This is a genomic window from Mycobacterium nebraskense (assembly GCF_002102255.1).
GTDB classification, from domain to species: domain Bacteria; phylum Actinomycetota; class Actinomycetes; order Mycobacteriales; family Mycobacteriaceae; genus Mycobacterium; species Mycobacterium nebraskense.
This window is the reverse complement of sequence record NZ_LQPH01000125.1, coordinates 1-57,671: the sequence shown is the minus strand read 5'-3', so window position 1 is coordinate 57,671 and position 57,671 is coordinate 1. Positions and strand designations below refer to the sequence as shown.

At 65.6% G+C, this 57,671-nt stretch carries 58 protein-coding genes and 1 pseudogene (1 of these 59 running past the window's edge); 22 read left to right on the top strand and 37 right to left on the bottom strand.

Features of this window, described 5'->3' with window-relative positions:
- The 6 genes from AWC17_RS15510 to AWC17_RS15490 form a co-directional block, all read left to right on the top strand.
- Positions 1–29 carry the 3' portion of a conjugal transfer protein gene (locus AWC17_RS15510; protein ID WP_007172326.1) on the top strand. The gene continues 898 nt to the left of window position 1, outside the view, so only the last 29 of its 927 coding nucleotides appear in the window; the start codon falls outside the window, past its left edge; the stop codon is at positions 27–29.
- Positions 30–42: 13 nt separating this feature from the next.
- On the top strand, positions 43–270 hold the full coding sequence (locus AWC17_RS15505; protein ID WP_007172327.1) for a hypothetical protein: 228 nt from the start codon (positions 43–45) through the stop codon (positions 268–270).
- Positions 271–295: 25 nt separating this feature from the next.
- Positions 296–544, top strand: a complete 249-nt coding sequence (locus tag AWC17_RS32085) for a hypothetical protein (protein ID WP_007172328.1) — start codon at positions 296–298, stop codon at positions 542–544.
- Positions 545–564: 20 nt separating this feature from the next.
- Positions 565–849 carry a hypothetical protein gene (locus AWC17_RS15500; protein WP_007172329.1) on the top strand — a complete coding sequence of 95 codons (285 nt, stop codon included), beginning with the start codon at positions 565–567 and terminating at the stop codon, positions 847–849.
- A 73-nt stretch (positions 850–922) separates the two neighbouring features.
- Positions 923–3,904 (top strand): ATP-binding protein, encoded by a 2,982-nt coding sequence (locus AWC17_RS15495; protein ID WP_007172330.1) that lies wholly within the window; start codon positions 923–925, stop codon positions 3,902–3,904.
- Entirely contained in the window at positions 3,901–5,970 is a 2,070-nt protein-coding gene (locus tag AWC17_RS15490) for a hypothetical protein (RefSeq protein ID WP_007172331.1), read from the top strand. The genes AWC17_RS15495 and AWC17_RS15490 overlap by 4 nt, the downstream gene beginning before the upstream one ends.
- A gap of 33 nt (positions 5,971–6,003) precedes the next feature.
- Here AWC17_RS15490 and AWC17_RS32735 read toward each other — a convergent pair whose 3' ends face one another.
- From AWC17_RS32735 to AWC17_RS15405, 17 genes are all read right to left on the bottom strand, one after another.
- Complete coding sequence (locus AWC17_RS32735; RefSeq protein WP_154074434.1) at positions 6,004–6,147, bottom strand: hypothetical protein; 144 nt, start codon at positions 6,145–6,147, stop codon at positions 6,004–6,006.
- Between the two features lie 151 nt (positions 6,148–6,298).
- Positions 6,299–6,625 carry a hypothetical protein gene (locus AWC17_RS15480; protein ID WP_007172333.1) on the bottom strand — a complete coding sequence of 109 codons (327 nt, stop codon included), beginning with the start codon at positions 6,623–6,625 and terminating at the stop codon, positions 6,299–6,301.
- A gap of 7 nt (positions 6,626–6,632) precedes the next feature.
- Positions 6,633–8,465, bottom strand: a complete 1,833-nt coding sequence (eccA, locus tag AWC17_RS15475) for a type VII secretion AAA-ATPase EccA (RefSeq protein WP_007172334.1) — start codon at positions 8,463–8,465, stop codon at positions 6,633–6,635.
- 22 nt (positions 8,466–8,487) lie between these two features.
- Positions 8,488–10,080, bottom strand: a complete 1,593-nt coding sequence (gene eccE, locus AWC17_RS15470) for a type VII secretion protein EccE (RefSeq protein WP_007172335.1) — start codon at positions 10,078–10,080, stop codon at positions 8,488–8,490.
- Positions 10,080–11,780, bottom strand: a complete 1,701-nt coding sequence (gene mycP, locus AWC17_RS15465) for a type VII secretion-associated serine protease mycosin (protein WP_040624331.1) — start codon at positions 11,778–11,780, stop codon at positions 10,080–10,082. The genes eccE and mycP overlap by 1 nt, the downstream gene beginning before the upstream one ends.
- 16 nt (positions 11,781–11,796) lie before the next feature.
- Entirely contained in the window at positions 11,797–13,311 is a 1,515-nt protein-coding gene (gene eccD / locus AWC17_RS15460; RefSeq protein WP_007172337.1) for a type VII secretion integral membrane protein EccD, read from the bottom strand.
- Positions 13,308–14,780, bottom strand: coding sequence for a MinD/ParA family ATP-binding protein (locus AWC17_RS33550; protein WP_023363500.1), 1,473 nt, complete (start codon positions 14,778–14,780; stop codon positions 13,308–13,310). Before AWC17_RS33550 ends, eccD begins: the two co-directional genes overlap by 4 nt.
- Positions 14,781–14,900: 120 nt before the next feature.
- Positions 14,901–15,821 (bottom strand): ESX secretion-associated protein EspG, encoded by a 921-nt coding sequence (locus AWC17_RS15450; protein ID WP_007172339.1) that lies wholly within the window; start codon positions 15,819–15,821, stop codon positions 14,901–14,903.
- A gap of 78 nt (positions 15,822–15,899) precedes the next feature.
- Positions 15,900–16,184 carry a WXG100 family type VII secretion target gene (locus AWC17_RS15445; protein ID WP_007172340.1) on the bottom strand — a complete coding sequence of 95 codons (285 nt, stop codon included), beginning with the start codon at positions 16,182–16,184 and terminating at the stop codon, positions 15,900–15,902.
- A 44-nt stretch (positions 16,185–16,228) separates the two neighbouring features.
- Positions 16,229–16,525, bottom strand: a complete 297-nt coding sequence (locus AWC17_RS15440; RefSeq protein ID WP_007172341.1) for a WXG100 family type VII secretion target — start codon at positions 16,523–16,525, stop codon at positions 16,229–16,231.
- 143 nt (positions 16,526–16,668) lie between these two features.
- Positions 16,669–17,823, bottom strand: a complete 1,155-nt coding sequence (locus AWC17_RS15435) for a PPE family protein (protein ID WP_007172342.1) — start codon at positions 17,821–17,823, stop codon at positions 16,669–16,671.
- Between the two features lie 29 nt (positions 17,824–17,852).
- The gene (locus AWC17_RS15430; protein WP_007172343.1) at positions 17,853–18,149 is read right to left on the bottom strand and encodes a PE family protein; all 297 of its coding nucleotides are present in this window, start codon (positions 18,147–18,149) and stop codon (positions 17,853–17,855) included.
- A gap of 93 nt (positions 18,150–18,242) precedes the next feature.
- Entirely contained in the window at positions 18,243–22,469 is a 4,227-nt protein-coding gene (locus AWC17_RS15425) for a type VII secretion protein EccC (protein WP_007172344.1), read from the bottom strand.
- The gene (eccB, locus tag AWC17_RS15420; RefSeq protein WP_007172345.1) at positions 22,466–24,007 is read right to left on the bottom strand and encodes a type VII secretion protein EccB; all 1,542 of its coding nucleotides are present in this window, start codon (positions 24,005–24,007) and stop codon (positions 22,466–22,468) included. The genes AWC17_RS15425 and eccB overlap by 4 nt, the downstream gene beginning before the upstream one ends.
- A 17-nt stretch (positions 24,008–24,024) precedes the next feature.
- Entirely contained in the window at positions 24,025–25,065 is a 1,041-nt protein-coding gene (locus tag AWC17_RS15415) for a C40 family peptidase (protein WP_023363502.1), read from the bottom strand.
- Positions 25,066–25,150: 85 nt separating this feature from the next.
- Positions 25,151–26,254 carry a hypothetical protein gene (locus tag AWC17_RS15410; protein ID WP_051404593.1) on the bottom strand — a complete coding sequence of 368 codons (1,104 nt, stop codon included), beginning with the start codon at positions 26,252–26,254 and terminating at the stop codon, positions 25,151–25,153.
- 63 nt (positions 26,255–26,317) lie between these two features.
- Entirely contained in the window at positions 26,318–27,292 is a 975-nt protein-coding gene (locus tag AWC17_RS15405) for a hypothetical protein (RefSeq protein WP_023363505.1), read from the bottom strand.
- A gap of 101 nt (positions 27,293–27,393) precedes the next feature.
- Here AWC17_RS15405 and AWC17_RS15400 point away from each other — a divergent pair, with 101 nt between their 5' ends.
- The gene (locus tag AWC17_RS15400) at positions 27,394–27,657 is read left to right on the top strand and encodes a type II toxin-antitoxin system VapB family antitoxin (protein ID WP_007172349.1); all 264 of its coding nucleotides are present in this window, start codon (positions 27,394–27,396) and stop codon (positions 27,655–27,657) included.
- 2 nt (positions 27,658–27,659) lie between these two features.
- A complete protein-coding gene (locus tag AWC17_RS15395; RefSeq protein WP_040624374.1) occupies positions 27,660–28,076 on the top strand; it encodes a type II toxin-antitoxin system VapC family toxin in 417 nt (138 codons plus the stop codon).
- A 281-nt stretch (positions 28,077–28,357) separates the two neighbouring features.
- Here the strand turns inward: AWC17_RS15395 and AWC17_RS15390 are convergent.
- Positions 28,358–29,685, bottom strand: a pseudogene (locus AWC17_RS15390) (IS256 family transposase).
- 142 nt (positions 29,686–29,827) lie between these two features.
- Between AWC17_RS15390 and AWC17_RS15385 the strand changes: the two are divergent.
- From AWC17_RS15385 to AWC17_RS34190, 3 genes are read left to right on the top strand one after another with little or no spacing between them, the layout of a single operon-like run.
- A complete protein-coding gene (locus AWC17_RS15385; protein WP_007172352.1) occupies positions 29,828–30,409 on the top strand; it encodes an IS607 family transposase in 582 nt (193 codons plus the stop codon).
- Entirely contained in the window at positions 30,409–32,061 is a 1,653-nt protein-coding gene (gene tnpB, locus AWC17_RS15380) for an IS607 family element RNA-guided endonuclease TnpB (RefSeq protein ID WP_040624340.1), read from the top strand. Before AWC17_RS15385 ends, tnpB begins: the two co-directional genes overlap by 1 nt.
- Positions 32,062–32,262: a type II toxin-antitoxin system VapC family toxin gene (locus tag AWC17_RS34190; protein ID WP_023363509.1), complete on the top strand. Its 201-nt coding sequence runs from the start codon at positions 32,062–32,064 to the stop codon at positions 32,260–32,262.
- Between the two features lie 119 nt (positions 32,263–32,381).
- On the opposite strand, the gene AWC17_RS15370 is transcribed toward AWC17_RS34190, so the two are convergent.
- Positions 32,382–33,104: a hypothetical protein gene (locus tag AWC17_RS15370; protein ID WP_023363510.1), complete on the bottom strand. Its 723-nt coding sequence runs from the start codon at positions 33,102–33,104 to the stop codon at positions 32,382–32,384.
- Positions 33,101–33,979 (bottom strand): hypothetical protein, encoded by an 879-nt coding sequence (locus tag AWC17_RS15365; RefSeq protein ID WP_040624341.1) that lies wholly within the window; start codon positions 33,977–33,979, stop codon positions 33,101–33,103. The genes AWC17_RS15370 and AWC17_RS15365 overlap by 4 nt, the downstream gene beginning before the upstream one ends.
- Positions 33,980–34,136: 157 nt before the next feature.
- Here AWC17_RS15365 and AWC17_RS32080 point away from each other — a divergent pair, with 157 nt between their 5' ends.
- Positions 34,137–34,544: a hypothetical protein gene (locus tag AWC17_RS32080; RefSeq protein ID WP_141224646.1), complete on the top strand. Its 408-nt coding sequence runs from the start codon at positions 34,137–34,139 to the stop codon at positions 34,542–34,544.
- Between the two features lie 890 nt (positions 34,545–35,434).
- Here AWC17_RS32080 and AWC17_RS32075 read toward each other — a convergent pair.
- From AWC17_RS32075 to AWC17_RS15325, 9 genes are all read right to left on the bottom strand, one after another.
- The gene (locus tag AWC17_RS32075; RefSeq protein WP_139315439.1) at positions 35,435–35,866 is read right to left on the bottom strand and encodes a hypothetical protein; all 432 of its coding nucleotides are present in this window, start codon (positions 35,864–35,866) and stop codon (positions 35,435–35,437) included.
- Positions 35,867–36,096: 230 nt separating this feature from the next.
- Complete coding sequence (locus AWC17_RS15360; RefSeq protein ID WP_139315440.1) at positions 36,097–36,369, bottom strand: hypothetical protein; 273 nt, start codon at positions 36,367–36,369, stop codon at positions 36,097–36,099.
- Positions 36,370–36,492: 123 nt separating this feature from the next.
- Positions 36,493–37,164, bottom strand: coding sequence for a hypothetical protein (locus AWC17_RS15355; protein ID WP_139315441.1), 672 nt, complete (start codon positions 37,162–37,164; stop codon positions 36,493–36,495).
- Positions 37,165–37,273: 109 nt separating this feature from the next.
- Complete coding sequence (locus AWC17_RS15350) at positions 37,274–38,353, bottom strand: DUF6036 family nucleotidyltransferase (protein WP_007172361.1); 1,080 nt, start codon at positions 38,351–38,353, stop codon at positions 37,274–37,276.
- Between the two features lie 114 nt (positions 38,354–38,467).
- Entirely contained in the window at positions 38,468–39,166 is a 699-nt protein-coding gene (locus AWC17_RS15345; protein ID WP_139315442.1) for a hypothetical protein, read from the bottom strand.
- Between the two features lie 13 nt (positions 39,167–39,179).
- Positions 39,180–39,887 (bottom strand): hypothetical protein, encoded by a 708-nt coding sequence (locus AWC17_RS15340; RefSeq protein WP_139315443.1) that lies wholly within the window; start codon positions 39,885–39,887, stop codon positions 39,180–39,182.
- Between the two features lie 217 nt (positions 39,888–40,104).
- Positions 40,105–40,398: a type II toxin-antitoxin system RelE/ParE family toxin gene (locus tag AWC17_RS15335; protein ID WP_007172365.1), complete on the bottom strand. Its 294-nt coding sequence runs from the start codon at positions 40,396–40,398 to the stop codon at positions 40,105–40,107.
- Positions 40,395–40,646: a type II toxin-antitoxin system ParD family antitoxin gene (locus tag AWC17_RS15330; protein WP_040624378.1), complete on the bottom strand. Its 252-nt coding sequence runs from the start codon at positions 40,644–40,646 to the stop codon at positions 40,395–40,397. Before AWC17_RS15330 ends, AWC17_RS15335 begins: the two co-directional genes overlap by 4 nt.
- Before the next feature lie 105 nt (positions 40,647–40,751).
- Complete coding sequence (locus tag AWC17_RS15325) at positions 40,752–41,258, bottom strand: helix-turn-helix domain-containing protein (RefSeq protein WP_007172367.1); 507 nt, start codon at positions 41,256–41,258, stop codon at positions 40,752–40,754.
- Positions 41,259–41,564: 306 nt separating this feature from the next.
- Here AWC17_RS15325 and AWC17_RS15320 point away from each other — a divergent pair, with 306 nt between their 5' ends.
- The 6 genes from AWC17_RS15320 (at position 41,565) to AWC17_RS15295 (ending at position 47,284) form a co-directional block, all read left to right on the top strand.
- The gene (locus AWC17_RS15320; protein WP_007172368.1) at positions 41,565–42,002 is read left to right on the top strand and encodes a WhiB family transcriptional regulator; all 438 of its coding nucleotides are present in this window, start codon (positions 41,565–41,567) and stop codon (positions 42,000–42,002) included.
- Positions 42,003–42,057: 55 nt separating this feature from the next.
- A complete protein-coding gene (locus AWC17_RS15315) occupies positions 42,058–42,648 on the top strand; it encodes a hypothetical protein (protein ID WP_023363514.1) in 591 nt (196 codons plus the stop codon).
- A complete protein-coding gene (locus AWC17_RS15310; RefSeq protein ID WP_007172369.1) occupies positions 42,611–42,895 on the top strand; it encodes a hypothetical protein in 285 nt (94 codons plus the stop codon). Before AWC17_RS15315 ends, AWC17_RS15310 begins: the two co-directional genes overlap by 38 nt.
- A gap of 376 nt (positions 42,896–43,271) precedes the next feature.
- Positions 43,272–45,134 carry a helicase associated domain-containing protein gene (locus AWC17_RS15305; RefSeq protein WP_023363516.1) on the top strand — a complete coding sequence of 621 codons (1,863 nt, stop codon included), beginning with the start codon at positions 43,272–43,274 and terminating at the stop codon, positions 45,132–45,134.
- 160 nt (positions 45,135–45,294) lie between these two features.
- Complete coding sequence (locus tag AWC17_RS15300; protein ID WP_007172373.1) at positions 45,295–45,711, top strand: hypothetical protein; 417 nt, start codon at positions 45,295–45,297, stop codon at positions 45,709–45,711.
- Positions 45,712–46,096: 385 nt separating this feature from the next.
- Complete coding sequence (locus AWC17_RS15295; protein WP_007172374.1) at positions 46,097–47,284, top strand: hypothetical protein; 1,188 nt, start codon at positions 46,097–46,099, stop codon at positions 47,282–47,284.
- A gap of 112 nt (positions 47,285–47,396) precedes the next feature.
- On the opposite strand, the gene AWC17_RS15290 is transcribed toward AWC17_RS15295, so the two are convergent.
- The 6 genes from AWC17_RS15290 to AWC17_RS15265 all read right to left on the bottom strand — a co-directional run bounded on the left by AWC17_RS15290 (position 47,397) and on the right by AWC17_RS15265 (position 52,678).
- Positions 47,397–47,738, bottom strand: a complete 342-nt coding sequence (locus tag AWC17_RS15290) for a hypothetical protein (protein ID WP_007172375.1) — start codon at positions 47,736–47,738, stop codon at positions 47,397–47,399.
- Complete coding sequence (locus AWC17_RS33865; RefSeq protein ID WP_023363520.1) at positions 47,735–49,441, bottom strand: PPE domain-containing protein; 1,707 nt, start codon at positions 49,439–49,441, stop codon at positions 47,735–47,737. The genes AWC17_RS15290 and AWC17_RS33865 overlap by 4 nt, the downstream gene beginning before the upstream one ends.
- Before the next feature lie 16 nt (positions 49,442–49,457).
- Positions 49,458–49,763 (bottom strand): type VII secretion target, encoded by a 306-nt coding sequence (locus tag AWC17_RS15280; protein WP_007172377.1) that lies wholly within the window; start codon positions 49,761–49,763, stop codon positions 49,458–49,460.
- 75 nt (positions 49,764–49,838) lie between these two features.
- Positions 49,839–50,153 (bottom strand): hypothetical protein, encoded by a 315-nt coding sequence (locus AWC17_RS15275; protein ID WP_041321561.1) that lies wholly within the window; start codon positions 50,151–50,153, stop codon positions 49,839–49,841.
- A gap of 27 nt (positions 50,154–50,180) precedes the next feature.
- Complete coding sequence (locus tag AWC17_RS33860; protein ID WP_007172379.1) at positions 50,181–51,701, bottom strand: DUF4226 domain-containing protein; 1,521 nt, start codon at positions 51,699–51,701, stop codon at positions 50,181–50,183.
- Between the two features lie 221 nt (positions 51,702–51,922).
- Positions 51,923–52,678, bottom strand: a complete 756-nt coding sequence (locus AWC17_RS15265; RefSeq protein WP_074021258.1) for a DUF2637 domain-containing protein — start codon at positions 52,676–52,678, stop codon at positions 51,923–51,925.
- Between the two features lie 828 nt (positions 52,679–53,506).
- Between AWC17_RS15265 and AWC17_RS15260 the strand changes: the two genes are divergently transcribed.
- The 4 genes from AWC17_RS15260 to AWC17_RS15245 all read left to right on the top strand — a co-directional run bounded on the left by AWC17_RS15260 (position 53,507) and on the right by AWC17_RS15245 (position 55,586).
- Positions 53,507–54,202 (top strand): ParA family protein, encoded by a 696-nt coding sequence (locus tag AWC17_RS15260; RefSeq protein ID WP_007172400.1) that lies wholly within the window; start codon positions 53,507–53,509, stop codon positions 54,200–54,202.
- 2 nt (positions 54,203–54,204) lie between these two features.
- The gene (locus AWC17_RS15255) at positions 54,205–54,966 is read left to right on the top strand and encodes a hypothetical protein (protein WP_023363524.1); all 762 of its coding nucleotides are present in this window, start codon (positions 54,205–54,207) and stop codon (positions 54,964–54,966) included.
- A gap of 81 nt (positions 54,967–55,047) precedes the next feature.
- Positions 55,048–55,332, top strand: a complete 285-nt coding sequence (locus AWC17_RS15250) for a type II toxin-antitoxin system Phd/YefM family antitoxin (protein WP_007172404.1) — start codon at positions 55,048–55,050, stop codon at positions 55,330–55,332.
- Positions 55,329–55,586 carry a Txe/YoeB family addiction module toxin gene (locus tag AWC17_RS15245; RefSeq protein ID WP_007172405.1) on the top strand — a complete coding sequence of 86 codons (258 nt, stop codon included), beginning with the start codon at positions 55,329–55,331 and terminating at the stop codon, positions 55,584–55,586. The genes AWC17_RS15250 and AWC17_RS15245 overlap by 4 nt, the downstream gene beginning before the upstream one ends.
- A gap of 214 nt (positions 55,587–55,800) precedes the next feature.
- On the opposite strand, the gene AWC17_RS15240 is transcribed toward AWC17_RS15245, so the two are convergent.
- Positions 55,801–56,094, bottom strand: a complete 294-nt coding sequence (locus tag AWC17_RS15240; RefSeq protein ID WP_007172406.1) for a hypothetical protein — start codon at positions 56,092–56,094, stop codon at positions 55,801–55,803.
- 16 nt (positions 56,095–56,110) lie between these two features.
- The gene (locus AWC17_RS15235; protein WP_023363525.1) at positions 56,111–57,343 is read right to left on the bottom strand and encodes a coiled-coil domain-containing protein; all 1,233 of its coding nucleotides are present in this window, start codon (positions 57,341–57,343) and stop codon (positions 56,111–56,113) included.
- Positions 57,344–57,671: the final 328 nt, after the last annotated feature.

Here is a 57,671-nt window from a genome sequence, read left to right as displayed (position 1 = left end):
TCCCCACCGCGGCCGCCGCGCCCCGCTAAAGGAACACCCACCATGAGCCTTCTGCATTTTCTCGACCGCCATCACCTTCTCGTACCGATCCTGATCGCCCCCTCGGTGCTGCTGTGCGCCGTGTACGTGTACCGCCGCGTCTGGGCGTCCCTCATCTGGACCACAGTGCTCACCGCGGCGCTCGTGTTCGCAGCGCCGCCTCTCGCCCACGGGCACGACCGCGAATTCGGCCCCGTTGTGCCAAATTCACAATTCGGCCCGGACCGCTGAAGTAAATCGTGAAAGGAACCCTGACGTGCATACCGCATCAGCCCCAACGCTTTTCGACGCCGCCAACCAGGTTGCGGGACCTCCCCTCCTCGGCGCCATCGGCTTGGGTGGGGGCGTTGTGTGCGTTGTGCTCGCCAGCTTGGCACTCGCTGTCGAGTCCGCCCGTCAGGGGCGCACCATGGTCGCGCTGGGATGGGGAGTTCTCACCCCCAGCACCGCCGTCGTCATCGCCTTCGGCCCCATCCTTGGACCTCTCTCGCTGTCATTGCACTAACCATGAAAGGGAATACTGATATGAACACCGCTTCGCACACAACGGTTTTGGCCGTCGCCGACCTCGTTTCGGGCAGCCATGCCCTCTACACCATCGGGGTAGGTGTGATGGTCGTGCTTATCCTGCTCGGCGGCGGTGCACGCGCGGTCGGCTCCTTCTTCGGCGGCCGCATCGGCGCGACCGTGGGCTGGGCCCTAACCGGCGTCGTCGTCGCCGTGATCGTCGGCTCGGGTTATGCGATCTACGTCTCGACCAAACACACCGTCGATCGCACCGGCATCACCACCGGCCAATTCGGCCAATAACCCTGCGACAGCATCCCTTCCACCGCAACCGGCGACCCGGTTCCGCGGTCACAACGCGCGAGGAAAATAACCCGTGACCGAATCAGCGCAACTATTCAAAGGCGTCCACGACACCCCGGTCTACACCGACATCCTGTTCAAAAAGCCGCTGCGGCTCTGGGTGGCGGTCAGCCTCTACGGCGGCACCGCCCTCACTGTCGCCCTCACCATCCTCGCTCTGGATTCCGGGCACGCCCGCGCCATCTTGATCTACGGCCTGCTGCTCACCGCCGCCACCGCCGGGGCCGCGGCACTGATCCCCCGTCAGCGGCCCAACCTGCGCTTCCGCATTGTCAGCGCCTGGCGCGCCCTGCGCCCCACCCTGGCCAGCACCGCCAGCGACCCGCTGCTGACACCGCCGCGCACCGTCATCGGCAACCTGAGCTTCACCGCCCACGGTATCTACGCCCACTACCTGATCAGCGGATTGCCCTACTACCTGCAATCCACCAAACGCCGCACCGGCGTGGCCGACAGTCACCAAGCCCTGGCCCGCGAAGTCCCCGCCGGCACCTGGGTATTCGGGCTCTCCGTACCCCAAAACCAGCGCCAGCTGCTCCGCGCCATGGTTGATGGTCACCGCGACAAGCCCGCTTGGGTCAACTCCTGCCAGCGGATGAAGCCCGTCCTCAAGAACCACCACCCCCGCACCCGCATCTACTGGCTGGCCATGCCCGTCGACGCCGGCCGCGCCGGGCACAGCCCTGCAGGTCAAGCCGCCAAACTGCGCGACTGGGTAATCGGGCGCGACAAAGACTCCGACGACTCGGTGGCCGCCTACCAGCGCCTGGCCCACGACATCATCACCGCCATTCCCGAGCAGTTCGCGCCCCAACCGGTCAGTGCGGACATGATCGACTGGTTCTGGCGGCACAACGCTTGGCGCGGAGTGTTCAACAACCCCCTACCCCGCCGGGCTACCACAGACCAGCTCGACACCGCCGCGCTGCCCGCCGCGGTTTTCGACGACGGCGACCAACACCATCGCGGCGGCCGCCTCCTGCCGCTGCATCTCATCGCAGCCGGACTCGCCGCCGCTGCCATCGCGGCCGGCCTCCTGGTCGGACTCCCGCTAGCAGCCCCCCTCGCCGTCTTGTCCGCCGCGGCGCTGCTCGCGTGGACCGCCGGCCTGCGGCGCATCCCCTCGTGGAGCAAAACCCTGCGAGTCTCCAGTCCCGAAGGCGCGTATCCCGACAGCTACCAAGCGATCCTGCCAGTCGTCGACATGCCCAAGGCCGGCATCGTGTTCCCCGGATCAGAATTTCTGCAAGCCCTCGACGACCTCGACACCGGCGCCACCTTCGACTTCGCCGTCAACCTCGTAACCGTAAGCCGCGAAATGGAATTCGTGCGCAACGACCGCGCCAAAGGCAACATCGACGACCAATTCACCCAGCGCCGCGACGTCCGCAACGGCGACGCCGAACTCATCGCCACCTGGCGCCAACTCGCCGAATACAACCGCCAGCTCGAAGCCAACATCGACGAACGGCCCCTACATGCCGCGTTCGTCATCGCAGTCGGCGCCCCCGATCAACACACCCTGGACTACAGCGTCAAACGCCTCCGCGAAGAACTCACCCAATCTGGCCAAATCGCCATCCGCCACTACCGCGGCGCCCAAACCAAACTCTGGGCAGCCTTCAACCCCGCCGCCCCCGCCCACAAAACCACCATCGACCAATTCACCCAACCCACCACCACCAAAAAGTGGTCACGCTTCGTGCCGTTCACCTCATCCATGGTCGGCAACAGCACCGGAATCCTACTGGGATTCAACAGAAACAACGCCCTCAACAGCGCCGTGCTGCTCGACCTGCCCGCCGCCGCGCGTCGCAACCGCAACCCCTGCCTGGTGTGCAGCGGCGCGCTGGGCTACGGCAAATCCTATGCCGCCAAACGCATCACCCGCGGCGAAATCCAACGCGGCGCACAAGCATTCATCGTCGACCCCGGCACCGAGTGGGAAAAAGCCCTCGCCGATGTCGACAACAAAGCCGTCATCGACATGGCCGGCAACCAGTTCAGCTGCGACCCGCTGCGTGTCTTCCCCGCCGACGTCGCCGGCGGCTACTGGCTGGACTACATGGTTCCCATGATGAGCCTGGATGCGCGCAGCGTTGGAGTGCGCCGCCTACGCGCCATCCTGCAGGCCGACGTCGCTGCCGCGCTCGACATCACCAGCACCGCAGCGCTCATGAAATACATCAGCCACATCCAGGCCCCCTCGACTGGGCCCGACAATCGCGCCCCGCAAGTCGTCAGACTCGCCGACGACCTCGCCCCCATCCTTGCCGCCCTGCAATCGTGGGCCAGCCACGCCTTCACCCGAGCCATCTTCGACGACACGCTGCCCGTGCCCGACCTGGCCAGACTCGACGTCACGATCTGGCTCACCGGCAGCCTCGACCTGCCCACCGCCAAAGAGATGAACACCCCGCACCTCTACGAACAGCTCTCCGACCGCAAACGTGCCTCCGTGGCCATCTACGGCATGCTCGTGAGACTAGCCAGAGTGACATTTTTCGCCGATCCCACCCGGTTTGGGCTCATCGTCCTCGAAGAAGCCTCCGCCCTGCTCAACTCCCGCGCCGGCGCCGACGACGCACACCTGATCAGCCGCCAAGCTCGCAAGCACTACACAGGGTTGTTGATCATCACCCAAAATCCCATCAAAGACCTCGCGCTCATGGGTGATGAGTTCATCACCCAGCAACTGATCATGCCGTTTGAAAACGAAGACCTGGCACGCCAAGTCGCCGCCAAAGTCGGCATCCGCCTCGACGACTACCCCGACATCGAAGAATTCTTCCTCGCTCAGCCCTCCCCGGATGAGATGCGCGACCCCACCGCCTTCGACGAGGTTGACTCCGCCGCCGGCCCCAACCGCGGCGCGCGGCAAGGCTACGGATTCTTCGTCGACGAGTTCCGCCGCAAATCGCCCATCTGGGTAGCCACCGAACCCGACGCCGCCGTGCACGACGCCTACGACACCACCCCCGGGCGCGCGGCATGACCACCCCGCCAACAACATTCGGCCAGCGCGCCGCCGAATACCTCGGCTACCAGATGGCCACCCGCCCACGCCTGCGGCGCGTCACCACCTTCTGGTTCATCACCCACACCCTGGCCGCCGCCGCGATCGGAGCCGCCCCGCCCGCGGCCGCCTCCACCCTGGCCGGTGCACTGAACTGGACCGGGGTCACCGACAGCCACGGCGTCCCCGTGGGCAACTACTACCTGTCCGTGGTCAGCACCACCGAAGCCATCACCAAAGCAGGACCTGGCCTCAGCTGGGACCCGTCGAGCTGGGCCCGCTGGCTGGCCAACGCCGTCACCACCGGCATGACCCATGAAGGCGTGATCGAACTGCTGCAAGCCCAAGCCGGCATCTACATCTTCATGATCGCCATGTCGCTGTGGCTGCTGCGGTTCGCCATGTCCAACACGTGGCTGGTGTGGCTGGCCACCTGGTTTCGGCCGGTCTTCGAGACAATCCGGGTGATCCTTGCCGACCTGTGGGTCTTCCCCATCTGCCTACTGCTCGGTGTCTCAGTCGGCGCCTTCCACATCCTGTGGCATGGTCGCAAAGGCTTCGGCGCCGGAATCATGGTGTCCACCATCGCCGTTGGCATCCTGGGCATCGTGCTCACCCGCGACCCGCTGTCCGACCTCTACAGCGAAAACGGGCTACTGACCCAAGGACGCAACCTCGGCTTCAGCATCTCCCAAGCAGCCTTCGCCAACGGCACCATCACTAGCGGCGGCGGCCAGGCCCAGCTCCAACACCTCACCGGCCTCATCGCCGACACCACCTTGCGAATGCCGTTACAGCTGATGAACTTCGGCACCACCGTCGATAACATCGGCACCTGCGGTGGCGCCTACACCGCCGCCATGCTCACCCCACCCAACGCCGGCGACCTCGCAGCACCCGCCCACGCCATGGCCTCCTGCGGCGCACCCCAAGCCCTGTCCTTCGCCCAACACCTCAGCGGCGCCAACCTCGCCCTGGGCGCCTGCTACGGCCTCCTGGGCGCAGTCTTCGCGTTCTTCGTCTGCTACGTCACCTACAGCTACGTCATGGTATGCTGCGCGGCCTTCGTCAACGCCCTGATGTCCATCGTGGCCGCCGCACCCGCCATGATCCACGGCCACCCGCGCCGGCGCGCCGCGCGGCGCATCACCATGTTCTTCAAACACGCCGCCCTGGTATTCGCCTACACCACCTACATCTCCATCGCGGCCATGATCGTGCTCAAAATGGGCGCCCGCGGCGGCTACGCCGACCAGGTCGGCATGACCCACCCACTCGCGCGGCTATTCATGATCGCCATCATCTCCGCCGTCGCCATCGGCGTGTTCTGGTGGCTCAAACGCGAACTCGGCGATCACACCCGCCAAGATTTCACCCACACCATCAGTGAACTCGTCCACCGCGGCCGCGAAGGATACCAACGCGGACAAGACGCCTACGACCGAGCCAAAGACCTCAACTCGCGCGCACCATGGGCCAAAAAACCCGACGACGACTCCTCCGATACCCCCGACGAGCCCGACCAGCCCCTCACCGGCCCCCCAGTCAACGGCCGCCCCCCCGGCGGACGCCCACCCTCACCCGGGCGCGCCTCTCAACAAACCCCAGCACCACAGGCCCCCGCCGCTGACGTGGCGGCCTCCTCCACCGCCGGCGGGACTGCGGCCGCCGCCGATGGTGCCATGATGGCCGGTGAGGCCGCCACCGCCGTCGTGGCACCCGAAGCCGTCGCTGCGGCCGCCGTCGCCGGTCACGTCGCTCAGCGCCGCCACCGCGACCACAGCTCTACTGGCGCACAGCAACCCAACCCCCCGGCCGGCGCCCCCAACTCTTCGCCCCAAGGTGGTCCCGCCGCGCCTGCCGGCGCCCAACCAGCGCCAACCCCAGCCCCCGGCCGGGGCGGCAGCCCCGAGCGCCCCACGCACCAGCGCGCCAACCCAGCCTCTCCGCCACACCAGCCGCAGCGCCCCAGTACGCGCCCACAGCCCGACAGAGTCGACGTCGACGAGGACAGCACCCCTGTCAAGGGCCGTCCCACACATTGACGAGAGACCGAAAGCGCTTGTGGCGCAGCCGATCTAGTATGAGGCGGTGAGCGCGTGCTCGAGCGTGGCTTGCCACTCGCCCATACCCGCCGACGACCACGGCTCGTCGACCTTGAATCCGGTGGCCGCGATCGCCCCGTTGATCGCCCGCCACTCATCCTCGGTCGGGGAGCTCACACCCCGTAGTTTTTGGCGCTCCTGGAGAATCTTCTTAAGCGCATACAGAATCATTCCAGCTTGCTCCACATAGTCCATATCGGTGGAGTGTAAAGCCGTTTCACCGTAGCGCAACGAGCAGACGAGCACTGCTGCCCTGGGTTGATGTGGATCAACTGGCCGCAGCGACCCTGCCCGCCCGCCCGAGTCCTTCGGCGGCTTGGCGGTGCAGCCCGGCGGCGTAGGTGACCCTGGCAGCGATCTCTTCGTGAGGCAGATCAAGGTCTTCTTCGCTCAGGCCGAATTCGCGCAGCTCGGCCAGCAGGTCGCTGCGCTGTTGAGCTGAGCGGATTTCTTGTACGCGCTGTTGCTCGCGTGCATTCTTGGCTACCCATGCCTCGTCGACGATGACATAGATAAGGCGGCAAAGCAGGTAAAGCAGCCCGATCATCACGAGGATCGCCACGAACAGCGCCATCATCTGGTCTGAATCGTTCATAACTTGCCTATTCTGAACGCTTTTCGGAGACCGCCGCCCGCAGTCCTTCGGCCAAGTCTTCGCGGGTGAGCTCCCGCAGGCGCTGCAGCTGCGCGTCGGTGACTTCGACGTCGTCGCTGGCCAGCAGCTCATCAAGCTCGGTGGTATCCAGGCGGTCGTTGCGGTGATCGCGGGCCTTTTCCACCACGTTGCGCACAAACCCGGCGTTGCCCAATACGTCTATGCCGCGGATCAAATCGCCTTCAGCGGTGAGACTTTCATCGGCATAGAACTTCTCGAAGTCTGGGCGCAGGACTTCAACGGCCTCATCGGTGGTCACGTCCTCATCTTCAGCCGCCATCAGCTTGGTCAGTTCGATCAACTCTGGCGGGGTGTAGCTGTGGAACTCGATCACGGTCGAAAACCGTCGTCGCAGACCTTGATTCACCTCTAGCATTCGCTCGGTGGCTTTGGCGTAGCCTGCCCCGAACACCACCAGTTCGTCGCGGTGATTCTCCATATACAGCAGCAGTGTGTTGATGATCGCGTTGCCGTAGGGGTCGCCGGTGGAGTAGCCGCGTTCATGCAGGGTGTGCATCTCGTCGAAGAACACCGCCCCACCGAGGGCTTCTTCGAGCATCTCTTCGGTGTTCTTTTCCGCATCAGCCATGTAGCGGCCCAGCAGTTTGGCGCGGCTGGTCTCCACCACCAGCGGTTTGCGCAGCACCTTCAGCCCGCACAGCTGCTTGGTGAAAGCCCGTGCCACAGAGGTCTTTCCGGTTCCGGGCGGGCCCAGCAGCAGGGTGTGTCGAGAGGTGACCGGCACCCGCAACCCGACCTTGGTGCGGGCCAGGTTGACCTTCGTGGTCGAGCGGATGCGTTTGATTTCTCGTTTGGCCGTCTCCATGCCCAGCATGGCGTCCAGCTCGGCTTGCCCCTCGGCCAGATACTGCGAGGCCTTTTCGGCGTCGCGGGCCGTTTCGGCCTCTAGTCGGCTCGGGGCGCTCGCGGGGTCCCACGGGTCGGTGCGGGCCTCGATGGTTTCTGGGTCGGTGAGCACCAGGCGCCGGCTCGGGTCGTCCATCGCTTCACGGGCGGGGGCGAATTTCGGGTCGCGGGAATAGACGCGGCGCAGCAGTTGGGCGGCCTCGTCCTCGCGGCCCAAGTGACGAAGACACATCGCTTGGGTGTAGAGGATCACCGTGGCCGCCGGTGGTACGCGGTCATCGCGGGCAGCTTTGTCGCCGCGGCGAAACGCATCCTCGAATACCCCCAGCGACGCTAGCGCTGTGGTGGCCATCGCGGTGGCCGCGCATTCGTATTCGGGCCGATACCAACGTTTGTCGATCGGGAACAGGCCCAACACATCGCTCCAGCGTTGGGTGCGGAAATGCAACAGCCCGCAGGCGTAGGTGTGCATGTCGGCGTCAAACGGATCGGTCGGCTTGGTCGCCGAGCTCAGCAGCTCGTGGGCTTGGCTGTAGTTGGCTTCCCGGATCAACACGGTCGCGTATGCGCAACGCAGGGCATCCACTGAGCCGATCGGCAACTGCAAAAACAGGCCGTCGAACACCAGCGGGCGAAAGTCTGCGCCCAGCACCCCTAGCCGGCGGATCTCCCGGCCGAAGGTTTCTGCGGCTGCCCAGCCTCCGGCCAGTACTTCCACGCTGTCTTCACCGGCGAGCACCCGGCCCATCCAGCCGTCACATACGCCCGGGTCGGCCTGGGTGACCGTGCGGAACATGTCGGCGGCCACCTGCCGGTTATGGCTGGGCACCAGACCGTCCACGCCGATGCCCGATGCCAACAGGCCGCGGCGAAAGGCGCTGCGAGCCGGGGATTCTGCCTCAATACCTGTCATGATCAGCTACGAATCTAACCGGTTAGGCGGCCCGCCGGGGGCCGCCCTCGAGCAAGCGGCGCTCATAATCGAGGTTGATCCGGAGCCGATGCTGAAACGCCCACGTGCGGATCACCGCCGCACCCGGGCCTTCCTGTTCGATATGGATGTCAGCGCCGCTGGCCGACCGTTTGTCCACGGTGCGCACCGTGACGGCCGCCCCCGCGGGCACCGAGCCCGCCACCTCGTCGTAGACGATCACATACGGGTACTGCGAGGCCGGCAACTGCTCGACCAGCCCGGCGGTGTCGATCACCTGCAACCCGGCCGCAATGACCTGGCGCCACCGCCCGGGCCGCTGCGTGCAGACCAGCACCTGGTACCCGGTTGCGGCCGCACGCAACGACACCTGCACCAGCAAGGCGAACTCGCCGCAGATTGTCACGGTGGCCAGCTCGGTCGGATCACTGAGGTCGACCAGCAGCGGGTGACCGCTGGGAAGCGTGCCAACGATGATGCCCGTCGCGCCGATCGGTACCGCCACCTTTTCGTTGGCCGCCAGTTCGCGCGCCGGCACCGCCAGCCCGCCATTGCCCGCGCTCAACAGCCCGGCCCGCAGCCCGGCGTCATGACGACCCACAAACGGGTTCAGCCCGGTCAGCGGCGGCTCAGCCAGCGGCCCGCCGCTGTGATAGCGCACCATCACCCCCACGGCCGTAGCGCCGGTATCGGCGCGGCGCACCTGGATCGACACCACCGTGGCAGCGGTCTCCGGCGCCCACAGCCGGTCAATCGTGGTGCTCGAAATGTCGCGTGGCGACATCCAATAGGTCTGCACGTAACCACCGGCGTGACGCAGCCGGCTCCACCCTGGCGTCAATCCGTTCGGGTCGATCCCGGCCAGCAGCGCCTCATCGGCCGAGCGGATCTGGGCCGCGGTCAACACCCGCGCCGGGATACGCAGGCTGGTCAGTTCTGCGGCCAGCCATTCGGCGGCCGCGCTCATCGTGGCCGCCACCGACTCGCGCCACACGATCGCCCGCGCACTGGCCAGCGCGTCCAGGCGCACGACCAGCCAGGTGCGGCGCTGCCCGACCGCGGGATGATCACCCACCGCCCCTGAATACACCGGGGCATACGGGTGGTGGCTTTTGGATGCCCGGCGCACCCCCGCGCTGACGATGTCGATGCCTTCTAAGGTGACATCGAACTGCTCCAGCCCGGCGGCCACCGCCTCAAGCGGCAGCTTCGTCATCGACTCGACCCGGGAATAATCGAGCGCCGAGGGACTGTGTGGTGGCCCATCGACGGCCACCACCGCTACCAAATGTGGCCCCACAGCACGGATTCCGACCCGCCCTGAGCCGAAGTGGCGCTCGTAGTCGGCCAGCTCACCGCCCGGCAGATCAGCTACGTGCCGTTTGCTCACCGATCGCCACGCCAGCGTCAACAGTGCTGCACCGCGCCAACGCAGCAACGCCAGCAGCGACACCACAAGGGCGAGCGCGGCGCCGGCCCACCAGCCCGGGCGGCCCGCCACGGCCGCCCCGGTGGCCACTAATGCGACGTCGACGACGAACAGCGCCACCAGGCGCGGCCAGCCGGCCGCCACGCTTAACGGAAAGGTCGTCCTCATCACCGCGCTCCTCGTCGCCGCATCAGCGCTGCTGAGCCCAGCACCAGCGAACACACCAGCGCCAGTCCGCCCACACCAGCGGCGGCTACCCACACGGGGGTCATGTCGCGGCCCACCTTGGGCGGGGCCAGCACAAGGGGTGCCGCCAGGTGTTGCGGCCCAACAGGTTCACCGGGGGGCAGGTCATAGGTCAGGGCGGCTACCGGGTCGACGATGCCGTGCCCGACCTGGTTATCCACCCCGCGCGCCGGTGCCCGGGCGGTTGAGAGCAGCCGGTTGATCACCTGATGGGCGGTCAGCTGCGGATACTTCGCGCGCACCAGGGCGGCCACGCCGGATACGATCGCCGCCGAAAACGAGGTGCCCGACTGCGGCACCAGCGTGTTCTTGCTGCCCTCGACCGCGTTCATCAGCCCGTCATCGCGCGGTGAGAGGCTTTCGATGTCAGTGCCTGGCGCCGCGATCGACACCCAGGGTCCGGCCACGCTGCCGTCCAGCGGAGCGCCGGTGGCATCCACCTCGCCGACGGTGAGCACATAGTCGGAAAACCACGCCGGAGTAACGACCGTGGTCACTCCCGCCCAATCGCGAGGATCGTTGGGATTCAACGGGTTATAGATCGGATTCTGTTTACAGTCGTTGCCCATGGCAGCGCTTTCGTTGCCGACATTGCCGGCCGCGGCCACGATCACCGCGTTGCGGTCCACGGCCGCGTAGTGAATCGCCGCGCCCAAGTCGCGCTGATCAATCATGTCGGTCGCGCTCATACACGACACCTCCGAAATGTTGATCACCGTGGCACCCATGTTGGCCGCATGCACGATCGCACGAGCCATCGTGCGGATATCGCCCGCCTTGCGCCGGGTCGCCGGGTCTTGGTTGCCTGCGAAAGCGTCCTTGGGAGAGAACGCTTTTGAGCTTTGCCGGATGGAGATGACCTGCACATCAGGGGCCACACCAGAAAACCCGTCCGCAGCCGGCGCCGGCGGCGGCGGGGGCTCCGGCGGGCCAGGCGGCGCGGGTGGCACCGGATCATCAGGACCAGGCGCGGGACTCTGCGGGGATAGTTTCGGGTGACCGGCGGGCACCACCACCGTGGGAGTCGCGCGAGGATGCCAGCTCGCCCCGTCTGGGGGTGGAGGCGGAGGCGGGGGCGGCAGCTGCACCGTCACGGTCTGCGGTGGCGGCGGGGGCGGCGGCGCCTCGGTGGTGGGCACTGTCTCAGGACGGCGGGCCTGGCGCGGCGGGGGCAGCGGCGTCTTGCCATCGGCGGGCTGGGCCGCGATCAGTGAGGCCACGATCATCCCGTGAGCATCACAGTCGGACAAGCCATCGCCGGGCATCACATAGTCGCCGCCACCGACAAGGTCGGTCAGCCGCGGATGCGGGGTGACGCCGGTGTCGATCACAGCCACCTTCTGCCCCGCCCCGCGCCCAAACCGCCACGCCTCAGCCAAATCCAGCATGTCCATGTAATGCGGCTGCACCCGATAGTCCGTACCCGGCAGCGTGCCCACCTTCGGGCAAAACGCGCCCTGGCGCATCGGTTGATCCGGACCCGGCGGCCCATCGGGCGGAGTTGCGCCCACATCAATCTGCGGGGGCTCCACCGCCCCCGCAGCCGGGGCGCCCCACAACCCGGTCAACCCCACCACGGCGACAGCCGATACCGCCGCACAGGCCTTTTGTGCACGACTCACCGAACAACCACCCCCGCTATCGGTACCGGATCGCGGCCAGCACACCCATCAGCCAAAACGCCAACGGGAAAATGCCTGTCAGGCAGACATATTCGACCCACTCGACGATCTTGCGGAACGTCGGAGTGTAGAAGCGGTTGGGCACCACCACACCGGCCACCAAGCCAGCCACCGGGACGGCCACCATCGCCGATACCCCCGCCAGCAATGCCGGCATCGTCCACAACCCCAACACATAGCGCCCGGCCACCCCGATCACCAATGCCACGGCGGCCAGCGCGAAGATCGTCGCCTGCCAGCGATCGGTGAACGAACGGCCGCGCAGCAGCACCGCGACCGCCACCAGCCCCGCCAACACCAGCGGCAGCCAGCGTCGCGGCGCATGCGGATCGCACAACCCGACGCTGCACACCACCACCAAACCTGTTGTCGCAACCAGCAACCCGGTCAGATAGGAGTGGGCCCGGTCGGTGGCCACCGTCACCTCACGCACCGACTCAGGCCCGGCGAACGTGGCCACCTGACCGCTGGCCACCGCATGATCAGCCGGCAAATCCGGACGCGCCTCAAAAATCCACTGGCCCGACGCTGAAGGGAAGACCGGCAGCCGAATCCCGGCCACCCAGCGCGCCACGGTGGGCGACACATGCATCCCGATCAGCGACACCAGCAGCACGACCGCCAACAGGATCGGCGCCGAGGTCACCAGCACCATACGCACCGAACCCACCACAACACCGACTGCCGCAGTGACGATCACCGTCGTGCCCAACGCGATATGGCGGCCGGTGAACCGCACTACCAGCACCGCGGCGACCAACGCGCTCGCCAATCCCAACGCGGCGTGCGGGGCACCCATCGGCCCCGGTACCGCAGCAGCAGCCCCCACCGCCAACGGGAGGCATCCGGTCAACAACAGCGTGTCACCGACGCCGCGCGCCAGCCGACTGGCTTGGCGCGCCAAGATGATCGCCGCCGCCGCCAGCAGCAGCGCCGCCAGCCCGCCACAATAGATGGCCGGCGCCCAGCCCAGATGCCCGTAACGCCAACGCCCCAGCAGGGCCGTGGCGGCCAGCACGCCGGCCACCACCATGCCCGCGCCGACGCGCGCCGCCCACACCGGCGTGACAGCAGGCCAGCGTCTGCTCAGCTCAGCGGCCACCGCCGAGGTGACGTGTTCGACGACGTTGATCCGGGCCTCGGTGTCGGCGGCGAACCGCAGCCACAACCGGGTGCCGTCGCTGACCCCTTGGGCGGCCAAAGACAGGCCTGGCTTCAGGGGGCTGCCATCGACCCAGCACAGTGTCCAGCGGCCCCGCGGGCCTGCCGTCAACGCCGGCTCCCCCAGTTCACCGAGTCGAGTGTTGACCAGATCCACCAGCGCCGCCAACTGCACTGACACTGAGGCGGTGGCATCCAACACCACCCCGATCTTGGTGGCCCCCGCGATGACCGCCACCAACACCCGATCAGGCAGGGCCGGCGCAGCCGCCGCCGTGACAGGGTTGTCGTGCTGCCGCTCGAGGGTCACGCGCTCAGCGCCCCCGCGGTCGGGAACCCTTCGGCCAGCTCGGCCGCCAGCTCCAAAAACGCCAACCGAGTGCGCTTGTGCAAGGCCGGAAAATCGAGCGTATCCGCGTCGCGCAAATGCGCATCCCATGGGATCGTCTTCACCGAACGCACCCGCGGCCCCAGCGTCTCGGTGATATGGGAGATAAACGCCTTGGACGCGCAGTCATGGATGTCGTTGAGCACAATCACCGAGCGCTTGAGCAGTTCGTGACCGTTGCGTGCGGCCAGCCACTCCACCGTGGTCTCGATCGCCAGTCCGCCCTCGGCGTTGCAGCTGCCGATGATCATCAACGCGTCGGTGTTCGACAACACTGTTTTGAAAAATTCGGTCTCGACTTCGGCGCCGCAATCCACCAGTGTCAGTTGGTAAAAGCGCCGCGTCAGCTCAGCGGTGTCGTAGAACACGTCCTTGTCCAGGTCCATCGGGTTGGCCACATTCTGGTTGCCCGGCAACACTTCTAGGCCCTGGGGGTTCTTCCCGGTGTAGTGACGAGCCTTGGGATAGTCGACAACCACCTCCTTGGCCGCAAGCAGATCGCCAATCGAGTTCAGCGCCTCGCGATCAACGAAGCGACCCAGGCCCCCGTAGGTGGTGTCGGCGTCGATCGCCAAGACCGGCTGCCCACGCTCAAAGGCGAACACGGTGCCCACACCGGCAGTCACCCGCGTCTTGCCGACGCCGCCTTTGATCGAAATCGCCGCGATCTGATACGTGCCGGGAATGTTGGAAGCCACACGAGACTTCCAGTCGATCAGTTGACGCTCATGAGCACCCGCACCCAGATTGACCAGCCCACCTGTGCAGGCGTGAACCGCCTTGCGCCACCCCATTTTCGCCGGTTCGCGGCGCCGTTTCACGACCTCCTCGACCTGGACATGCCGGGTCGGTGCCGAGCTGGGAGTGCGAAGGTCTGGCCGCGGCGCCCACCGTTGCTTAGGGTCCACACGCGGGGGTGACCACCGCGGCGGCGGCGGCGGGTTGCGCTGATCGAACTGCGGGCGCGGCGGGATCGGGTCGGGCGCCTGCCCTCCCGGGCCGCGCCCAACTGACGGCTCCGCGTCCGGTGCCCGAGGCGCCGGGGGCCGCGGCACAGCATGGGGATGCCCGCCCGGCGGCGGCGGCCCGAACGAGGGCCCCGCACCCGGCGGCGGCGGTGGTGCCGGTTCGGCCTGAGCATGAGCACCTTCAGTGCCCCCCGGCGCCGCGGGCCACGCCTCGTGGCGGTTCCCCTCGGCTGGCGGTGGCCCGAACTCGTAGCCACCCACCGGCGGCATGTGAGGTGGCGGCGGCGCACCCGGCTCGGGCACCCGCACATCAGCCAACGACACCTCCTCGGTGGCATCCTCGGCAGGCGCCGGATGCTCGCGCTGTTGCTCGCTGTTTTCCGGCGGCAGATAACGCGACATGAAGTCCGAATTGTCAGTCATTCCTAGTCCCCATATGGCTGGCGGTTACTATGTCCGATCCTAAAGGCAGAATTCTCGCTATACCACGCCCGCTCGGTATTCATCGAGAACACTTTGCTGGCACGGCGGTACCGCTTTTTGTCAGGCCATTCGTTCATGACTGTCCCAGGCGCGCACACCGACACTGTCGAAGACCGTCGTCAGCGCGTGATGCAGCTGGGCAGGACCCGCCGGGGCGATGGCCAGCCACTCCTGCTGGCTGCCCGCGGGCGGGTTCAGTCGGTACAGCGCCACCCGCCCCGAGGCAGTGTCGCGCAGGTTGAGCACCGTTTCGCTCCACACCGTGTCGGCATCCACATGGGCGCGCGCATAAACCAACGCCTCAGCTTGGGGATCTTCTAACGCCGCGCCCAGCTCAGCCAGCGCACCCCCGCGCAGCCCCAGTGCGCGCAGCGCAGCCATTTTCGCTGCTGCCGAGCCCGCCTTGGCGTGCAACGTGATCGCGGTACGCATGTCATCCAGCGGCACGTTGACCGCGCTGATCCGCGCCGGCTCCACCCAGTGCACCGAGTCCAGAGCTTCAAAGACTAGGCGTTGCACCCATTCCTGGTCGGTGCCCGGACAGTCGTCAATGGTGACGTAGGACCCGGCGCGCACCGCAGAGGCCCACCGGCCGTCGCGGCGGGCCAGCACAACGCGCAGCTGCTCATCGGGGATCGCGCGCCAGGTAGTGGGATCATCCATCACCACCGGTGTCACCACGTTCATCGCCCCGCGGCAGACCAGCAAGATGACTTCAACGTCGGGCGCGGCCAGCACCTTCATGCGCGCGGCGATATCAGCACGCACCATCGCATCCTCATCGGCGATGCCTTGGTCGACCAGCACCGCCAAACCCGGGTGCGCGGTGAGCCAGTCGGTGTTTCGTGGTTGTCCGTAGGGGCGTCCGCGCAGTTCGGGGGCGAGCTGGGGAATGCCCAGCATGGCTTGCAGCAGCCACAGTCCCTCGAGGTTGACGGTGATGTCAGAAGTCGGGGTGGCCGGAATTTCGGCGCTCGTCATAGCAGGTTTCCTTGCTCAAACGCTGACGTGGCGGCACCGAATCCGGTGCCGCCACGTCGTTGGCTGGAACAGTGCGGGCTAGGCCCACGAAGATCCGACGGCGCTGTCGGTGCTGTTCATGTTGCTTCCGGCGGTCTGCACCTTCTGTCCGTGAGCGTTGGCCTGCTCGTAGATCACCTGGAAGTTGCGGCCCAACTGGGTGATGAACTCCTGGCAGGCGACCGACCCGGCGCCACCCCAAAAATCCCCGGCCGCGAGCACATCGCGCACGATCGCTTGGTGCTCGGCTTCCAGGGAAGCGGCCTGGGCGCGGATCAGGGCGCCGTGGGCGTCGACGTCGCCGAACTGATAGTTGATCGACATGGTTGTACGTCTCCTTGGCGTAAAAGTGGGTAGGGACCTGGCGGTTAGCTGCTCAGGATCTGCTGAGAAGCCTGCTCTTGCTGCTCGTAGTTGTTGGCGTCACGGATCAGGCCGTCGCGCACCCCGTGCAGCATGTTCACGATGTTGCGGAACGCCTGATTCATCTGGCCCATAGTGTCGTAGGAGGTGGCCTGGGCTTGCCCACTCCAGCCGCCGCCGGCGATGTTCTGCGAAGACGCCCACATCTTGCGGGCCTCATCCTCAACGGTCTGGGCGTGCACCTCGAAACGCCCGGCCATGTCCCGCATCGCGTGCGGGTCGGTCATAAAGCGGGTGGCCATAATAACGTTCTCCTTAAAGCGCGAGTGATTTTATTTCAGCGTTGCTGTGTTGCCAGTCTATTGGCCCGATCTAACGCCGGGCAACGGCCGGCGCAAGCTATTTGAACGAATTTTTCCGTGCACATGATGTCACCAATTCGGCGCTAACGTCGGCGTAGCACTTTGACGGGTTTTCCATAGCGAGGTGAGCCGTCGCTGTCCGTGCCGCGCCCGTGCATACCCGCGGCCATCGGCGTGCCCCCATACATGCCGGAGCCCCCGGTGGTGGCCGGTGCAGCCCCCATCGACGTGCCCCCGCCCGAGGCGGCCACCGGTGCGACCGCCCGCGCCGTACTAGCCGACTCCCCGCTGGCGCCGGCCGTCCAGGTTGCCGGCACCGACAACCCGCCCAGCGATCCCGCGCGGCCCGCCACGGCCTCCACCTCCGAGGCTGCCCCGCCCATCCCCGCAAGTCCGGGCCCGGTCGCACTGGTCAAGGTCGACGCAGTGCCCCCACCGAACATGCCCGGATTCATAAAACTCATAAACGGGCTCAGCAGCGAATTGAATTGGCCCAGACCGCTGCCCCCCAACCCCTGGCTCAGCGGTGACGAGAGCCCTTGCAGCGCTTGGGGAATCGTGCTCACCAGCTGCGGGCCCATCGACAACATGGATTCGCCGTCCAAACCCGCCGGCATGCTTCCCGCGCTGCTGGCGAAATTGAACGGCTGCTGCCCGGCGGCGGTGCCGCCCGACTGGCCCAACGCGGCCGCTTGCGCGGCCAACCCGATCGGGTCCGAGTTGGGCGCTGGCGGCACGAACGGGACCAGCGCGCCGGTGATCCCCGAGGCATTCCCGGCGAAGTCGTACATCGTCGCGGTGTCTTGGGACCACATCTGACCGTAGTGAGCCTCGTTGGCCATGATCGCCGGAGTGTTGAACCCCATGAAGTTCGTCGACACCAGGGCCGCCAGCTGCGCCCGGTTCTCGGCGATCACCGGTGGGGGCACCACCCCGGCCCGGGCAGCCTCGAACGCCGCCGCGGCCGCCGCCGCGGCCGCGGCGGCTTCCTGGCATTGCGCGGCCGTCTCGATCATCCACACCACGTACGGGGCTGCCGACAGCGCCATCGACATCGACGAGGGCCCCGCCCACGCCGTGCTGGTCAGCGCTTCGATCACCGCCCCAAACGCCGCTCCTGCGGACCCGAGCTGCGCGGCCAGTGCCTGCCATGCGGCGGCTGATTCCATCAGAGACGCTGAACCCAGGCCGGCATACATGCGGCCCGAGTTGATCTCAGGTGGCAGCTCGTAATCCATGGCTGTGGGCGCTAACCCGCGGGCTAGACCTAGACCATCGCAGCGGTGTTGAGGACCTCGGTGGCGGCGTAGTCGGCCGAGCTGATGCCCATGGTCGAGACGAACATCTGGTGGACGACCTCCCCGATGGCTTGGGTGGCCTGATACACGCCGGCATGGGTGCCGAACGCCGCGGCCAACAGAACCGACGCCGGCTCTGGCGCCGGCGGCACCACGCCCAGTGTGGGTGCGGCTCCTGCGGCGTTGCCCGCCGCTACCGCCGCCCCGATCCCGGCCAACCCGGACGCGGATGCATCAATGCCCGCAGGTAATGCCTCGACAAACATGGAACCCTCCCGTAAAGAGCCGACCGGACATTGACCGGTCTGATGACAAAAGTGTATCGACGCCCGCGGGCTTACGCGCGGCCCATCGCAGATCTATCCGAGGCCGGCGTCAGCGACTTGGACATAAATTCCCGATTCGCCCGATTCGGCGGTATTCAGCAAGAATCCGCGGCCCTTGGGCATCCAATGGCCTTTCCATTTGCCCTTCACGAATCCTTGATCGGGGTCGGAATCCATGATCAGCTCCGGCTCCCTGGCCTGCTTGAGCATCCTGAACACGGGGTCGGCCCCCAGGCCCGCCATGAACGCCGCGAACTGGCGGGTGTAGATGATGTGCAACCCGACGTCGTCGCCGGCCTGCACGAACCGTTCGATCACCCCCAGAGGTGAGTCGAAGCCGACCGGCAACCGCTCAGAATCGTCGATGATCAAAAAGATTTCCGGACCCTGCCAGTGGCGCCGGCCGATGTCATCGACCGATAAATCGTCGCTGGGCAGCCGCGGCGCAAGGACCGCGGCCAGCTCGCCCATGCGCGCTTTGACCGAGTCCGGCGTCGAGGCGAAACGCTGCACGTAGGACTTATCCAGCACGTTGAGTAGCTGGCGGCGCGGATCAATGAGCCACACCTGGGCCGCGGGGCGGTCGGCCGTTTCTTCCAGCCCCGGCCCCGTAGCGCCGTCAGCGCCCGGGGCGTAAACCCTGCGAATCTCGCGCATCAATGTTGCACACGCCGTCGTGCGCCCACACTTGGGTTGCCCGGCGATGATCAGATGCTGACTGGCCAAAAACACCGGCCGTTCGGTCTCGTCGAGCGCCCACACGATCGACGTGGGGGTGCGATCATCGGTGGCGGCTGTCGCCGCCAGCTCGGCCGGCGAAACCCGCCCTGGCAGCCTGCGCACCTTACGTGCAGGATTGAACCTACCGGCCTGGCGGCTGACAGCCTCGGCGACACTGCGTGAATCGAACACCTCCGCGGCGGTGGACTCCAGCGCCGGGCGCGCCATCAACGTGTGCAACCCCACGGGGTCTACGCCGGTGCGTTCGTAATTTTGCCCAATCATGCCGCGCCCTGGCCGCGCCGGCACAGCCGTGGCCAGTCTCGCCTTAGCCACCAGCGTCGCTTCGTTGAAGTCGGCCAGACGAAGCTCCACCCGAGACCCGAAGTTACCCCGCACCGTCACCTGCAGATCGGTGTTCTTGGTCACCGCGGCGACCACGTGAATCCCGAACGTGGGCCCCTCTTTGATGATCCTGTTCACCTTGTCTTCGACGAGCGCCTCATATTCGCTAACCATCGCCGCATAGTTGTCGATCACCAAGAACACATCGCCGTAACCGTCCTCAGGCACAGCCCCGGGCTCACGCCCAGCCTTGCGGCGGCGAAACACCTCCATCGACATCACGCCGGTCGCCTCGAAGCTGCGCTTGCGCGAGGCGAGCAACGCCGCGATCTCCGCCACGGTGCGGCGCACACCGTCACTATCAAGCGACATCGACACACCACCCACATGCGGTAGCCCCGACACACTACTGAGGGCCGCCGACGAAAACGCCAGGCAGTAAAACTGCACCTGCTCAGGGGTGTGCGTCATGGCCGCCGCGCAGATCAGGTCTTGCAGCGCAGTCGTTTTGCCCGAGCCCTGAGCACCCACGATCACCACATTGCCGCCCGGGCCCGACACGTCAATGGTCAGCGGATGCTGGTCATGCTTGAATGGCCGGTCCACCAGCCCCACAGGGAACACCAGGTTCGGGGTGCGCGCATAGTCGCTGTCCCAGGGCCGCCCCAGATAGGTGTTCACCAGTTTCTCGATGCTCCACGGCGCATCCAGCGGCGGCTTCCACAACCGGTAAGGCTCAAAGTCAATCCGGCGCAGCTGGTCGATGATGATGCGCCCCACCTGTGGGCGCATCAACGCATTGCGCTCCTCGGCGTCCTCGCTATCGCCCGCGTCGGTCACCTCGTCGACATCAGCCACTTCCCCATCCACAGCTGGCGACTCGTCGAGCTCATCAGGCGGCGGCAACGGTGTGAAGTCCGTGGAGAACAGTTGCGGCGCAAAATAACTCACTGACGCCGCGCTCACTTGCGGCGCGTCGTCGAGGTCCTCCGTGCCAGGCTTGCGGTACTCACGCCACAAGAACTCGCCCTGAAATTTCGTCAGCGTGCCGTTCGCGGGGCTGCCCTGCAAGAAATAGCACTGCCCAGAACCCTTGAGGTTCACCGCATTCGGCACACCGATCGCCGTGGCTGACTGTGTCGTATTGGTCTGCAGGGCCATCCGGTACCCCACGTTTTCTAGCAGCTTCTCAGCGCGAGTTTCGATCTGCTGGCTGGCCATCAGCAGATGAATCCAATACGCGCGGCCTTGGCGGGCGATCTGATACAACGAGTCCTGAATCTCTTGACCCATCAACTTAAACAGTTCGGCGAACTCGTCAATGACCACCACCAGTACCGGCAGCGGCGGCAACACCTCAGCAGCCCCCGCTGCGAGCTGATCGGCACGGATCTTGTTGTATACCCCCACATCATCAGCGCCAGGCACATCGCATAAGGCTTTGCGCCGCGCGATCTCGCCATCCAGCGCGTCGATGAAACGGGTCATCAAACCCTGGTCCTCTTCGAGGTCGGTGATGATCTGCGAAACGTGAGGCACCCCGGCAAAGGGCCGAACACCCGAGCCACCCTTGAGGTCGGCCAACATGAACTGCAGGTTTTGCGGCGGGTGCCCCAACATCAGAGACTCAATGAAGGCGCGCAGCATCGTCGTCTTGCCCGAGCCAGTCGTGCCGGCCATCACCCCGTGCGGGCCCTGGCCCCCTTCCGAGTCCTCCTTGATGTCGACGAAAAACAGCTCATTGTTGTCCATCCGGTTACCCAGTGGCACCTTCAACCGCTGCAGGGAGTTGATGTCACTACGCGGGCCCCACAACTTGTCGAAATCAATATTGGCGGCGTCCTCAATCCCGTAGTACGACAGGATGTCTCGGGCCATCACCTGCTTGCCGGAATCAACTTCGATCGCCTCATAGGCCTCGGCGAGCCGGAAGCGCGCCATGCGCTCGGCGAACGTCTCGGCCTCATCGCGGCTCATCTGATCGGCGTAGGCGAAAAACTGGGGATCGTTCCCCTGCGGATCCCATGTCATCGGGTCGCGCGGCACCGCCGAGATGACAGCGTTCTCACCGATGTACAACACTCGCCGGCGCGCGTCGCGGCACGCCGGAACGCGGCCTAGGCCGCGCACGTCGAAAAATGTCAACCCAGCGACGCCTTCGGAGCTTCCGAGACGCTCCCATCCCGCTTCGGTGTCGCACACGACCACCGTGTGCGGCAACGGCTCAATAGGGTCCTTCGACGCGCCCAGGCGCGAGCGGAAGTCCCCGCGGGTGGACAGCGACATTGCCTCAGTTTGCGCGTCAAGGAACTCAGCGACCGACCCATAGACCATGCGCACCGGGCCCGCACCGTCAATGAGCTTCGGATCACCGGCGTGTGGTAGCCACTTCACCCAATCCCACTCGGCCGCATCAGAAGTCACCACCACCAGCCGCAGATGATCGGGGCCGTGGAAAAACACCAATTCGCACAGGATCGCGCGCATCAGGCCCAGCACCCGCTCACGCGGGCCGCGTAGCTCATAGCCGGGCTCCACCATCAGCGACACCAGTTTCGGCGTGCCGTAGGCCACCGTCTGGTATTGCATGAACTCTTGGAGGACCTTGCCGGTCACCGGTTCGAGCTCGATATCGGTCGGCGCGTCCTGCGGCTCGTTGAACACGGCGGCATTGGATTCCATCAGATCCGTCATGCCCACCCCGACCCGGGCCACCCCGAACCATGTATCAGACCCGTTGGGCTTGCGCTCCCACATCCGCATACTGCCCACGGCCGCTTCCAGGGTGCCCGGTGCGGGGTGATACCAGCGGTGATTCTGATCGAGCCGGTCCGCCAACTCTGAGGTGGTTCCTCGCAGCTCGTCCATGACCATGCAAAACCGGGCCCGCAGCGCGTCGAGCTTCGAGCGCGACATCTCCTGCGACCCGCCGCGGCCACCGAACAGCATCGCAACCAGCCCGCCCACCATCAGGAGCGGGAAAAATGACCCCGCGCCGGTAAACGAGCGCGCACCACTGGCGAAGCTGATCCACATCATTCCGCCGAACAGCGCAAGCAGGCCGATGATCAACGCCACCGACCACAGCGGTTTGCTTTGTGGCGGCGGCACTTTCAGTGGAGTCGGCAGGTCAAGGGTTTCAGGCTTAAACGGCGGCGCCTGCGCAGTTTGCTTGCGCGCGAACCCAATCTTCATGACTTCGGGACCTCCAGTTCGGCCGGGTTGGCATCGACAGGCAGCGTGTTGTGACGCACCAGCGCATCAGAGCGCGACAACGCCGGCCCGGCGGCCAGCAGCCGCAGCGCCAGCCACGGCGCCGGGCTCGGGGAATGCTTCTTCAAACCCAAAGCGTTCATCGTGTCCTCCTGGCGCGGCACCCCGAACCGCACCCCTGATTCGGATATCCACCACAACGACTCCACCGTGGCCGCTGACGGCGAATTACCGGTGGACACCACGTAATTGGCGTACTCAGGGCCCAGATACACGCGGTCGGCCTGCATCTGTGGCCCCGGGGCTTTCACCAAGTCCACCACTTTGTCCACTTGGCCCTCGGCCACCGGGATGCTCGGGCCGGCGATGACCGACGTGCTAGCCAGCGCCTCACCGCTCACCTTCTCCCAGTGCCAGCACGCCGCGGCGTTGACCTGGCTATCGATCACCCGCGGCGGGGTAGCCGGGAACGCCGACAAGTCCAGGGTTTGCACCACCGGCAACTTCGCCAACACCGGGCCAGCCACCACCGGGATCACCGCACCGGCCGGCCCGGCATTTTGCAGCACCTGAGCCACCACCGGCGACACCGGCTGCACGCCATCGGTGAGCACCACCGAATACGCGGTCTGCCCACCCACCTGCGGAGTCGATACCACCGTCCCCACCGGGCCCGGCGCCCCCGCGAACCGTGCCGGCGAGCCCGCATTCGGGATCACCGGCACCGACAACTCCGGGCCCACCGGGATCGCATCGAATAAGGCCCGGCTCATCGGGCGCGACCCCAACACCGCATCCTCGCCCAGCCCCAACGCCAACAGCACCGCCCGAGCACCCTGATTGATCAACGAGCGCCGCCCATCGCGGATCAACCACACCGCATCCCCATAGCGGCGCACCATCGCATCATCAGGGCCCAGCACGTGGCGGCGTGGACCCAGCTCGGGCTGGCCGTCGATGACGGTCACCGTCACCGGCTCAGGCGCAGCCGCCCCGAACGCCTTGGTGATCTCATCACACACCAACCACGACGAGCGACCCGGCGACGTCGCCACCATATCCTGCGGGGCGCCGGCAATACCGACCAGCGGCCCGCGCGGCGCTGCGTCAATCTCGCTGCGGCGCACCCGAACCGGGCTGGCCGCCTCCCCGGCGATCAACCGCGCCGAGGACAAATTCAACGCCGGATACAGCTTCTCGCCCACCCGCACATACAGCGCCCCCGAATCCTGATCGGCCACAATCCGCGCCTGCCCCGCCGAACCGGCCGGGCGCACAAACGACCAGAACAACGCCCCCAGACACAGCACAGCGGTCAGCGTCACACCCGCCAACATCGCCATCGACTGGCGCCGGCCCGGCTCGGCCTCCATCCGCACCCGCCGCCGAGTCATCGCCGCCACCGCGCGACGGGCGAAAAACATGTGCCCCGACACCTGTACCCGCGTCGAAAGCCCCAGACCGCGCCCGCGCCAGCGCGACTCGTCGTCCTTATCCACTCCCGGCTCAACCACCGTCAATACCCACCGTTAAATCGTTATCCGACAATTCTTTTCACGACAACATGCCCACGCGGGAAGCCCGAATACTGGACGTGGCCCCCCGGGGTGGGCGCCTCAATGACCTTCGTCGAGGACACCGCCATCTGCACATGCTCCGGCCCTCTGCTCGAGAAATTGGAAAACACCAGATCACCGGCCCGCACCTCAGCGCGATCCACCGTCATACCTTTGTGAATCATGTCGTAGGTCATGCGCGGCAACTGAACCCCCGCGTGCCGGTAGGCGTCCATCACCAACCCGGAGCAGTCGTATTGGCGCGGCCCTGTCGCGCCCCACACGTACGGATCACCCAACTTGGTCTCGGCGAACTGCACCGCCCGCAGCGCCGTCCCACTGCCACCGCCGCCCAGAAGCGAAGCGCCCGACTGCTCACCCGGCCCCCCGTTCTCACCGCCGCCGCGACTCAGGCTGCCCATCAGTGACGCCGGTATCCCCGACGCCAAGCCGCTCAACCCGCTCAGGCCGCCGCCACCGCCGCCGCCCGACATCAAGCCGCCCAGCCCGGACAGGGGCATACCGCCGCCCATCCCACCTGCACCCAGACCGCGATAGCCCGCCGCCAGCTGACGCATCCGCATCGCCAACAGCCGGTTTTCGGCCGTGGTCTGATCCAACTGACGCTGCATCGCGGCCAAATGATCATCCATGGCCGCCATAATCAACTTCGCCCCCGCCGGCGAACGACCCATCCCCGCGGTCGCAGCACCCACCGCGCGGGCCTGATCCCGAATCAACCCCGACCCGGCGCGGCCCTGCGCACCAACCTCACCACCTTGGGCCACCGCCTGCCCCGAGTCCCCGTCAAGACCATCCGCACCGGCCTGCGCCTGCTGATACGCCCCACCGGCGGCCCGAGCCCCACCCGTCAAACCGCTGTCGCCATCCGGGGCCTCCGGCACCGGCACCCGACCCCCAGCGGCGAACACCTGCCCACCACCCGGCCCCCCGGCCGGGAACAACTCATGACCGCGACTCAGCAGCCGATCAACCCCAGCCACGAACGCCGCAACACTCACCCACCAAAATTAACCCGAGCAAATCCCCCCGGCCACAGCCACGCAAAATTCGCAGCATCCTCGTACATCGTTGTGGTGGTGGTGGTCAAACTCCGGCGATGCTGCGATACAACGCCGTCGCCCTGGGCAACTGACTCTGGATCTCGTTCAAATAGCCCCTACGTCCGTGCGCCACTGCCGCCTCAGCCGACGAATCGCCCGGGCGCTGCTGTAACCAGAAGATCGACTTCCAAATGTCCGGTGACGACGGACCGCCATGGTGGGCCAGCCGATCGAAAAATCCCGAAATCGCCGTGTTGGGATTATTGCGGCCCGGATAACCCGAGTCTTGCTGGAAAATGCTTCTCCACAACCCATTCGGACTCACAGCCCGAGGACGCAACCCGCTTTCTTGCATCGCCGTAGACAAGATCGCGATCGTCTGGTGCGGCGAGTAGCCGCGCCGGCGAGCCTCATGGATGATCGCTGCAGCCACTTCACGCGGAGACGAATCCTGCGTCAACCCGCCCAGCGCAGTCCCCACATCGCCGCGCGGCGCCGCTTCCTCGCTCCGCGGCCCCCGGCCCCCGCGGACCGATCCCACCAAACGGCTCCACCCTCCAGGCACGCTCCCCAAGCCGCTTAACCCGCTCAGGCCGCCGCCACCGCCGCCGCCCGACATCAAGCCGCCCAGCCCGGACAGGGGCATACCGCCGCCCATCCCACCTGCACCCAGACCGCGATAGCCCGCCGCCAGCTGACGCATCCGCATCGCCAACAGCCGGTTTTCGGCCGTGGTCTGATCCAACTGACGCTGCATCGCGGCCAAATGATCATCCATGGCCGCCATGATCAACTTCGCGCCCGCCGGCGAACGACCCATCCCCGCGGTCGCAGCACCCACCGCGCGGGCCTGATCCCGAATCAACCCCGACCCGGCGCGGCCCTGCGCACCAACCTCACCACCTTGGGCTACCGCCTGCCCCGAGTCCCCGTCAAGACCATCCGCACCGGCCTGCGCCTGCTGATACGCCCCACCGGCGGCCCGAGCCCCACCCGTCAAACCGCTGTGGCCATCCGGGGCCTCCGGCACCGGCACCCGACCCCCAGCGGCGAACACCTGCCCACCACCCGGCCCCCCGGCCGGGAACAACTCATGACCGCGACTCAGCAGCCGATCAACCCCAGCCACGAACGCCGCAACACTCACCCACCAAAATTAACCCGAGCAAATCCCCCCGGCCACAGCCACGCACCGCCAGTTCGGGCCGGTTTAGCGGCCGCCCTGCGGAATCGTCGGCGGCCCGGACGGGCCATACGGCTTATACGGCTCCGGCATCAAATCCCCGTGCCACAAGAAAATCCCCGAGCCCGGCACATACTCACTCCACCCATACGGCGGCAACTCACCCCCACCCGGCGGATAGACCTTCGCCCCCGGGAAAGCCGACTGCGGCACCCACACACCAGAATTCGGGCCCAACTGGACATAAGGATCAGGGTTGCCGTGCTCGTCGTAAACCGTCGCGGGACCATAGCGCCCCGGCGGAAGGACCTGGTAGCCGGGAATCTCGTCAGATCTGACGAAATAGTGCGGAACCTGATCCGGATCTTTCGTCCTGTCGTAAATGTCCACCCACGGCGGCGAATGGGGATAGTTCGGCGGACCCATCCCGCCCACGCCAGCCCCGTAAGGCTCATGATGCTTGTCGCCTGGCTTCCACTTATCCGATGAGTCCAGCGGCGCCGCCGGCGGTGAGTCCTTCGCGCCGTCAGTCAAGGTGTGATAGCCGGCGGCGGTTTGGCGCAATCCCGCCGAGATGGCCTGGTACTGGGTTTTGGTGGTCTGCAGCTGGTCCTGCATCGCCGCCAAATGTTGATCCATCGTCGCCATCAGCAGGTGCGCACCCGCTGGCGTGCGAGCCATCGGCAACAGCGCGGCCGCGCTGGTACGGGCCTGATCGCGAATCAACCCCGACGCCTCCCGGCCCTGGGCCCCGATCTGCGCGCCTTCCTCGGCGCTTTGCGCCAGCTCCCCATCCAGGCCCGCCGCCCCACTGCGAGCCTGCTGATAAGAACCGGCCGCGCGTACCACCCCGGCCCGCAAACCACTGCCACCCTCCGGAGAGCCCGGCACCGCAACATCACCCGAGCTCGGCAGTGCCCCGCCCGCACCCCCGGCCGGAAACAACTCATGCGCACGGCTCAGCAACCGATCAACCCCAGCCACAAACGCCGCAACACTCACCCCACAAAATTAACCCGGCACTACCCAGCCGGGCCACACCCACGCCGGCAAAGCGATCACCCGCGAAGTACCGGACACCGTCCACGGGGTACCATGTACCCATGGCTTTCAACGTGAAAGACGAAGAGGTCATCCGCTTCGCAGACGAGCTCGCCGCGCGCCTCCACCTCCCCAGCCGCATCGACGCCATCCGCTACGCCCTGCGAGCCCAGATCGAAGTCACCCAATCCCGCACCGCAAACCGCTCCGCAGAACTGCTCGACGTCCTCAAAACCGAGATCTGGCCACTACTGGACGACCGATCCCCAATCACCAAAACCGAACGCGAACAAGCCCTCGGATACGACACAGCAACGGGAGTTTGATCCTGATCATCGACTCTTCCGCGATCGTCGCCCTCATCCAGGGCGAGGACCCCTACACCGAACAGATCGCGGCCGCCATCGCCGCCGATCCCAGCCCCGTCATGTCCACGGCCAACGCAGCCGAATGCCTCATCGTTCTCACCAACCGACACGGCGCGACCGCGCGCACCGTCTTCGACCGCCTACGATCCGAAATCAACCTCGGCTTCCAGCCCTTCACCCTCGAACACGCGATCGCCGCCCACCGCGCCTACCTCCACTACGGAAAAGGCCGCCACCCCGCCGCCCTCAACTACGGCGACACCATGGCCTACGCCACCGCCAAACTCGCACACGAACCCCTCATCGCCATCGGCAACGACTTCACCCAAACCGACCTCGAATTCAACGGCGTCATCGGCTACTGGCCAGCGCCCTAACGGTCCCAACTAATTCATCTGCCCCGCGTGTTCGTACAGCTCGCGAGTCGAAACCTCGGCAGTTCGCCTGTGTAACAGCAAGACTCGTTGAGTCTCTATTTGGATCTCGCCAACGACGTCATCGGCGCCGATGTCACCGGCGGAACACCCGCTGCCGCCGCAGCACCCGCCGCTAAACCTCGCCCGAAGTCCATCCCCAGCGATGGCATCGGTGAGCCCTGCAACCCGGCGCACCCAGCCCCGTGGGTCCGTCAGATTAACGGTGTAAGCGGCATCTTCGGTTAAGTGGTTTCGCTGCCGGGCATGCGGTCGGCGAAGGTGATCGCGAAGGCGTTCAGGGCTGGTTTCCAGCGCATGGTCCATCGCTTCTGTCCGGTCCCGGTCGGGTCCAGCGACCGGGTGACCAAGTATAGGCACTTCAGCGCTGCCTGCTCGGTCGGAAAATGACCGCGGGCCCGGACGGCGCGGCGGTAGCGGGCGTTCAACGATTCAATAGCATTGGTCGAACAGATCACCTTCCTTATCTCAGTGTCGTAGTCCAGGAACGGAATGAACTCACTCCACGCGTTGCGCCACAATCGAATTGCTGCCGGATAGCGATTACCCCACTCGGCCTCGAACGCGTCCAGCGCTGCCGCTGCAGCCTCAGCGTTGACCGCGGTATAGATCGGCCGCAACGCCTTGGCAATGGCGTCGCGGTGCTGGCGCCCGGCATAGCGGAACGTCCCACGGATCAAATGGATGACACACGTCTGGACCACAGTGTCGGGGAACACCGCGCCCACCGATTGCGGTAAGCCTTTGAGCCCATCGCAGACCAGGAAGAAGATGTCGGCCACCCCGCGGTTCTTCAGCTCGGTGAGCACCGCCAGCCAGTATTTGACTCGCCATCGCCCTCGCCGGCCCACATGCCCAGCACGTCACGATGCCCGGCCAGGTCCACCCCGATCGCGGCGTAGATGGGCCTGGGGCCGACCTGGCCGTCGCGGATCTTGACGTGCAGGGCGTCGATGAACACCGCGGCGTACACGCGTTCCAGCGGGCGGGTGTGCCAGGCGGTCATCTCCTCGACCACGCGGTCGGTGATCCGACTGATCGTGTCCTTGGAGACTGCCGCGCCGTAGATGTGGGCGAAATGGGCGCTGATCTCACCGGTGGTCAGCCCGCGGGCATACAGCGACAACACCACCTCATCGACATCGGTCAAGCGGCGTTGACGCTTCTTGACGATCTCGGGTTCGAAGCTGCCGGCGCGGTCGCGCGGGACGTCGATCTCGATCTGCCCGCACGCATCGGTGAGCACGGTCTTGGCCCTGGTTCCGTTGCGGGAGTTGCCCGAGCCGTACCCGGCCGGATCGTGGCGGTCATAGCCCAGGTGCTCGGATAATTCCTCGTCCAGGGCGGTCTCGATGACCGTCTTGGTCATCGCCTTGAGCAGGCCGCCCGGGCCGGTCAGCGCCACGCCGGCCTCGCGGGCCTGGCGTACCAGCTCCCGGGCGACCTCGAGCTCGTCGACCTCACGGCTATCCGGGACTTCAATGGCCGCCGCAGCGGCCTCAACATCGAGATTCTGCGATGGCTCCACAGCCACGACAGTTTCGGTCATCATGCGACCTTTCCGGCCCCGACACACCGGGGCCGATCAGGCCGTTTACACCCTTACTGCGACAGTCCCTGCCCCGTGGGCGGGGTTGCGAGCTGTTGCGCAGTGAGTGCATTTAAGTGTGCGTTAGTGTCTTCTAATTGGTGTTGTGAATCTGGCGGATTGGGCGGAATCGGTTGGTGTGAACCGGCATACCGCTTATCGGTGGTTTCGGGAGGGGACGTTGCCGGTGCCCGCGGAGCGGGTTGGGCGGCTGATTCTGGTCAAGGCGGCAGCCTCGGTATCGGGTGCGGCGGCGACGGTGGTGGTGTATGCGCGGGTGTCCAGCCATGATCAGCGCTCGGATCTGGACCGTCAGGTGGCGCGGGTGACCGCGTGGGCCACGGAGCGTGATCTTGAGGTGGGCCAGGTGGTGTGCGAGGTCGGTTCCGGGCTGAATGGGAAGCGGCCCAAGCTGCGCCGCATCTTGTCGGACCCCGATGCGAGGGTGATCGTTGTGGAGCATCGGGATCGGCTGGCGCGTTTCGGGGTGGAACACCTGGAAGCGGCGTTGTCGGCGCAGGGCCGCCGGATCGTGGTCGCTGATCCGGGTGAGACCACCGATGATCTGGTGCGCGACATGATCGAGGTCCTGACCAGTATGTGTGCGCGGCTCTACGGCCGTCGTGGTGCGCGGAATCGGGCGATGCGTGCGGTGACGGCCACCAAGCGGGAGCCAGGGGCTGCGTGATGATCGTCGGGATGCGCACCTGTGGTCAGGCGGCGAAGGTGGCCGGGCTGACCGGTGGTGTGCAGTTGCCGGGGAAACCGAAACCCGATGGCAGCCAAACATTGTCACGTTATGTCGATGTGGGCGCGGATTTCGAGTCGCACCGTGCGGTGGTGGAATCGGTGTCTGTCTTGTTCAAGCTCTACGACGGGGACGCCGCCGGTTATGCGGTCAACGGTTCGCTGGGTGCGGAAGTGGCCTCTGGTTGGCTGGTGACCGCGGCGAAGTTCGAGGTGGAATGGCCAGCGGAGCCCGAGCGGGCGGCGTTGGTGCGGTCGCATTTCGGTGCTCGCCGCAAGGCGTTCAACTGGGGTCTGGGTCGGGTGAAGGCCGACCTCGACGCGAAATCGGCTGATCCGGAACATGAGTCGTTGGGCTGGGACCTCGGCGCGCTACGCAAAGCGTGGAATCTCGCTAAGCACGAGGTGGCGCCGTGGTGGGCCACTAACAGCAAGGAGTGTTACTCGGCAGGGTTGGCCGATCTGGCCCAGGCACTGAGCAACTGGAGCGCCAGCAAGAACGGGAGACGCCAGGGTCGGCGGGTGGGTTTCCCGCGGTTCGCCACGGCGCGACGCGATCCCGGCCGGGTCCGGTTCACCACCGGCACCATGCGGGTAGAGGATGACCGCCATAGCATCACGGTCCCGGTCATCAGCGCGCTGCGGTCCAAGGAGAACACCCGCCGCGTGCAACGTCATCTCGCATCGGGGCGCGCCCGCATCCTGAACATGACCCTGTCCCAGCGGTGGGGCCGGTTGTTCGTGTCGGTCGGCTATGCGCTGCGCACCCCGAGCGCGGGAAGAACGCCGACTCAGCCCACGGTGCGCGCCGGGGTGGATCTGGGGGTGCGCACGCTGGCCACCGTCGCCACGATCGACCCCGCCACCGGCGTCGAAACCGTTGTCGAGTATAAGAATCCGGCCCCGCTCAAGGCGACACTTGCCGCCCGCCGCAGGGCTGGTCGTGAACTTTCCCGCCGTATCCCCGGATCGCACGGTCATCGGGCAGCGAAAGCCAAGCTGACCCGATTGGATCGTCGGTGCGTGCATCTGCGGCGGGAAGCAGCCCACCAACTCACCACGCAGTTGGCGGGCACCTACGGCCAGGTCGTGATCGAAGATCTCGATGTGGCCGCGATGAAACGCAGTATGGGCCGGCGGGCGTTTCGCCGGTCTGTTTCTGATGCCGCAATGGGATTGGTCGCGCCGATGCTGGCCTACAAGACCACTCGGCACGGCAGCACCCTGATCGTGGCGGATCGCTGGTTCCCATCAAGCCAGCTCCACCACCGCTGCACCCACCCCAACGGCACCCCATGCCGCCTGGTCGGTAAGGGCCGGATCGACAAGCACCTCATCTGCCCGCAGACAGGTGAAATGGTCGACCGCGATAGAAATGCTGCTTTGAATCTCCGTGACTGGCCGGATTACGCCAGTTGTGGTCCAGTCGGGACCACGGCCCCATCGGTACCCGGGCCAACCGAATCGGTTGGTACAGGCCATGGCGCGGACACCGGATCAACCGGTGCCGGCGGAGCATCCGTAAGACCCCGCCCACGCGGGGCCGGACGCGGAGAGGCCAAAACCCCAACCCCGCAAGGGGACGCCGCATGAGTGCAACTCAAACACACTCAACGGCAACGGTCATACCGCCGGGAAGACGCGCGCGCGCACGCGCCCGAACCCTTCACCCTCGAACACGCGATCGACGCCCACAGCGCCTACCTCCACTACGGGAAGGGACGCCACCCCGCAGCCGTCAACTACGGCGACACCATGGCCTACGCCACTCGGCAACGACTTCACCCAAACTGACCTCGAATTCAACGGCGTTGTCGGCTACTGGCCAACGCCCTAACGGTCCCTCCTAGCACCACTGCCCCCACGGCCACGATGTCCACCAAAGGCGGCGATCACGGCTACGATCTCGGTATTCAATCCTCGATTAGGTCTTTGTAGGCCATCTCCCAGAACTGCCAAATCGGCATCGCTGCCGTGCGTCGATGCGCGTCCAACACGCGGCGCGTCTGCGCGTTGATCTGTTCACACGCTGTCTCGCTCAGCACGATCAGATCCGGATAAGCGGCCTCAATAGCTAACTTCTGGGAGGCGGCATCTTCCGGCGAAATTTGTTGTAGGCGTTCTTCTGTAGCCGCGCTGATTTCTGCGCGACGCTCCACGCACCGCTTCATGATCATCCTCACCCGCTCGCGCCCACGCGCCACCGCCCGGTTCATCCGCTCAGTTTCTTCGTGCTCGCGCTGGTGCTCGGCTATCACCTCGGCAATGTCGTCCAACAAGGCCGCCGTGTGCCTAGTACCGACCAGAACTGCTTCCAGCTCGGTCGGGTCCACTCTCCCGCACGCGACTATGCTGGCAGCAAATTGCTCATCGGACATCGGTGCCGGCTCACGTTGAAGAACCCCTAACCAACCGTTGAGCTTTGCCTGACGCCTCTTCCAATCGGCCACGGCGTCATAGTTATTGCGGATAGCGACATACTCCACCGCCGCTTCGAAAACTAGCAGCGCTTCATCGATCGGCCACTCGCTGCGTTTCTTTAGCCGCTTCAACTGCCGCGGCAAAGGCCGCGGCTCCGTCATCAACATGGTTATGGTGTCCGCTAAATCCGCTGCTGCGGAATAGCTTTCGTTCACCGCAGTGCCGGTTCCTTCAATGGCGCCCGTATACCGGCCACCCATGCTGCATACACTACGTTGAGTAGGTCGCCCCCATAACGGTCCCAGCACAAGAGAGCCTCTATCTGGCGGCACCGGATGAATTCTCGTGTGTAGCTGACCGTCTGGTCAGGGTTTTCTATTCCGTCCAGTCCCGGTCGCTGGCACGCCATCTGAACCAAAGCGTCTTCGTGTTCCTCGCCGAGCAGCGCCCACTCCTGGACTGTGGGCCAGCGCTCAGCGACGAGTGAGTGCGCCACGGACTGCGCAACCGGCGACAACGCCTCACCCGGAATACCAAATGCCAACTGGCGGATCAACTCTCGGCAGTAGTCACGCACCACCGACTCATCGGCCCCCATCAGATCCGCATATAAGGCGGCGTCCACGGTCTGCAGCCGATGGGCCCGCGACGCCAACAATTCCGCCGCCGCATTATCCGCCACGTCAGAGGGTTTCACGCCAGTGGCCACTTCCGGCGCCGGGTGCTCCCTCAAAAACTCAGAGGGCAGCGCCCACGACGTGGCCACCGCACTCACCGTGTCCCCGAACTCCCGGGCCGCCCGCACCGCTTTATCGGCCGGGTTGACCCAGCCGAACCAGCGCGCGTCAAAATCTGCATCGTGGCCACCGGCGATGGGCATCGTCTTGCGCAGGAACACCACTGGCGGGATGTAGGTCGCGCCGTCGTTCGTGGCAACCCAGTACGTCGGCATGCCCGAGGCGTTACGGCCAACGGCCACAGCCCAATCCAATCCAGGATCAGTTACTTTCGCCGCCCCAGCGAGTTCGGCGACAAGGCCCTTGGCCGTTTCCAAATCCGAATATGCGTCATCCTTGCGCACCGTCACCACATCACGCCGACCCGCCACCGGCATCAACCCGGTCCCAGGCCCGGGCGACCCACCTCCGGGCTCAGCCGGTATTGATGGGGCGGCAGGCGTCGAGCCGCCCGCCGACGGAGCGGCCGGCGGCGGGCCCTGCGGAGGAAGAACGGAACCGTACGAAGTCATGCCTCCTGCCGGCATACCCGCCGCCGGTGCCGGTGCAGGGGCGGAAGCGGCCGCCGCCGGCGCAGTAGACACAGGAGCCACCGCTGGCGCAGCCGACGTCGGAGCCGACTCGATCGGCGCCGCCAACGACGTCATCGGCGCCGACGTCACCGGCGGAACACCCCCTGCCGCCGCCGCGCCCGCCGCTAAACCTCGCCCGAAGTCCATCCCCAAGGACGGCATCGGCGAGCCCTGCAGCCCAGGCGCACCCAGCCCCGTGGGCGGGGCCATACCGCCCGGCAGACCGCCAAAACTACCCATCAACCCCTGCAACGGGCCCATAGGAAGCCCACCACCCGATCCCCCGCCAGGCATACTCGGCAAACTCGGCAACCCACTACCCATCAACGACGTCAACGGGTTATGACGCGGTGATCCAAACGGAGCATCCGACGAGGGCGCGTGTACGCGTCCCGATCCGCCTGGTGCAGGAGGTGCTGCACCGTCGTTGGGACCGTCTGATGAGGCATGAACTCGCCCACCCCCGGGCTGTCTCGGGGGACCCAGATCTGGCGTCCCTGGACCGTCAGTCGACGGGTCCTTATTGTCTGTACCATTGCCAGCTTGTTTGAATTTTGGGCCGCCGGGGCCGCCCTCTTTAAAGTGGTTGGTGAACTGAACGGTGTATTGGGTGGCGTAGCCCTGCAACTCAGTCGAATAGGCCTGGATCGTCGTTCGGTGCACACCGAGAATCACCGCTACCTGCGCCAGCGACTGCCCCGAGCCGCTTTTTAGGAAGGCCTCGGCCTCTTGATGCGCCTGCGTGTTCTGCTCGAACATGTGCTTCTTGGTGCTCGCCACATCGTCGGCGCCGCGCCTGATCAAACCGGAGGCAACGCGCGCGATCTCCGCCTGGAAATCCTTGATCGACGCCGCTTCAAAGTGGGCCGCGCGAGCAGCGTCCGCGCTCTCGCCCACCCATGACCCGCCGTCGAAGACGCCGTTCGCCGCCTGGCGGATTGTCGTCGCGCTGTCATCGTGCAGTTTGAAGTCATCAGCAAACTTGTCGGCGCCGGCGTTCATGGCGGTCTCAGAGTCTTCCGGCCACACATACGGTTGGAACAGAAACCGGACGAAGGCTCCCTGCGGCCGCGGATGATCACTGCCGACATGCGGTAGTGACGGCGGCTGAATTTTACCCACTGGCCCCCGGTTGACCGCCTTGAGCAGGCGCGCCGCCTGCTTGTTATTGCGTTCTGACCACCACGCGGGAAACTCGTCCCCGCCCGTACTTGTTAACTCCGCCATCCGAACGGGTTACCTCGGCAGCCCGCACACACCGACAAGCGCATTGATCGCATCGTTCGATATGTCGTTAAGGCGATTCACTTCAGGAGTTGGGGTATTCCCCATCGCCGCCGTCGTGGCCTCGAGCGTGGTCTGAATGTAGTTCCGTGCGGCTGAGGCGACGTCGGCAGGCAATGCCGGAACGAGCGCTGTTTGCACCGCCAATGCACTATTAACTGTGCGCAGCATGACGGGGATATTGACGGTCCCATTTACTCTGAGGCCGCCTTGTCCTTGCTGACCTTGAACCGATGTATCGAAAACTTGACACAAATGAGTTTTCGTCGCCGTCGCGTCGGCCGCGCTGACTTGCGGAGCGGGCGGCGCAGACGTTGATGCTGATGGTGCAGCGGACGGCCCGTCGGTGGAGCGGGCATCGTTGTGCGCTACCGCGAGCGTCACTATCGATCCCGTGGCAGCCGAGATCACGATCGCGAATAGCAGTCCGAGCGCGGCCCAGGGCCAAACCCGACGACGTGTTCTCTTCTGCGGGAATCCTGTTGGGAACGGAACTGCTGTCGGCGGCGGGGTCGCGCCAGGCCTAGGTGTAGGCGCTGGAGGTGGCGGCAGCGTCACCGATGGTGACCCTGTCCTCGACCAAGGTGATGAACTCATGCGCCGCTCCCCTGTCGTTACGTCGTGAGAATGCTTGAGTTGCCCGCTTCAGTGGTTTGAACTGTCGCGATGCTGAACTCTCGACTTGCGGTGTTCGCCGCCGCACGGCCGACTGCTTGGGCTTCACCTATCGCACGTCCCCCAATGGCCGCCCCGATCAAGGACGTCATGTAGCCACCGACGCACAGGCCTGGAAGGTCGCCGCTGGGCTGCTGAGCGGTAGCGGCGTCCGCGGCAGACAAGCCTGCCTCTGTTTCCGCCACATCCATCGTGAACTTGCCTGCTGACATAAACCGCATCTTACCGCCGGTGTCGCGGCTACACATCGCCTAACCAGCACGGATTCGCCCAGCGCCGCATGCTACGACTGCTTGCGCGGTTTGCGGACGCCTTGAGGGACGGGTGAGCTCGAACTATGACGACGATGAACCGCTATGCATAGTCGCCACCAGCTGGTCTGCTGCCGGTCCCACGATCTTGCCGCCATCGTTGGCCATCTGCTCGATATCAGGCCAAGAAGACATCCTCATGTAGTCGAAGTTTGCCCGCTGAACGGTATAAGTCGCGTTGATCGAAAGAGGTTCCAGCACAGCCGGAATGCGGTCGCCTTCCCGCAGTATCGCCGGGGCTTTTGCTACTGCGGGTAGCACCGTGGCCTCCCATGTCGATAGTTGCGTAATAGTCGGGTCGAAAACGGCTCCGTGATCGGGAAAGTGAATGATTTCGTGACCCGACCACGTCTGCAATGTTCCCTGCGCCAATGCGTGCCGCTTTAGTCGTGGCTGTCGGCTCCCTAACGAGAGTTCGTGGCCCTCGTGTGAGGCTTCCACCGTCACCGTCAGCGGTTCGGTCCGTATTCCTTCTTCACGCGCGATGACCCGGACAACCTTGCACGCCGCGAAGCACAACCCGGCGTTCAGCATTCGAATCTGCGGACAACGGGCTGCGAAATAACATGCAGCTAAACCCATGACAGCCCGTTCTCGCTCGCTGAAGTGCACTGATCCTGACCATCTCCCAAGTGCGAATTGCATGGTCCATCCTTGGAAAAACACTTCTAGTTGCTGATCGGAAAGCTCAATCACAGCCTGCACCTCGTTCTCCGCTCGCGCCTGCCGCGAGACCGCACGGTCGCTATCCCAGAGACCTTAGAGCCATGTTGTGACACGTGGTGGGATCGCTGCTCACCAGTGTTCAATGTTGGAGGAGATCGTTGATGAGTTCTTTTGAGCGCGTTGGTATCTCTGTATTTGGGAAGTACCGTTCGACGATCGCCCAGACCTCGGCGCGAGACGTGATATCGAGGTGGCCGAGCAGGAATTGCACGTCATCGCCGTCCCTGACGGCCCGAGCGGCCAGGACTTTCATCGCCAACAGATGCTGCGGTGGTGTCGCGGCGACTTGCAGGTAGGGATGGTCGAAGACGACGCTCCCCTGCCCGGGAGTTCGCGAGACGTAGCTTGCGGCCTGATTGTTCAGCCAGCTAGAGGGCCATCGCTGTTCGGCAGCGACTTCGCGGATCGCAGCGAGCATGGGTCCGTCAGGAGAAAACAGAGCGTCGATATCGCGTGTTGCGGTGCGGGTTTCGTCGTAGGCCAAGATCATCGCGGCGCCGCCGACCACGTGGACATGCCCGACAATACGGCGACGTTCCAGCTTCTGCGCCAAGGAGATGAAGGCGCGCCGCAGCTCGGTCTGATCGAATAGAGGCTCAGGCATTTTGCTCGCTCCATCGTGGGTGAGGTCGTAACGGTCCAGGTAGATCCCGCGGCGACGAAATGAGGCCGGGGTCCACAACATCGCGCGGGTGCGCGCAGACGGCAGAGGGGAAATCCACCACGGGGTGTTCAGGAAGCGCTCAGTTGTGATGCTCCACAGCGGTCCCGGCAGCCCGTAACTGCCGGCGAGGTGTTCGGCGATCGCCGCCAGTAACGCGTCATGGCGCGGGTCGCCGGTCAAAGGCGGGTCGTCGTTGATCAAAGACAGGGCGGCTGGCCCCGATTCGTCGGCGCCGCGGGTGAATTCGAAGAAGATCCGCAGCCGGGTGCGGTCGTCCGCGACGTCCCGGATTCCCTGGGCAGCGTCCGACAGGGTAAGAGCCTGGGTAGGTGCTGCCAGGTCCGTGCGCGCGCCCTGGCGGCGGCGCACTGCGCGAACATCTGCAGCGGGATATCCAGTAATGCGGTGGATGCCGCGGTTGGACAAGATGCTGCGCGCCCGCCCAGGGGTCACGCTCCAGTGCCGCGCTGCTTGGTCGACGGTCCACAGCTCCATATCGCCAACATACGCGCATCACGCACGGAAGTGAGCCAGGTTCTGCGTAGAGCGCATCTACCCCGGGTTAGTGACGACGGAGCAGCGGTTGAAGACGCAGTATTTCAATGAGCTTCATCGGCCGGCGCCGGCTTGTATCGCTCGCCATTCCTCGACCGCAGCTTCCACCGTCCCGTGTACTCGTGCGACCGCTGCGTCCACGGACGCACGCTGTTGGGGATAGGCCGGGTGCGTTTCGAACGGCTCGCCTGCTCCGGCGGTCGTGGTGTAGATCAGCGTTGTTTGCGGGTCCCGGTTCACCTGAAATTGTGCCGAGGGCGGCAGTTGATTCGTTAACTGCGGATCTTGGATGAGCACCGGGACCCGCAGGTGGTCCGACGTTGCGAATCTGCCTTGCCCGATTGTCGGGTCCAAAATAGCCGCCATTTCTGGAATGTGAAGTGCGACATGACCGGTCCAGTACTGTCCGCGGTGTTCTGGTGTGGGTGAACCGATTGTTTCCACGACCGCGCCGTTTTTCCTGACTTCGACTGAAACGGGCACGATGACGGGCTTGAAGCCACCCAGCGCCGATAACGCCTCGCCGATGAAGTAGCAGGCTGGCCAGCATTGCCGCATTCCGGCCCACGAGCGAGCAGGGTTACCGCCGCCCGCCCAGAGCACCAACGCGCCGCCCAAGGCGACTTCCTCAGCAGTGCCGACGAGGCGGGACTGCGCCCATTTCGTAAGCAGCCGGTCCCAATAGGTGCTGCCAAAAGCGTTCACTGGTCGGCGAGTCGACGACTTCTTTTTGCGCCCTTTAGATTTCGGCATCACCACCCCTTAATCAACTGACCAGAAGCGCCAAGCGCGGATCGCCGACCCAGCCATCGCCCAAGACGCCGTAGGCGCTCCACAGGCTCAGCGCCGGGGCCGCCGCGCCGCTGAACCGCACCGGGTAAGTCGAGTCAAAGCCCAACGTCAACGTCCACTGCTGCAAATCCGGGTAGAACTCCGTGCACGCTCCGAACCAGAAACTGACCATGCCGTGCGCCGCGGTGGTGCAGATCAGGCGGTCGGTCGTCACAATGACCGGGCAGGTTTGGTGAAACCGCCACTGAGCCGCGGCGCGCTGGGCCGCGGCCACCTTACGCCGATGATTCACCACCCCTTGAACAGCCAACGCGCCGAACATGACCGCTGGGCGGCCCGCGACCATCAGCGGCAGCGGTGAGTATCGGCCGTCGCCGCCACAAAAGCGGCTGTAGTCGATCTCGGCGCTCAGCAACGCCTGTTCTCCCGGTTCCAGAACCGGCCCGTACACCTGGACCGGAGTTGGCGCGCGCCCGGCCCGCAGCGCTGCCGCGCAACCGCGGCTGTAGTGCCACCACTGCTCGGCAGCGGTGCGCGGCTGCCATGCCGTCTGGGGTTGGCGCGCATGGTTGGACCCGCCAGCAGGGCTGTCGTGGGCGCGCGCCGGCGTCGACGTGGCCCGGCTCACCGGAAGGTTATGCCGCTGCGGTGGCGGCATTCCTGGCATCGGGATATCGAACATGGCCGCAGGATAGCTTTCGCATATGACACCGGCCCCGAATCAGCGGACACCCCGGTTGTCACGAATCGAATGTGTCCGTGTCTGCGGCGCGGCCGCCAGGATGGCTGTTCTACCCTTGTTGGTGGTCGTACACACAGGCCGGATGCCTGTCTGTGCGGGCCTCCCCCGGAGGCCCCGGTCGCATCTCCCGTAAAGATCAGACCGGGGCTCTCTGAGGTCAAAGGTGGCGGTCGACGTCCATGCGTTGGTGCAGGACACGCACGACATCGAGGAAGCCTTGGGTTGTCACCCGATAAAACAGCATGTGCGACCCGGCTGCCAGCTTGCGATAGCCCGGGCGGATCTCGTCGCAGGCCCGCCCGATCCGGGGGTTCGCCGCTGCGCGCTCGATAGCGCGTTGAAGTTCTCGCAGGTACTGCTCAGCCTGATCCAGGCCCCAGTGCTCGTGCGTGTAGTCCCAGATCTGTTCCAAATCTGCTTGCGCAGCGGGTGAAAGGACGTATGCGCTCACCGGCCTTGCGGCTTTTCGGCGCGTTTGCCGTCGAGGAAGGCGTCGAAGTCAAACGGTGTTGAAGTGCCGCTGCGCTCACCGGCCACTAGCGCCTCGCGCAGTGCCCGAAGCTGAATTTCACGGTCCTCGAGTAACCGCAACGCGGAGCGCACGACATCACTGGCCGACCGGTAACGTCCCGCAGCCACCTCAGCCTCAATGAAGGCGCTGTAATGCTCATCGAGACTGAAGGACGTGTTTTTACCCACCCGCCGATCATACCAATAATTGGTATTCGACTGGACGGGTTGTGCCTGATAGTCGCGGATGACCGGCATGCTGGTGGCCGCCCAGATGATCAGCGCGGCGGCGGCTTACGGCCGGAACTCTCGGAGCTGAGCCAAAATTCGGATCGCTTCGTCGCGCTCATCCTCCCGTAGCCATGCCAACATCCAGATCAACGCCTCTTCAGTTTCACGAGACGCGGCGCTGAACTCTTCGTCCATCCGGGCGCGGGCGGCTTCGGGCATGGTGTCGCGGTGCTCGAGGAACGCCTGACGCATCTTGATCAGGCGCTGAGCAAGGGCCAAGCGGTCCCCGGCGGCCGTAGCGGTATCCCTGTCCGCGGGGGCGGCCGGCGCGCCCGTCTCCTGGATGCGAGGGGCGCCGCCTTTCAGGATTGCCTCGACGCTGCCGGGCAGCCACGCAAGGCCTCGCTCTAATGCACGCTGTGTGCTGGCGTGTGGTTGGGATAACCGGTTGTTTTCCACCCCGCGAACGGTTGACTCCGACAGCCCTCCCCGCTCGGCGACCTCAGATTGGGTCAGCTTCAGCTGCTTGCGGCGAAGCCGCACCGCAACGCCGAGCCGATCTGAGGTCATAACTCGCTATCTTGCCCGACGAACCGTCAAATCCACCTGTCTTAGCCGTCAAGACCGTCAAATTTGTGGCTGATTATCTGACGGGCCCTTCCGGGCGGACCTCGACCACTGAAACAGCGCATGACATGCGGCAACAGTGCGCACGGCGTCCGCCTGCCATCTCTGCGTCGATGCGCCGACACCCCCGGTTCTGACGGTTACAACCGTCAGAACCGTCAAAAGCGTCAGAAATTCTGTTAGATTACGGGTAATTCACGGGCGATCGAGCCGCTGAAGAACCGACGACCTACAGAAAGGACGCCTCCCATGACCACCGCCCTAACCCCTTCGGTCGATAACCCCCCCGCTGGCGCCAGACCCTTCGCGTCCTTCCAGATGCGCGCCGACGTGCGTCTCTTCCAGACCACCCAGCATTTGGCCTGCCAAGAAGACCCCGAGTTGTTCTTCAACCCCCGCACCAAGCACCGCGCCATCAAGCGGTGCAACGACTGCCCTTTTCGGGGCCGCTGCGGCTACAACGCCGTGGCCACCGGCGCCACCCATGGAATCTGGGGCGGAGTGATCCTGCCCGGCGCCCAGCCCAAGGCCCTCAAACCCGTCTACGCCCGGCTGGCCGCCCAGTTTGAACAGCGCCGGCGCACCGAGCTCGGCGATATTCGAGTCGCGCCGCTACCAGAGCTCATTGACGACGAGGAAACCGACGCCGACGACGATCCCCTGGTCTTTCAGGTCGGCGCCGCCTAGATGTGCCGTCACGTGAAATCGGTTGCGCCGTGGTGTCGAACGAATCAGGAGGGGTGTGGAAAGCATGTTGACTGAGGCATTCAAAGGCGGTGACTGGCAGCCGCATACGGCCCACGCGGCTGGCCTGACGCACACATGGATAGAAGGGTGGTACGCAGGCGGGGTCGAGGCGATCGTTGCCGAGGTTCGCGGTGAGGCGTGGGACTGTCTCATGATCGAGAGCACGTCCAACGGTCCGATCACGCAGACCGCGCGCGCTAAGGTCTTCGGCCTCGGGGCAGCTGTTGTTGGACCACGCGATTCGCGTGCGATACACGCGGTCCTCGCCACCGTGGAGCAACGACTGCAGCGCGGTATCGGCCTGCCGTGCTCTGATTTCCGACCGCTGCTCGTGCTGGTCGGCGACGGCGACCACATCCAGAACAGTGTCCTCCAAAAGGCCGCGTTCCTTGGACGTGCGGCGAACGTGCACCTTGGGATTCATCACATCGCCCGGGCGCGAACCCCAAGACACTTCGACGACAACATCGGCGGTTGGTACCACGGCTCGGGTCAACGTTGCGCAGCCAATCTGGTGGACACAGCACTCCTAGACCACGGAGGTTCCCATGAGCTCAGCGGTTGCAGAGCATCCCGTCATCGCTAGCGTCGACGACAACGGCACGGAACGCATCACGGTCTTCGATGACGATACGTCGGTGATCTGCGGGGCATTTCGGCCCGCCGGCCACCTTTACTGGCGGCTGTATCTGGCCGCGACGGTCGCCAGCGCCGGCTGTCCGGCCCCCCAGATCCCACCCCCGCATGTACTGGCTGCGCGCCGCGAGGACGCGTGTCGGTGGGTTGAACTCATCGCCCACCTCTACACGCATCCTGCGGCCGTGGGCAGCTAAGCCCGAGGCCGGTGACCGGACCCTTATCCCCAACATACACAAGGACTTTCATGATGACCATCCACGAAGTGTTCACCTCGGCGATTGACGAGGCGAGCCTGCTTGACCACCTCAGCCGCGAACCGCGCCGGCCAGCCGGCCCTGCGGTGCCAGCATCGGCCGCCAACAACGTCACGCACCACCGCCACGGCGCGCGCACTGGCGCTTTCACCGGCCTGATTCCGAGCTGTCTACGACCACGAGTCCAAGCTGGCGAACACCATTCACCCACCCAGGGCCGTCCCGCACCTAAATAGGGGCGACTCCCATTCTCCCAGCCTGTGATTCACACATGTGCACAAACATCACGGATCACCCGACGCAGAAAGGACACCAAATGACCACGGCCACACAGGATTTGGTACCACAAACTCCCGCATCGCCGGCCGCCGGCGATCACCCCGAACCGCAGCACGCTGGGCCGCAGCATCGCACACCGACTCGCTGGGCTGACATGCTGGACGAACTGACCGCGTTCATCGCCGAGCATGGCCACGCCCGCATACCCGAGGACTACCGAACTGAAAACGGTCGCTTCCCGGGCCGCTGGCTTAATGAGCAGCGAAAAGCCCACCGCACCAACCTACTTGATGATGAGCGGGCAGCGCAGCTTGCCGCGTTGCTCGGCCCGCGCTGGGCTACACCCCACCAGGCCTATTGGGATGCCATGTTCGCCGCGCTGACCCAGTTCGTCGCTCAGCACGGGCATGCGCGCGTCCCGCAAAACCATGTCTCTCGAGACGGCACCCCGCTCGGAACATGGGTGGGCAACCAACGTTCCCGCCACCAACAAAACACCCTTGACCCCGCACGCGCGGCACGTCTAGAAACGTTGCCCGGCTGGGTATGGCGCGACAGCCGCGCAGACCGCTGGGAACGCGGCTTTGCCGCGCTGACCCAGTTCGTCGCCCAACATGGCCACGCCCGCGTCCCGGGCTCCCACATCACCGATGACGGTCACCGCCTCGGCGCATGGGTAACAGACCAGCGGCGAGACCAGCGCAAAAACCGCCTCGACCCCGCACGCGCGGCACGTCTAGAAACGTTGCCGGGCTGGGCCTGGAACGGGAACGCGGGCCACGAGCAGTGGCTCGAGCAGCGCTGGGAACACGGCTTCACCGCGCTCACCCAGTACGTTGCCGAACACGGCCACGCCAACGTGGCTCGACTTCACATCACCACCGACAACTTTCGCCTCGGCGACTGGGTGGATAACCAACGCGCTTCCCATCAGGACAACCGGCTCAACCCCGCTCGCGCCGCGCGGCTAGCAGCATTGCCGGGCTGGGTATGGCGAGAAAGCCGCGAGGACCTGTGGGAACGGCTCTACGCCACGTTAGGGGCGTATGTGGCCGAGCACGGTCACGCCCGCTTCCCCAACGACTACATCACCAGCGACGGGATCAAACTTGGCCAGTGGGCGCGTGACCAGCGCCGCAAGTACCGCCAAGGCCGCGTCAATGCCGAGCGTGTCGCACGGCTAGAAGCCACGCCCGGCTGGACCTGGAGCGACAGGCTCGACGAGCAGTGGGAACGCGGCTTCACCGCCCTCACCCAGTTCGTCGACGAGCACGGCCACGCCAACGTTGAGTCACGGCATACCTGCAGCGACAGCTTCCACCTCGGTGACTGGGTGTCCGCCCAACGCCGCAAGCACCACCGCGGCGAGCTCGACGACGGCCGCGCCGCACGACTGGAAGCCTTACCAGGCTGGGTATGGCGCCGGCGCGACCGCACCCCAGGCGTTTACTGCGGCTGGGACGGCAGGTTCCGCGCATTGACCCAGTTCGTCGACGAGCACGGCCACGCTCGCGTCCCGTCAGCACACATCACCGGTGACGGCATTCGCCTAGGCCAATGGGTCAACGCACAGCGCCACACCCATCGGCAAGGCGCGCTGGACGCCGACCGTGCGGCACGGCTGGAAGCCTTGCCGGGTTGGGTATGGGGCGCCAGCGGCGAGCAGCGCTGGGAACGTGGCTTCACCGCCTTGACCCAGTTCGTCGACGAGCACGGCCACGCCCGTGTCCCGCACGGCCACATCAGCGCCGACAGGTTCCGGCTGGGTCAATGGGTCAACACGCAGCGCTACACCTACCGGCAAGGCGCGCTGGACCCGCGCCGAACCGCACGCCTGCAAGCGCTGCCCGGTTGGGTCTGGAACAGCGACGCCCCCGGCCGACAGGTCAATGCGGCGTGAGCGTGCGTTCGACGGCGCGGACCCCCGCACCCGAATTCTCGCTGATTCATTGCTAATCGGGAATTCCCGATACTCCCTGCTCCAGACCTTATTGACAAATCGTCGATCCTTCGGCGTGTCACGGTTGCTGCAACCGAACCCCCTGGCAAGGTGAACTTCTATGGCTCCTCCAAGCAAAGGTGATCGCGGCGCGCACATGGTGAAAAACCATCCAGCCGTTACGCAACGTCTCATCGCCATGGCAGAAGAGGCGGGTTCGTCGTCGATGTCTCAGTACATCGCTGACGTTCTGGCTCTCTATGTCGGCCTACCTGAGCATGTTCGCGAGTTCAATCAGCTGCCGATCGCGGCGACCCGGAAGTTGGACGGCCTGCGGGGTGACTCGCGGGACAACAGGATCATGACGCGGCCGCATCGCGAGGTTTCTGAACGGCTTGCTCGACAGGCGGCCCAGTCGGGTTCGCACCGCGGCCAAGTGGCCCCCTATATCGCGGACGTCCTCGCGGTCCACGTCGGGTTGCCCGAGTATGCCCGAACCCCCACCTGCGTTGAGGAGGGCTTGCCGCTGGCCATGTGAAACCCCCTAGCCCGGCCTCCCTTTCGTCTTGGCTGACTCTTGCCGGGCAGATATGACATCTCAATAGGCGGTGCGGCTCTACCCGCTGACATGACGAAGGCCCCGCGTTAACGGGGCCTCTGTCTAGAGGGTTCAAACCGAGTTGGCAGCTCAGTTCCGGGTCCGCACCCGTTGCCCCTGAAAGGGACGTAGCTTGGACAGCTCGTCTCACGGTAGCGCATACCTTGCCGCGGTTCCAGATCCGCCGCGCGAACGGTGTGTAAACCGTGACATTTCTCGCGGCCGAGCTCCTAGTCGGCCGTTTGCTACGCGGCCCCGAACGTATCGCGGTTGTAGCGCTGTTCGCCCGCGGCGCGGTGTCGTGCGCACAACCCCGGTAGCCGAGGTGCTGCAGATCCGCCGCGGCCGCCGACTGCACGGTGGCGATCCCCCGCCGGCGAGCGTGTTCGTCAACCTCGAGCTCGCCGAGGACACCTACGCAGGCGTGCCGTGCTGGTCCGGTGGGGGCGCCTACTGGGCGCACGTCACCGTGGCCGCGGCCTACGACCTGCGCTACACCGAGATCCGGTCGCAGATGACCTCAGGGGGCATCGCCAAACGCACCCTGGTCGCGATCGCGGCCGCCTTCGCCCGCACTGCCGACGCCGACACCGGCCGCAACGCCCGGCCGACCAACGAACAGTTGCAGCGCGCGACCGGGTTTACCGAGCGCACCGTCCAGCGGGCCCGCGAATGCCTGCGCCTGCTTGGGGTGGCCACCGAGGTCCTGCGCGGCCGCCAACGCACCTACATCGAACGTATGGCGTCCTGGCGGATGGGCGATCGCCACCGCGGCTGGGCCTCGGTGTGGGCGCTGCACGACGACGCCCAGGTCAACCGGGTTATCCACACCGTGTCACCCCACCTGGAACGGTCCCCAGTAACCACCCACACCTCACCTTCAGAACGACTGGTTACTACCCACGGGCGCCACAAGGGCGCCCGGCACGGCGTCGCTACGCGCCGCCCAGCTCCAGACGCGGCAGGCTGGCGGCTGGCGGCGGACTGGCGAGCCGATTCGCACGCCCCACCGTGGGCACGCCGCTTCACCCCGACCAGCTGGGCGGCCATGCTCGCCGCGCCGGCGGCCGCCGGCTGGACCCCACGTGACCTCAACCAGCTCATCACCGACTGGCTCGGCGTCGGCCGGCGCATCCCCGACAGCCCCACACGACCGATAGGGCTGCTGGGGGCGATCCTGGCCTGGCACGGCACCGACAACCTGACCGAACGCCCGGCCGCTCTCGACGAGGCCCGCGAAGCTCAAGCCCGCGCCGCCGAAGAACGGCGCCGCGCCCACAGTGCGGCCGAGCACCGCGCACATCTGGCCGGCCGGGCCGCCGGCCAGGCCGCCCAGTCTGGTCCCGGCCACGCTGACGTGTTCGCCGCCCTGGCGGCCGCCCGACAGCGCACCGCGCAGCGTCGAACCGCTGAGGCTGCCGCCGAACAGGCACGCATCGAAGCGCTCATCGACCGCGCCCGCCGCACCGGCACTCCCACCCCGGACGCGACTCGACACGACCTGTGGCGCTAACCTGCGGTGACGCGCGCCCGTACCTCCCCATCGTCGCGGCGGTGAACACCGGCAAGACATGCGATGAGATAGTCGTCGAGATATTTGATGCGATAGCGCGCCGAGTGGTGGGCTACCAGTCGTCGCGCAGTGCCTTGAGCTCGTGCCAGGATGATTCCGGGCCCCAGTACCGGTCGATGATTGCATTACTGGCCTCGAATAAACGATCGAAGCTTTCGCGTAGCACGTCGGTGATCAGATCTTCCAGCCCGGTGTGGGTGTAATCGGCCAGTGCGGTCGGTTTGATGAAAAGGTCGCTCAGATACCCGTCGGAGTCGAAGGACGCTATCACCACGTCGCTGATCGGGTCGCGTTCGCGCATGTTGTGGGCGGCAGCGTTGAGTTCGGCCAGCAACGCTCGCGTGACGCGAAGCCCCTGGTCGACGTCGGCGATTCTTTCCTGAGGGGTGCTCACTGCTTCTTCCGATCATCGGGTCTGGCGCGGCCTTCTCGACGGTTTTTGACCGGCTCGCTGTTGGGCGGCGCCACCACTTTCAGCTTGCGCTCCTGGTAGAGCTGCTTGTTGTCCGGGCCCGATCCCTCACCGCCGCCGCGCATGGGTGGCATCATCGGGCCCATGGCGCCCATCGCCGGGGCCGGTGCTTCGGCTGCCGCCGGCGCCGAGGGTGCCGACGCCGGCGCGGCCGCCGCCGGTGCAGCGACTTCGGGGGGTGCGGCCATAGGGCTCTCCCCGCCCGCGGGCTCGGTGTCACCCCCACCCCCGCCGGCGCCCAGATCATCGGGTGGTGACAGATCGCCGGCCGAGGGAGGCTCCGGTGACTGGGGGGATTGGTCGCCGCCGTGCTGCGGTTCACCGCCGCCGGGATGCTGGCCCAAACCGCTCATCGCCGGCCCGGCCGCCTGTTCTAAGCCCTGTAGTGCCTTTTGGCCCGCGCCGGTCAGGCCGCCCAGAACCCCACCTAGGCCGCCGACGACGCCGCCCATGATTCCCGGGATGACTTCCGAAGGCAGTGAGCTTGCCGTCGCCGGTAGGGCATCGGTCAGTGGGTCCGCGGGGGCCGCCGGGTCGGGGGCGCCGGGCGGCCATGTCGGCCCCGGTGTCAGGTTCTCTCCTAGACCAGGACCTCCCTGCACCGGGTCCACCGGTGCGCTCTTGGGTGAATGCTGTGGTTGTCGTGGTCCCACCGGGCCGTCACCGGCTCCGGTCGGCGGGGTAACCGGCGCAACATCTGGGCTTGGGCCCGGCGGCGGCTTGGGTACGTCGGGCTGTCGTGGCGCCGCTTCGGAGAACGTGTACGTGGTGAACCCGGCCGTCGAGGCCGAGTAGAGCTTGCTGACCTTCACTTGCGCATTGACCACGGCCACCCGGTGGGCGCCGCCGGCGCGGGCATTGGACTGCAACGCGGCTTTGAGCTCCCGCTCGGCGTCCAGCACGTGGCGATACGGCGGGACATCAGTGACGACTTTGGAGAAGTTCTGAATGTGGGCTTTGGCCTGCTCAGCCAGGCCGTCGACATAGTGGGCATGGCCTTCATACCAGGTCTGAAGTGCCCGCATCTTGGTCGTGGCTGCATCGGCGGATTTTGCTTGCCATCCATCACCGGCCGTGCTGATCGCGGTGCCCAGTTGATCGGCAGCCTCACGCAGTTGTTTGGCTTCGCCGCGCAGGCTGGTTTCCATGGCCTGCCAGGTCTGCTTGCCCGTGCCGGCCCGGCCGGTCTCAATCAACCTGGCGATGTCACGCGGGCTGGTGGGGACTTCACCGGCGGGCAGACCGCCACCTGCCCCGCCTGACACGAGATCCGCGGGCACCACAGGCGCGGCCGGTAGGGACCGCGTAGCCGACACCGCCCGCACAGCCCCACCCGATCCCGCGCTGCCCAACGTCCCTGCGGACTGCACTTCCTGCTCGTCGTAAGCGCCGGCGCTGGCATCGAGTTTCACCCCGAACTGGCGCGCCATCGTGTTGGCCATCGTGGTGTATTTGCGAGCCAAGCTCACCTGTGCGGTGAAACGGGTGCTCGCGCCCACCGACACCATGTCCGCGGCGCTTGGCTGCACCTGACCCGAACCGGGCGTTGCGGTCCCGCCCGCCGCGTCGGCCTGACGGCCCGCCGAGCGGACAACGTCGGTGTCAACCCGTACTGAATCCGCCACCGCGCAAGCCCTATGGTTAGGTTTGCAGGGTTTGCTGGTTGTCGGCTTCGGTCTGCTGGTAGGAGGCCAGGCTGGACCGAATATGGCCAGCCACACCCTCGCAGTATTGTCCCAGCGCCTGACCGGCCTCAGCACGTGCCTGCAGCGTCTCGTTCAACGCCTGACGCACTTCCCATCCGATGTCGCCGAAGCGTTGTCCCACGCTTTGCGCTGTGCCAGGGTCGACGCTGAGGCGCTCACGCACCCGCGGACCCTCTTGATCCCACCATTGCGCGTGCTGATGCCACTCGTCGAAATCCAGCGTCGCACTATTGCCGGCCACCGCATACCTCCCATTGAACTGGCTGTTTGCTAAGCCTAACAACGACTTAGCGGGCTACGCATCGGTCGGCGCTGGCTAAAAATCGATCGTGTGCCGGTATTCGTCGACGTCGGTCAAACTGGGCCACCCCGGGGTCGTCGGCAGCGCTGTGCCGTATTCCTCGATGACACGCTGGCGCTGTTCGGCGCGGGCCCGCATCAACGCCAACCGGTGCAGACGCATAATCCGATCCGCCAGTATCTCTGCGGTCCACGACCGGGTGACCTCGGGTTCGAGCTGGACCTGCAGCCCCTCCCCTTGCCAGTCGACCGCGACCATCAAGGCGCCGTCGGCCGACCACTCCGCGACAGTGGGAATGGCACCTTCCTCTGGCAGCTGTTCGTCGGTCACCGCGACTCCCGCATCAAGGCCCCACATTTAGGTACCGCTGGTATTCGTTGTCGTCGGCTGGCCCGCCGGAGCAGGGCTGCCCGGCGCAGGCGGCGCAGCGGGAGTACCCGCCAGCCCAGGTGGGTCGATCCAGCCCGAAAAATCACCTGTCGGCAGGGCACTTTGTGGTTGTAGCTGCCCATCCAGCCAGATTTTGCCATTACCCATGTACATCACCGGGTCACGACTCTTAAATTGCGCGATTTCACCGGGCACCAAATGACTCGGGTCGGCCGGAGCGGTCACCGGTGTACCTGGAGGCGGCAGCTCCACATGAGCCTGCTTCCAGGCATCAGTGACGGTCTGCCCGTTGAGGACCCCACGCACCGCCGCGGCGTGTTGGGCCGTTGTTGCCGTCACCGGAGAACCGTCCGGCATCTGCACCACCTGGCTTGGGTCACCACCCGCACTGGCCGGGACCGCGGCCGGCGGGGCAGGCTGGGTGCTCGGCGCAGGCTGCGTCGTCCCCGCGGGCTGAGTCTGCCCGTTCTTGCTGCCGGTGTCGTCCTTACCAGCCGCCCCGTCATTGTTTTTCCCGCCATCACTGTCACCCTTGCCGTGCGGGCCGTCTTCGAAATCGTCGGACTTGCCGTGATCGTGAGCGCCGGTGTCTTTAAACCCGTCTCCACCGCCCTGACCGGCAAGCCCACTCAGGCCGCCCAGGCCGCCCAGGGCGTCCATCGGCAGTGAGCCTGCCGCCCCACCCAAGGCGCCCGGAATCGAACCCAGACCCGCCATCGCAGGACCCAACATCGACAGCGGATCACCCATGCCCGCTCCCCCCAAGCCCGCCAACGGGTCGGTCAATCCCCCACTGCCCGTAGGGGTTCCGCCCCCACCGGCGCCCCCGCCATCACCACCACCGCTGCCGCCATCACCACCGCCACCGCCGCCGTCAGTGGTGTTACCGCCCGTGTCACCGTTGCCGCCATCACCGCCGCCGCCGTTCGCCCCACCTGCGCCCTTTTTCTTCGGATGATCCCCACCCGCGGTACCGCGGTACTCATCACCCAGGGCGGCCAGCAACTCAGCCTGTTTTTTGCTATCGACCTTCGAGCTGTCCAGAACCTGTTGAATCTCGGCCAGCTGACCATCCAAGAATTGGTTGAACAACGCCATCGCGTGCGGATCATTGGCCATCTGTGGGTTCGCCGCCAGCGCGCGGCGCGCTGTCTCAATGTTGCCCACGATCCCACTAATTTTCGACCGGGCCGCATCATTGGCGGCGAAGATCTGTTTCAGCAGGTCAGATAGCTTGTCATCCGTCTGATTCACCGCCCCGCTCGCCTGCTGATAGGTGGTTCCGGCCTGATCGACGCCCTGCTGTAAACCACTGGGGCCGTTGGGAACTTGCGGCGCCGGCCCCCACGGCGGGCCTGCGTTGGGCAGCGGACCCGGCCCCCACTGCTCGGGTGGCCCATCATCGCCGCCGTCCCCGCCATCATCATCCCCGTCGAATATGCCCGTCAGGTCATCCAACAGGTCATCGAAGACGTCAAATAAGCCCATCGCGGCCGAATCCCCTCTAAGTGCAGGTCGTTGGGCAAAACGCTACCGCCGCCTGCCGGCACTATGCGACGGTCGCGCCCCACCGATTTGGATCGATTCGCCGCCCATCCCCGACCGGTCAGCAAGCGCGTGAGATATTCCATGAGATAACGCAGCAGATAGCGCACGACATAGCGGCATCCAGCTTGCGAACGTGGAATTTCCCTGTTTGAGGTGCGGACTTACACCTCGCCGGTCGCCATGCCCAGCGCCGCACCGGCAGCGTCGCGAATCTTTCCCACCGTGTCGTGGTGCAGCCCGACCTCCGGCTTCGCCCCGATCGCGCGCAGAGAGAGCGCTGGCCGAGACTCATACAAGTACCGCAGCACCTGCACCATCTTGTCGGTAGGCACACTCGGGCAGTACCCCTCTTCGTGCAGCTTGGCCGCCGCTGCCTCCCACCGGTCCATTCGCTGCGCGGCCAGCTCCAGCGCCCGGTCACGCACCTGCGAGCGCGCATCCGGCGGTGGCACCGGATCAAACCGCCACAAGATCCCCAGAATGTGCGTGGTCGCCAATAGCGCCACCGGCGGGACGCACGCCAACCCTGCTGACCCCCACCGCATCCACGACACCAGATGCCCGGTAGATAGCCACGCGTGCAAGCCATTACCGCCGACACTCACCAACGCCCCAACACCTAACACTGTCCACAGAAAAACCCGGTTCCAGAACTGCGCGCGATACGGCGCCAACGACACGATTACCAGGGTCGCGAGAATGATCACACCGTCAACAAGCAGCGGCGACAACCACGACGGCCAGCCCGGCCACGCCGTCATCGCGGCAAGACTTCGCAGCGAATTGAACGACAAGACGAAGCTGATGGTCGCGATAAACACCGTGAGCCACACGGATGCGGTGCGGCTTCGGATCACGAGGCGCAAGGTCCGCTCGGCGTCGTCGTGCGCCTCTTCGCGCCTCCGGGAGGCAGGCATAGGCGACCGCGATTCCGTATGGAGCTCACCACTGCCGGTTGGTTGCCGCGGTTCGATCGGACTGCCGACCGTGCTCGTCTCGAGGTCACGGTCGCCCGGGATCACTGCGCCATTGCGGCGGGCTTCAACGGTCGTCACCTCGGTATATCCCCCCCTCCGCGCCGTTAAGCTGGTAAATGATCAAGAAACGCTCCACAGGGAAACCTACCGGCCCCAAAGCGCTTACGCGCTGCTCGCGGCGATGCAATTTGGGGCCCTTCGCTGCGCACCCCGAACTGTGGCGCAAGACAATCCGCGAGACATCCCGTGCGAGCACAGCTGACATATCGCGTGCGATAGTGCGTGAGATAGCGGTCGTACTATCGTACGAGGTACCGCAAGAGGGGTCGCGCACGACAGGGCGCGCGGTATCATGGCACATAACGCGAGAATCAGTGCACGCGATCATGCGTGACTTATTGCAGACAACAGCACACGCATTGCGCCACGGGATAGACAACGGCAGATGGTGCGGCCCATCGCACGCGTTACCTCACGCATCCTGACACGCCGCAGCGTGTGCAGTAGCGCGCGCGTGCAGCTACGCGCTATGCTTCGCGTAGCTGCACGCGGGGGAGTTGGACGTAGCGGGCGGAGGGCCCCTTTTCGGGCCCCGCTTCTCGGCACGACCCCCCCAGGTAGGGCCCCCCTGTGAAGGAGAGAAGGTTTCCCTTGTCTAATCCATCAACCCTTGAGGCAGCCCGGCGCCTCGCTGTCAGTGACCCGGACCCGCAACTCCTCGCGACCTTGCAAGACCTCATAGTGGCGGTCGCAGCGCACAAAGGGGGAGTGGGTAAAACCGAAATCGCCAAAGAGCTGGCCTGGCTGCTCGCCGGCATCCTCATCGACTTCGACTGGGACCGCGGCGGCGCCTCCCGTGCTTGGGGATACCGCTACGAAACCCGCACCAATGCGCCGCTGCTTGATGCCATGGAAAACAGCCGAACACCCCGCCCGCTCACCGGAGGCCCTTTCCGCGCTGATCTGGTCCCATCCCACCCCGACTGGGGCAATAACCAGCCCCCGCAAGACCACGTCACGACCCAGCTTGAGAAATGGTCCGCCGAATGGCGCCGACCCCTCGTCATCGATACCCACCCTGGTGGGGGAGACGACGCCAACCCCAGCGCCTCCGGAGCCATCGCTGCCGCCAACGTCATCGTTGTACCGATCGTCCTGGAAACCCGGCCTCTGGAAGCCCTCGAAGGCATGGCCGACGAACTTCGCGCCTTCCCGCTGCTCATCATCCCCAACATGGTCGACGCAGCTCCGCGCAAGATGGTCGACTGGCTACAACGCATCAGCGAGACCTACAACGTCCCCGTAGGCCCATCAATCGGCAAATACGGCTGGCTCAGCCGCCGATCCCTACGTATGGCCGTCGCAGCGCGCACTCCCGTGCCCGCCAAGAACCGCCAATTCGTCGACGAGATCACCGACGTCGCCCGGGCGGTAATCACCTACACCCAGAAAGCCCAAGGCTGACCATGAGCGACAACCTCGGCGGTATCCATCAACTCCACGAGCGTCGCGCTCGCCGCACCCGCCAAGCCCCCCAGCCGCGCCACCCCAAGCTCGGGGCGGCCGAAGCGCTCGATCAACCACTCACCGCCCAGGACGGCCGTAGCGACACCACCACCACCACGGCGGCGACTCCGCCTGCACCAACGCCCTCACCGCCCCCAGCCGAGCCGCAAGCCACAGCGCCAGCAGAATCCCAGCCGGCGGCCGAATCACACGACCGCGCCACGGCAGAAAACGACGCCATCGAAGATGTCTCGCACGACAAGGCTGACAGTGACCCCGGCGCGATGCCAACACTGGACATCGATCCTGACGACCCCACCGCCCACATCGTTTCGCCGACTGTCCTGAGCATCCCGGCCTCGATCGTCAAACGGTTCGAACGCGCCCGCGCCCACGCCCCCAGTCACACAGCCCTCGTGCTCGATGCGCTCCGCGCACATGCCCAGGAACTTCCAACGCTCATCCTCAACCGCCGACCCGGCCCAAAACCCGGCGACCTCTTCCCCTTCCGTGAAGCCCCGGGCCGCACGTCCCAGGACACACCCCTCCCGGTACGCATCCGCCCGACCAAAGGCGAACTTGCAGTCATGAAGACCCTTACCGACTGGGCCAGCGCTCGCATCGCCAAACAGCGCCCCGGAACACGCGAAACCAACAGGTCTGAAATGGTCGCTGCTGCCTTGGACGTCTTTCTTCCGCCTCTCAAGAAGACCTCGCCCTGAGGCACACGAACCCCAAACGCCGTACGATAATGCCGTACAATAACGGTACTGGGTATTGGTACGGTTGGAAGGGCCGAGGTCATGGCTATCAGTGCAAGTGAGGCCCGGCAGCGCCTCTTTCCGCTGCTTGAACAAGTCAACACCGACCACGAGCCTGTGCGAATTACGTCCAAGGCCGGAGATGCAGTGCTCATGTCGGCCGCTGACTACGATTCGTGGCAAGAAACGGTCTACCTCCTGCGTTCCCCCGAGAATGCCCGCCGACTCATGGAGGCCGTCGCCCGAGACAACGCCACCCGGCCCACCCCCGGCAGCTACACCAAGTCGATCGACGAACTCGAGGAGATGGCCGGCGGCCAGGAGTGAGAAGCATCAACTTCGATCCCGCCGCGTGGGAGGACTTTCTATTTTGGCTGGCTTCCGACCGCAAAACAGCACGGCGCATCACCAGACTCATCGCAGAAATCCAGCGCAACCCGTTTGCTGGGATTGGAAAACCAGAACCGCTCAAGGGTGAACTATCCGGGTACTGGTCGCGGCGCATCGACGACGAACACCGGATCGTCTACCGCGCAGATGATCACGAAATCAAGATCCTCAAAGCCCGATACCACTACTGACCAGCTTGAAACTCGACTGGTCTAGGTGTCCACGCGTACCAAGATCTCGTACTCGGGCGGGCGGTGAAATCGCAAGTATGTGAGGCGATGCCGGCCGTCCACGATCGCCTGGCCTGCGATGCGCAGCGGGCTTGCCAGCCAGGCACGCGAGAGACCGACGTCGCCGCAGTGAGGCCGCGCCCAGTCGTCCCACTCAGAATCGAAGGCCAGCGGCTCATTGAAGCAGGGGCGCTGATCGGGACAGGTCGGTGGCGGCCTCCACGTCATCGAGCAGGCCTGAGCTCCACGACGTCTGAGTGAGCGCGTACAAGACGATCCGTCGATACTCAGGATCGTCGGTCAGGTAGGCGCGTTTGTGGGCCGCGGCGCTGAAATGGCGGTCGTCGCCGAGGTAGGCACGCAGCTGGCGCTCGAGCTGCTTGTACGGATGGTTCGGGCCTGCGTTCTTGCCCAGGCCCGAAGGCCAAGGCAACGAGCCCAGACGGCGGATCACGAATCGGTGGACCATCGTCGAGGTCCTCGGATCATTTCTTCTCGGGGGCTGGACGCGATGATCGTTTCGACGGTGGTCGGGGAGAGCTGCTCGGCGGTGCTGTTTGAGGGAGTTGGGCGCGATACGCGGCGCTGGTTTCACGGGCGAGTGCCAAGGCCTCAGTGAGGGTGTGCACCCGTTCGTCGGCGCTACGTTGCATTTGGGTGAGCTGTTCGGTGTGGTCGATACGAAGCCTTTCTCGTTCTGCCCGTGCGTCGTCGCGTAGTCGCTCGAGCTCTTGGTTGAGCGATGCCAAGGCTTCCCGTTCGGCTTCTATCGTTCGCTGTGCGGCCGTGGCCTCAGCACGCGCAGTGGCGAGATCGGCGCGCAGACCGGCTAACTCGGCTGCGGTCTGCTGCGTGGCCTCGCGTGCGGAGTCGACCTGGGCCTGGAGGCGTTGACGTTCTTCTTCGGCCGCGCGGCGAGTTTGGTCGAGTTCACGACGCACCGCGGCAGCGGTGTGGCGCTCACGCTCGGCCGCCTCGTCGGCGGCCTGTTGGGCGGCCTGGGCCGAGGCGGCCTCAAGTTGGGCGGCATTGGCGTCGCGGCGCGCTTGGTCAAGTTCGGCGCTGCGGTGCGCGAGTTCGTTTTGGTGTTCGGCCTGCGCTGCCGCCAACTGCTCCTGCGCGCTTGCTACCGCGCTCTGGGCCTCGGCGCGAACCTGGGCTATCTCGGCTTGCAGCTCCTCGCGCACACGCGCCGTTTCGGCGATCGCGTCCTCGGCCAGCGCATCGGCTTCTTCGCGTTCACGCTCGGCGGTCTGTTCGCGCTCGTTAGCCTGCCGGGCGGCGCGCTCAGCGGCCGCGCTGCGTCGCTCGGCCTCAGTCACCTTCGCGAGCGCGTCCCGGTGCGCATCTTCAACCTCGGCGCCCGCAGCCTCGACGTCGCCGGCCGCCCGCAGCTGGACCACCAAGTCATCGAGGTACACGCGCAGGTCCGCCACCTTCTCCGGTAATTCGTCCAACCGCTGCTCCAAGGTGGCCCGGGCCAGGGACACCCCGGAGGCCAGCCCAGCGTCCTCCTGCGTCGCGACCGAACCACGCTGCGCGCGGCGGGCCCGCCACGCGTTGGCGCGGTTATGCACCGGCCCGCCGGAGCTGTCGGGCTGTTCGCAGTATCGCGACGGACGGCCCGTGGCTGGGTCCGGCCGGCTAGTGCGTGTGCAGCCGGGGTAGTTACAGCGATCCCGCGGCGCGGAGTCGTCCGTCGGGGCAGTTTCGCTCATTCCGTCATTTTACCGCTTTCGTCGCCACAGAGCAATGACGCAACGAAACGAAACGAAAATACGAAACGAAACTACGAAACGGATCGCGCCGGACACGCGTGTGCCGGGCAGCGATGGTCAGATTGCTGCGGCGCGCGGTGCCTGCGCGCCGATGACGCGGCCCAAACCCCCCGTCACTGTGACGAAAGCTGCGGCGACGGCCCCTACGGCCACCCGGGGTGAATAGTTGGCAACGCCGGAACATATGCCGGTGTCCGTTGACATCCGATGTGATGTATTGCCACCGTATCTGCGGTATCGGCGTGTCTTTGCCAATCTATCCGAGGTA

What these genes read in the sequence shown, in the direction of transcription:
- AWC17_RS15505 (WP_007172327.1), top strand. Translation starts at nt 43, where the DNA reads ATGAGCCTTCTGCATTTTCTCGACCGCCATCACCTTCTCGTACCGATC.
- AWC17_RS15500 (WP_007172329.1), top strand. Translation starts at nt 565, where the DNA reads ATGAACACCGCTTCGCACACAACGGTTTTGGCCGTCGCCGACCTCGTT.
- AWC17_RS15490 (WP_007172331.1), top strand. Translation starts at nt 3,901, where the DNA reads ATGACCACCCCGCCAACAACATTCGGCCAGCGCGCCGCCGAATACCTC.
- AWC17_RS15480 (WP_007172333.1), bottom strand. Translation starts at nt 6,625, where the DNA reads ATGAACGATTCAGACCAGATGATGGCGCTGTTCGTGGCGATCCTCGTG.
- eccA (WP_007172334.1), bottom strand. Translation starts at nt 8,465, where the DNA reads ATGACAGGTATTGAGGCAGAATCCCCGGCTCGCAGCGCCTTTCGCCGC.
- eccE (WP_007172335.1), bottom strand. Translation starts at nt 10,080, where the DNA reads ATGAGGACGACCTTTCCGTTAAGCGTGGCGGCCGGCTGGCCGCGCCTG.
- AWC17_RS33550 (WP_023363500.1), bottom strand. Translation starts at nt 14,780, where the DNA reads ATGACTGACAATTCGGACTTCATGTCGCGTTATCTGCCGCCGGAAAAC.
- AWC17_RS15450 (WP_007172339.1), bottom strand. Translation starts at nt 15,821, where the DNA reads ATGACGAGCGCCGAAATTCCGGCCACCCCGACTTCTGACATCACCGTC.
- AWC17_RS15445 (WP_007172340.1), bottom strand. Translation starts at nt 16,184, where the DNA reads ATGTCGATCAACTATCAGTTCGGCGACGTCGACGCCCACGGCGCCCTG.
- AWC17_RS15440 (WP_007172341.1), bottom strand. Translation starts at nt 16,525, where the DNA reads ATGGCCACCCGCTTTATGACCGACCCGCACGCGATGCGGGACATGGCC.
- AWC17_RS15435 (WP_007172342.1), bottom strand. Translation starts at nt 17,823, where the DNA reads ATGGATTACGAGCTGCCACCTGAGATCAACTCGGGCCGCATGTATGCC.
- AWC17_RS15430 (WP_007172343.1), bottom strand. Translation starts at nt 18,149, where the DNA reads ATGTTTGTCGAGGCATTACCTGCGGGCATTGATGCATCCGCGTCCGGG.
- AWC17_RS15425 (WP_007172344.1), bottom strand. Translation starts at nt 22,469, where the DNA reads ATGAAGATTGGGTTCGCGCGCAAGCAAACTGCGCAGGCGCCGCCGTTT.
- AWC17_RS15400 (WP_007172349.1), top strand. Translation starts at nt 27,394, where the DNA reads ATGGCTTTCAACGTGAAAGACGAAGAGGTCATCCGCTTCGCAGACGAG.
- tnpB (WP_040624340.1), top strand. Translation starts at nt 30,409, where the DNA reads ATGATCGTCGGGATGCGCACCTGTGGTCAGGCGGCGAAGGTGGCCGGG.
- AWC17_RS32080 (WP_141224646.1), top strand. Translation starts at nt 34,137, where the DNA reads ATGCCTCCTGCCGGCATACCCGCCGCCGGTGCCGGTGCAGGGGCGGAA.
- AWC17_RS15360 (WP_139315440.1), bottom strand. Translation starts at nt 36,369, where the DNA reads ATGTCAGCAGGCAAGTTCACGATGGATGTGGCGGAAACAGAGGCAGGC.
- AWC17_RS15350 (WP_007172361.1), bottom strand. Translation starts at nt 38,353, where the DNA reads ATGGAGCTGTGGACCGTCGACCAAGCAGCGCGGCACTGGAGCGTGACC.
- AWC17_RS15345 (WP_139315442.1), bottom strand. Translation starts at nt 39,166, where the DNA reads ATGCCGAAATCTAAAGGGCGCAAAAAGAAGTCGTCGACTCGCCGACCA.
- AWC17_RS15340 (WP_139315443.1), bottom strand. Translation starts at nt 39,887, where the DNA reads ATGTTCGATATCCCGATGCCAGGAATGCCGCCACCGCAGCGGCATAAC.
- AWC17_RS15325 (WP_007172367.1), bottom strand. Translation starts at nt 41,258, where the DNA reads ATGACCTCAGATCGGCTCGGCGTTGCGGTGCGGCTTCGCCGCAAGCAG.
- AWC17_RS15320 (WP_007172368.1), top strand. Translation starts at nt 41,565, where the DNA reads ATGACCACCGCCCTAACCCCTTCGGTCGATAACCCCCCCGCTGGCGCC.
- AWC17_RS15310 (WP_007172369.1), top strand. Translation starts at nt 42,611, where the DNA reads ATGAGCTCAGCGGTTGCAGAGCATCCCGTCATCGCTAGCGTCGACGAC.
- AWC17_RS15305 (WP_023363516.1), top strand. Translation starts at nt 43,272, where the DNA reads ATGACCACGGCCACACAGGATTTGGTACCACAAACTCCCGCATCGCCG.
- AWC17_RS15300 (WP_007172373.1), top strand. Translation starts at nt 45,295, where the DNA reads ATGGCTCCTCCAAGCAAAGGTGATCGCGGCGCGCACATGGTGAAAAAC.
- AWC17_RS33860 (WP_007172379.1), bottom strand. Translation starts at nt 51,701, where the DNA reads ATGGGCTTATTTGACGTCTTCGATGACCTGTTGGATGACCTGACGGGC.
- AWC17_RS15265 (WP_074021258.1), bottom strand. Translation starts at nt 52,678, where the DNA reads ATGCCTGCCTCCCGGAGGCGCGAAGAGGCGCACGACGACGCCGAGCGG.
- AWC17_RS15255 (WP_023363524.1), top strand. Translation starts at nt 54,205, where the DNA reads ATGAGCGACAACCTCGGCGGTATCCATCAACTCCACGAGCGTCGCGCT.
- AWC17_RS15250 (WP_007172404.1), top strand. Translation starts at nt 55,048, where the DNA reads ATGGCTATCAGTGCAAGTGAGGCCCGGCAGCGCCTCTTTCCGCTGCTT.
- AWC17_RS15240 (WP_007172406.1), bottom strand. Translation starts at nt 56,094, where the DNA reads ATGGTCCACCGATTCGTGATCCGCCGTCTGGGCTCGTTGCCTTGGCCT.
- AWC17_RS15235 (WP_023363525.1), bottom strand. Translation starts at nt 57,343, where the DNA reads ATGAGCGAAACTGCCCCGACGGACGACTCCGCGCCGCGGGATCGCTGT.